Origin of the sequence: Streptomyces sp. NPDC047000, assembly GCF_040644295.1 — a bacterium.
In the GTDB taxonomy this organism is placed as follows: domain Bacteria; phylum Actinomycetota; class Actinomycetes; order Streptomycetales; family Streptomycetaceae; genus Streptomyces.
Map to the genome: position 1 here is coordinate 171,897 of NZ_JBEYWE010000001.1, position 57,671 is coordinate 229,567.

A 57,671-nucleotide genomic window follows, 5' to 3' on the forward strand; every position below is an offset into this window, starting at 1 on the left:
GTCATGCATACGACAAAAATGCGCATCCCCACCCCCCGCCGTCTCCGATTACCGCTCCCCGCGAGCCGCCCCCGGGCGGTCCTCCTGGTGCTGCTCGCCCTCCTCGCTGTCCTCCCCGCGCTCGCCCTCATCGTGGCCACCGGCCCCCGGGCCGAGGCGCACGGCACCCCGATGAAGCCGGGCAGCCGTACCTTCCTGTGCTGGCAGGACGCGCTCACCGACACCGGTGAGATCAAGCCCGTCAACCCGGCCTGCAAGGCGGCGCAGCAGATCAGCGGGACCACGCCGTTCTACAACTGGTTCTCGGTGCTGCGCTCCGACGGCGCCGGCCGCACCCGGGGCTTCGTGCCCGACGGCCAGCTGTGCAGCGGCGGCAACGCCAACTTCGCGGGCTTCGACGTGGCCCGCGACGACTGGCCGGTGACCCATCTGACCGCCGGTGCGAACGTCGACTTCGCGTACAACGCGTGGGCCGCGCACCCGGGCTGGTTCTACGTCTACGTCACGAAGGACTCCTACGACCCGACGAAGCCGCTCACCTGGGACGAGATGGAGGACCAGCCCTTCCTCACCGTCGACCACCCGCCGCTGAACGGCACCCCGGGCACGGTCCAGGCCAACTACTCCTGGTCCGGACAGCTCCCGGCGAACAAGAGCGGACGGCACATCATCTACATGGTGTGGCAGCGCTCGGACAGTGCCGAGACCTTCTACTCCTGCTCCGACGTGGTCTTCGACGGCGGCAACGGAGAGGTGACCGGCATCCACGACCCGGGCAACCCGACCGAACCCCCGCCCGGCACCTGCACCGCCACCCGCCGTACCACCGGCAGCTGGCCGGGCGGCTATCAGTCCGAGGTGACCGTCACCAACTCCGGTGACGTCCCGATGCTCGGCTGGATGGTCGACTGGACCCTGCCGGGCGGCCAGTCGGTGGCCAGCCTGTGGAACGGCAACGCCACCTACAGCGGGCAGGACGTGATGGTGCACAACGCCGACTGGAACGGCTCGCTCAGTCCGGGGCAGAGTGCGACCTTCGGCTATGTCGTCAACGGCGACGGCGGGGACAGCGCGACGACCCTGCCCTGCCAGGTCGGCTGACCCGCGGCCCGCGGGCCGCACGTCGGTCGACCGGCTCGGGGCGGACCCGGTGGCGGTGCGCACCGGGTCCGCGAGCCGGACGGCTTGGGGGGAGGTGCCGGTCCGGACAGAGGTGGCTTGTGGCGACGTCGTGGTGCGACAACGTTGTCGGAATGTCTCGACACGACTTTATCCCGCCAACGGACAACGATGTCAAGACAGTTGGCGTACTCCACACAGGTGATACCCGTCCTTCCGGGCGACCTGCCCGAACGGCTGCCCCGAAGGACACCCCCGGCCGCTGCGCAAGGCGGTCTTCCGCGCCGCCCCCGCCCCGCGCTACTGTCCCTGCGGCTTGTGCGACCCGTGGTGCGCGACCCGTCCGAAGGAGGAGGGGCCGCGTCATGCGTTTCCGTCCCCGTCCCACGTCCCTGCTACTGGCCGCCGTCCTGGCGTCCGGCGGCGCCGTCCCCGCCCTCGCGGGGCCCGCGGCGGCCGTCCAGAACGCCCGCCCGGACGCCCGTACGAAACTGGTCGACGACCCCACCGCCTACGTCGACCCGCTGATCGGCACCAGGAACGGCGGCAACGTCTTCCCGGGCGCCGTCGTGCCGTTCGGCATGCTCTCCTGGAGCCCCGAGAACACCAGAGGCGACGCCACCAGAACCGCGGCGCCGGGCGGCTACCAGTACGATGCCACCCGCGTCCGCGGCTTCAGCCTCACCCATATGTCCGGCACCGGCTGCGCGGGCGGCAGCGGCGACATCCCGTTCTTCCCGTACGCCGGTGAGGTCACCACCTCGCCCGCGAGCGACACCAAGGACGCCGTCTACGCCGCCGGCTTCAGCCACGCCGACGAGAGTGCCGAGCCCGGACACTACAAGGTCGGCCTGGACTCCGGGGTCACCGCCGACCTCACCGCCACCGCCCGCACCGGCGCCGCCGAGTTCACCTACCCGGCGGACAAGGCCGCGTCGCTGCTGATCCGCACCGCCAACTCCGAGGTGGGCTCGGCGGACTCGACGGTCACGATCGACCCGGCGACCCGTACCGTCTCCGGCTCGGTCACCTCCGGCGACTTCTGCGGCTACCTCGACGCCGAGGGCCGACGGTCCTACTACACCCTCTACTTCACCGCCCGCTTCGACCGCGCCTTCAAGACCGCCGGCACCTGGCAGGACGGCACGCTGAGCCCCGGGTCCACCACCGCGTCCGGCGGCACCGGCGGCTTCGCGTCCGGCGGCCGGCCCGTCGCGGGCAAGGGGGCCGGCGGCTACGTCGAGTTCGAGCCCGGCAGCGGGCCGGTCGGCGTCAAGGTCGGCATCTCGTACGTCAGTCAGGCCGGCGCCGCGGCCAACCTCGCCGCCGAGAACCCGCCCCGCCGCTCCTTCGACGCCGTACGGGAGGCGGCGGCCCGCGCCTGGCGCGACCGGCTCTCCGCGATCCGCGTCGGCGGGGGGACCGACGACGAGCGGACCACCTTCTACACCGCCCTCTACCACGCCCTGCTGCACCCCAACATCGTCAGCGACAGCGACCGCCGCTACCGGGGCAGCGACGGCACGGTGCACCGTGTCGGCCGCGGCCACCAGGCGCAGTACGGCACCTTCTCCGGCTGGGACGTCTACCGCGACCAGGTCCAGTTGCTCACCCTGCTCAGCCCGCGCACCGGCTCCGACATCGCGCAGTCGCTGTACGAACTGGCGAAGCAGAACGGCGGCGTGTGGGACCGCTGGCTGCACGGGGTGTCCGGCACACACGTCATGAACGGTGACCCCTCACCCACCGCGCTCGCCGGCATCCGCGCCTTCGGCGGCACGGACTTCGATCTGCGCGGGGCGCTGGACTCGCTGGTGAAGGCGGCCACCGTGCCCACCGAGGGCGACCTGTCGTCCGCCGGCAAGCCGGTGCTGTCGGTGGGGCAGCGGCCCTCCCTGGACAAGTACCTGAAGCTGCACTACATGCCCTCGGTGTCCAACGCCTGGGGCGGCGCCGCCGAGACGCTGGAGATGTCCACCGCCGACTTCGCGCTCTCCCAGCTCGCCACGGCCGCCGGACGGGGGGACACCGCGGCGGAGTTCCGGACCCGGGCCCAGTGGTGGCAGAACAACTTCAACATCGCGGCCGACCCCACCGGCGGCTACATCGCCAACCGCAAGGCCGACGGCAGCTGGGTCACCGGCTTCACCCCCGACACCGGCAACGGCTTCGTCGAGGGCACGGCGGCCCAGTACACCTGGATGGTGCAGCACAACCCGGCCGGTCTGTTCGCCGCGCTGGGCGGCACCGGCAAGGCGCTCGACCGGCTCGACTCCTTCTTCCACAACGCCGACGGCAGCTGGGCCTTCACCGGCAGCGGCGGCACCAAGTCCGAGCTGGACAACGAGCCGTCGCTCAACGTCCCCTACCTGTACGACTACGCGGGCGCGCCCTACAAGACGCAGGAGACCGTGCGCGCGGCGATGACCGGGCTCTGGTCGACCCAGCCCGGCGGCATCCCCGGCAACGACGACCTGGGCGCCATGTCGGCCTGGTACGTCTTCTCCGCGCTCGGCATGTACCCGCAGGTCCCGTCCCGTGCCGAACTGACGCTTGCCTCACCGCTGTTCGAGCGTGTGGAGATCAGGCGCCCGCAGGGCAACGACATCTCCATCCGGGCGGCGGGAGCGGCCGCCGACGCGCCGTACGTGCAGGCGCTGAAGGTCAACGGCCGCAGCAGTCAGCGGCCCTGGCTGTCCGCGTCCTTCGTCCGTGACGGCGGCACCCTCGACTACACCCTCGGGGCCGCGGCGAACCGCGACTGGGGCAGCGGTGCGGCCGACGCCCCGCCGTCGTTCCGCACCGGTGAGCAGCCGTACCAGATCGGCGTCGGTCCCACCGCCGCGACCCTCGCCCCGGGCGAGAGCACCACGGTGGACATCCGCGCCCTCTCCCTGACCGGCGGCACCGGCCCCGAGGTCCGCTTCCGGGTCGACACCCCGCCCGGTGTCACCGCGACCCCCGCCTCCGGCACCGTCTCCGACGGCGCCCAGCAGGTCACGCTCACCGCGGCGAAGGACGCCGCGCAGGGCTTCTACGACGCCGAGGTCAGCGTGACGTCGGCCGACAGCTCGTACCGGCAGCCGGTGGCCCTCACCGTCGCCGCCCCCGGCACCCTGCTCGCCGCCTACGACAACACCGGCGTCTCCGACGACGCCGGTGAGCACGACGAGGCCGACTACGACGGCGGCGGCTGGAGCTACTCCCGCCAGGCGCTCGCCGCGGCGGGCCTCACCCCGGGCGGCCGGGGCACGGTCGACGGACTCACCTTCACCTGGCCGAACTCCCCGTCCGCGCGCCCCGACAACGCCTCCGCCGCCGGCCAGACGATCGAACTCGCCGACCCGGCGGCCACGTTGTCCTTCATCGGCAGCGCGGTCAACGGCAACCAGCGCACCACGGCGACCGTCACCTACACCGACGGCACCACGGACGCCGTCGACCTCTCCTTCACCGACTGGACCGTCGGCGGGGGCGGCGGCACCGTCCAGTACGGCAACGAGGTCGTCGCCGCGGCCGCTTACCGCAATGTGGCGGGCGCCGACAAGGACCCGGTCGCCACGTACGTCTTCGCGACGAAACCCTTCAGCGCCCCCGCCGGCAGGACCATCGCGTCCGTCCGGCTGTCGCAGAACACCGACCTGCACGTCTTCACCCTCGCCACCGCCCCGCAGGCCGGCTGACCCGACCCCGCGCCACCGCACGACACAGGGGCGCCCCCGCCGGTCCGTCGCAGGACCGGCGGGGGCGCCCCCTCATGTCATGGCGTCACGCCAGCAGTTCCACCTCCGCCAGCGTCGACGAACCGTCCAGCACCAGCCGGTACTTCGCGTACGAACCCGGTGTCCGCACCGAGAACGCCCGGGTCTGCCGGTCCCACGTGAACGACTCGCCCGACCGCTTGTCCAGGGTCTGCCACGTGGTGCCGTCCGCCGAGCCCTGGAGGGTCCAGCCGGCCGGTGCCTTCGTGTGGTCCTTGGACGACGTCAGGGTGTACTGGACCGCCTTGGTGGCGGCGCTCACCGGCAGGTCCACCGACGTCACGGTCGCGTCCGTCGCCGAGGTGTTGTCGAACAGCGCCCCGTCGCCCTTCAGCACGTCCGCGCGCGGCGTCGGCACCTTGTCGTCCTGGGTGACGGAGACCGGCGCGGCGTTCTTGCCGGTGCCCCAGGAGGACGGCTTCGAGCCCATCGCGAACTCCAGGACGCCGCCCTTGGACAGCAGCGAGTGGGGGAGCGAAGTGGAGTTCCAGGCACGGCCGTCGAACTTCACGCCCTGCACGTAGACGTTCTTCGCGCTGTTCCTCGGCGCCTTGATCACCAGGTCGTGACCGTTCTCCAGGTGCACGGTCACCTTCTTGAACAGCGGCGAGCCGATGGTGTATTCGCCGCTGCCCATCACCAGCGGGTAGAAGCCGAGGGAGGAGAAGAGGTACCAGGCCGACTGCTCGCCGTTGTCCTCGTCGCCGTGGTAGCCCTGGCCGATCTCGCTGCCGACGTACAGCCGCGAGAGCGCCTCGCGGACCTTCGCCTGCGCCTTGTACGGCTCACCGGCCGCGTCGTACATGTAGATCACATGGTGCGCGACCTGGTTGGAGTGGCCGTACTGGCCCATCCGCACGTCCCGCGCCTCGGTCATCTCGTGGATGACACCGCCGTAGGAGCCGGTGAACTCCGAGGTGGCCGTCTCCGGGGTGGCGAAGTACGTGTCGAGCTTGTCGCCGAGGGCCTTCCGGCCGCCGTAGAGGTTGGCGAGGCCGCGGCTGTCCTGCGGGGCGGTGAAGGCGTAGCCCCAGCCGTCGGTCTCCGTGTAGTCGTAACCCCACACGCGCGGGTCGTACTTGGCGGAGTCGACGCGCCAGTTGCCCTTGTCGTCCCGGCCCTGGAAGAAGCCGGCCTGCCGGTCGAACAGGTTGACGTAGTCCTGGGCGCGGTTGAGGAAGTACTCCGACTCCTCCTGGTAGCGCTTCTCGCCGGTCTTCTTGTAGAGGGCCTGGCCCATCTTCGCGATGCCGTAGTCGTTGACGTAGCCCTCCATCGCCCACGAGAAGCCCTCACCCGTGGAGGTCGTGGTGTAGCCGAGGAAGGGGGAGGTGGCCATGCCCTTGCGGCCGACGCCGGACGACGGGGGCACGACGGTCGCGTTCTTCACCGCCGCGTCGTACGCCGCCTGCGCGTCGAACTTCACGCCCTTGACGTACGCGTCGGCGAACGCCACGTCCGACGAGGTGCCGGTCATGAGGTCCGCGTAGCCGGGCGAGGACCAGCGGGAGGTCCAGCCGCCGTCCTTGTACTGCTGCACGAACCCGTCGACCATCTCACCCGCCTGACTCGGTGTCAGCAGCGAGTACGCCGGCCAGGTGGTGCGGTAGGTGTCCCAGAAGCCGTTGTTGACGTACACCTTGCCGTCGACGATCTTGGCGCCGGTGTGCGTCGGGGTGTCCTGGCTCGTCATCGCCGAGAACGGCGAGGCGTACTGGTACTTGCCCGCGACCTTCTCGAAGCCCGAGTTCGGGTACAGGTACAGCCGGTACATGCTGGAGTACAGCGTGGTCAGCTGGTCCGGCGTGGCGCCCTGTACCTCGACCTTGCCGAGCAGCTTGTCCCAGGTGCGCTGGGCGCGCGCCTTGACGGTGGTGAAGGAGGTGCCGTCGGGGATCTCCTGCGCCAGGTTGTCCTTCGCCTGGTCCACGCTGATCAGGGAGGTCGCCAGCCGCAGGGTGACGGTGCGGTCCGAGCCCGCGTCGAAACGCAGATAGCCCTTGACGCCGCTGGACGAGCCGTCGGTCACCGGCTTGTCGAAGACGCCGTAGACGAACAGCCGGGTCGCGCCGGTCGACAGGCCCGACTTGACGTCCGAGTAACCGGTCACCGTGCCGGTGGACTTGTCGAGGGTGAGGCCCGCCTGGTCGGTGACGTTGTCGAACAGCACGCTCGCGTCGTCGCCCGGGTAGGTGAAGCGGAGCGCCGCCGCGTGGTCCGTCGGGGCCATCTCGGCCTTGAGACCGTTCTCGAACGTCACGCCGTAGTAGTACGGCCGCGCGGTCTCGTTCTCGTGCCGGAAGGCCAGCGCGCGGGCCGTGCGCCCGGTGTCGGGGGTGCCGGAGGCGGCGGACGGCATCACCTGGAAGGTCTGCCGGTCACCCATCCACGGGCTCGGCTCGTGGCTGGCGCTGAACGCCTGGATGGTCGGCAGGTTGTCGGAGTTGTTGGACCGCGCGTAGTCGTACAGCCAGCTGAGCGACGACGCGTTGGTCACCGGGGTCCAGAAGTTGAAGCCGTGCGGCACGGCCGTCGCCGGGAAGTTGTTGCCCCGCGAGAACGAGCCGCTGGAGTTGGTGCCGCGGGTGGTCAGCACGTAGTCCGAGAGGTGCGCCTTCGGCTTCTCGGGCGCCGCCCGGTCCAGCTTCACGTCGTCCAGCCAGCCGCGGAACTTCGCCGGGCCGGTGGGGGAGTCGTAGGCGACCAGGATGCGGTCGACGGTCCTGCCCGCCGCCACCGAACCGATGGCCGCGACCACGTTGTTCCACTGGTTGACGTACAGCACCTTCGCCGCGCCCTGCCCCTGCGGGGTGAGCGCGAAGCCGTGCTGGTCGGTGGCGCCCAGCGAGCTGAGGTAGGTGCCGTCGGTGAAGGCCAGGTCCACGGAGACGTTGGTGGCGTCGTAGTCGCGGTCGCCGTCGGCCATCTGCGGGAAGATCTTGTAGGACAGTTCGGTGTCGCGGCCCACCGCCACGTTCACATCGAAGATCTTGTTGTACGAGTACGCGCGGCCGGCGGCCGTGTGCCGTCCGGCGTACCGCAGGGCCCGCTTGCCGGTGTAGCCGGCCGCGGCCTTCGCGGTCGGGGAGCCGCTCGGGCCCCGGTCGACCAGCGACAGCATGTCCTGCGGGACCGGGTCACCGCTGCCGCCCGTGGAGAACTGCACGTCGGCGAGCTGCACGATGCCGGAGGCGCCGTTGTTCCTCGTGATGTCGAGCCGGAAGTGCTGGTACTCGGCGGGCTCGGCGAGGTCGTAGGTCTTGGTCTGGAAGCGCTGGGAGAACGTCTCGCCGGTCCGGGTGTCGACGGTCTTCCAGTCCGTGCCGTCCACCGAGCCCTGGAGCGTCCAGTCCTTCGGGTCGCGTTCGGCGTAGTCGTTGGCGGACGTCATGCCGTAGGTGACGATCTTCACCGGCTTGTCGAAGTCGAACTCGACCCATCCGGTGGACTCGAAGCTGAGCCATTTGGTGCTCGGCTCGCTGTCGACGAGGTTCTCCTTCACCTCGCCCGAGCCGGTGTTCTCCCCGCTGGCGCGGAGATCGGTGACATGGTCGTCGACACTGCCCGGAATGCCGCTGCTGTAGCCGCCGTCGACCCCGGAGGCCCGCGCGGACCCGTCCGGGCCGGTGTCGACGGTGTTCAGCCAGTCCGGTGCCGGGTCGCCCGTCTCGAACGACGACGCGAACTCCCGGTCGGCCGCCTTGGCTTTGGCGGGTATCGCGACCGCCGCTCCCTGCGAGCCGATCGCCAGTGTGAAGACGGCCGCGAGGACGACCGCCGGACCCCATCTGTGCCGAGCTCTGTACTGCATCAGCAAGCACCCTCCCTGCGCACGCGGACAACGTTGTCAACTCTTTGCGCAAGGTCCAGTAGGGCGGTAAGTGGCCAGTGATGTCAAGGGTGTTGGGTGTGGCGAATGGGGGTAATGCGGTGCGATACCCCCGAGAGAATCCACAGCGGGGTCATATTTCCGGCAGGTCTCACTTCGGAAAAGACCAACTGCCGATCCTGTGCCCGATCTTGTCGGTTCGTCAGGAGTGGACTATACCTGTCGGCGTCCGCCCGGCCGTCCGGACGGCCGGCGACGGCTCCCAGGGACAACCGAAAGGGTGGTTTGACGTGCGCACTTCGTCCTCTGCCCGGCTGTTCGGCGATCCTCTTGCTCAGCAAGGATCATGACGGACCATCACCCACGTCTCCGCCCGCGCGTACCACCCGCAAGAACCAGCTCGAACCAGTTCGACCCGATCGCGGTGCCGGTCAGGATCCGGTTCACCGCCTGAGTCCTGGAGAAGGCGAGGACTTGAGCATGGGATCCACTTCAGCCGAGAACGGCAGCTCCCCCGGCGACGGCCGCCACAGTTCCCCCGGTGCCGGTCACGGCGGCTCACCCCGTGCCGGCCACGGCGGTTTCCCCGGTGTCGGCCGCCGCGATCTGATCAGGCGTTCCGCCGCACTCGGTCTGCTCTCCGTGCCCGCGCTGGGCGCCCTGTCCGCCTGTGCGAGCGGCGGCGGGGGCGACGGCGGGGACAAGGGCGCGAACGAGGGCAAGACCTCCACGTCGAACCCCTTCGGCGCCAAGAAGGGCAGCACCCTCGACGTCGTCGTCTTCAAGGGCGGCTACGGCGACGACTACGCCAAGGCGTGGGAGGCCGCCTTCAGGACGAAGCTCGGCATCGCCTCCACCCACACCGGCACCCAGGAGATCACCGGCAAGCTCCAGCCCCGCTTCAACGCGGGCAACCCGCCCGACATCGTGGACGACTCCGGCGCCCAGCAGATCAAGGTCGACGTCCTGTACAAGAACGGGCAGCTCCTCGACCTCGCCGAGGTGCTGGACGCGCCCTCCGTCGACGACCCGGGCAAGAAGGTCCGCGACACCCTCATCCCCGGCACCCTGGACCCGGGGGTCCAGGAGGGCAAGGTCGTCGCCCTCAACTACATCTACACGGTGTGGGGGCTCTGGTACTCCGGGAAGCTCTTCAAGGAGAAGGGCTGGACGGCGCCGAAGACCTGGGACGACTTCATCGCCGTCTGCCAGGACGCCAGGAAGCAGGGCATCGGCGGCCTCGCCCACCAGGGCAAGTACCCGTACTACATCAATGTCGCGATCATGGACATGATCGCGAAGCAGGGCGGGCTCGACGCCGTCAGGGCGATCGACAACCTCGACCCCAAGGCGTTCGTCGGCTCCGACGCCGCGCAGGCCGGCATCGAGGCGGTCTACGAGGTGGTGGAGAAGGGCCTGCTGATGCCCGGCACCAACGGCCTCACCCACACCGAGTCCCAGACCCGCTGGAACCAGTACAAGGCCGCGTTCATCACCTGCGGCTCCTGGCTGGAGAACGAACAGCTCAAACAGACCCCCGCCGACTTCGACATGACGTTCCTGCCGATGCCCCTGCTGTCCGGCGCCAAGATGCCGTTCGAGGCGATCCGGGCCGGCTCCGGCGAGCCGTTCATCATCCCCGCGAAAGCGAAGAACCTGCCCGGAGCAAAGGAGTTCGTGCGGCAGATGCTCTCCAAGGAATGGTCCACGCTCTTCGCCAAGCAGGCCAACTCCCTCACCATCCTCAAGGACGGCGTCGACTCCTCCGTCACCCTGCGCCCGGGCACCCAGTCGACCGTGGAGGCGTCCAAGGCGGCCGGCGGCAACACGTTCCGCTATCTGTACCTCGAGTGGTACAGCGAGATGGACGCGTCGATCCAGAACGCCTCCAACGAACTGATGGCCAAGCGCATCCAGCCGAAGGAATGGCTGAAACGGTGCCAGGCCGCCGTCGACAAGGCCGCCAAGGACCCGGCCAGCAAGAAGAACCACCACGACTGAACGCGGCGGGCGGCCGGCGGCCGCCCGCGCTCGCCCGACGCCGCCACCGGTCCCGGACCGGGAGCGCCCACGCCTCCCGGTCCGGCCCGGCACACCCAGGGGCAGGGACACCATGCACAGCAGGGACACCATGCACAGCAGGGACACCATGCACAAAGGGCAGTACCGGTTCGTCGCGGGATTCCTCCTCGTTCCCGTGGCGCTCTACGTGATCTTCGTGATCTGGCCGTACGTCCAGACCTTCGGCTACTCGCTGACGGACTGGAAGGGCCAGTCGCAGACCTTCCGCTTCGTCGGGCTCGCCAACTACCGCGCGCTGCTGAAGGACGACGTCTTCCTCCAGGCCGTCGGGCACAACATCCTCTTCCTCGTCCTCATCCCGGTCGTCACCATCCTGCTCGCCCTGTTCTTCGCGTTCATGCTCAACGCGGGCGGGCACGGCCGGGCGGGCGGGGTGCGGGGCGTGGCGGGCGCCGGGTTCTACAAGATCGTCTACTTCTTCCCGCAGGTGCTGTCCCTGGCGATCCTCGCGGTGCTGTTCAACGCGGTGTACCGCAGTGACGGCGGCGGGCTGCTCAACGGCGTCCTGATCAAACTCGGTCTGGTCGGCGCGGACCACCCCGTCGAATGGCTCAACGAGCCGGACCTGGTGCTGTGGGCGCTGATCGCCGTGGTGGTCTGGCACGGGGTCGGCTTCTACCTGGTGCTGTTCTCGGCCGCCATGCAGTCCGTCCCCCGGGACATCTACGAGGCCGCCCTGATCGACGGGGCCGGGCGCGGCCAGTCCTTCTTCCGCATCACCCTGCCGCTGCTGTGGGACACCGTGCAGACCGCCTGGGTGTACCTCGGCATCGTAGCCATGGACATGTTCGTCCTGGTGTCGTCGATGACGCAGAACATGGGCGCCTACGGCGGCGGCCCCGACCATCACAGCGACGTGATGTCGACCGTGCTGATGCGCAACTTCCAGTACTTCGGGAAGAGCGGGTACGCCTGCGCCATGGGCGTGGTCATGCTGCTGCTCACCCTGGTCCTGTCCGTGGTCACGCTGCGCGCCACCCGCCGTGAGCGCATCGAGTTCTGAGCGGGAGTCCTGACTGAGATGAGCACATCCCTCGAGGAGAACGCCGCCACGGGCGGCCCCGTCCCGCCCCGCGGGGCCGCCGGGACGGCGTCCGTACGCCCTGTGGGCACGCGCGGTGAGGGCACCGTACTGAACGTGTTCTCGCACGGCTTCCTGGCCCTGTGGGCCCTGCTGATCGTGCTGCCGCTGATCTGGCTGGTGCTGAGCTCCTTCAGGACGGACGCGCAGATCGGCGGTTCGGCCTTCGGCTGGCCGCAGCACTTCTCGCCCGACGTCTTCCGGCGTGCGTGGCACAAGGGCATCGGCGACTACTTCCTGAACACCGTGATCGTGCTGGTCTTCTCGGTGCCGCTGACCCTGCTCCTCGGCTCGATGGCCGCGTACGTGCTGGCCCGCTACCGCTTCCCCGGCAACCGGTTCCTCTACTACTTCTTCGTCGCGGGCGCGATGTTCCCGGTGTTCCTGGCCCTGGTGCCGCTGTTCTTCATGGTCAAGCGGCTGGACATGCTGAACACCTACCAGGGCCTGATCCTGGTCTACATCGCCTACTCGATGCCGTTCACCGTGTTCTTCATGCACGCCTTCTTCCGCACCCTGCCCACCGCGGTCTTCGAGGCGGCGGTCCTGGACGGCGCGTCGCACACCCGGACGTTCTTCCAGGTCATGCTGCCCATGGCGCGGCCGGGTCTGATCAGTGTCGGGATCTTCAACACCCTGGGACAGTGGAACCAGTACATCCTGCCGACGGTCCTCATGCAGCCGCAGACCGGATCCGACCCCGAGCGCTACGTCCTCACCCAGGGACTCATCCAGCTCCAGCAGCAGCAGGGCTACGCCTCCGATCTGCCGGTGCTCTTCGCCGGTGTGACACTCGCCATGGTGCCGATGCTCGTGGTGTATCTCTCCTTCCAGCGCCAGGTGCAGGCGGGTCTCACCTCGGCCACCCTGAAGTAGTCACGGGAGGAGGGTTTTTCGGAGTGTGAACGGACCGGCGCTCTACCCGCCCGGAGGGCGTTCCCGCACGCTTTTCCCGGGGGCTTGCCCCGATCCGGTTCAACCTCTTGACGGGAGGCGACCCGAACGGCTCAGCTTAGAGTTCACTAGTTGGACACGAACGGGACCTCATCGAAGCGGTCCCGCCGCGCAGGAGGTCGTCGTGGAGACTCCGGGGTCGCAGTCGTCGCTGCACCGAGCCAACCTGGAGCGCGTCGTACGTGCCGTACGGCTCGCCGGGTCGCTCACGCAGGCGGAGATCGCGAGGACTACGGGGCTGTCCGCGGCGACGGTCTCCAACATCGTGCGCGAACTCAAGGACAACGGCACGGTCGAGGTCACCCCCACGTCCTCCGGGGGCCGGCGGGCCCGCAGCGTCTCGCTGAGCGGGGACGCCGGGATCGTCATAGGAGTGGACTTCGGACACACTCATTTGCGCGTCGCGATCGGGAACCTGGCCCACCAGGTGCTGGCCGAGGAGTCCGAGCCGCTGGATGTGGACGCCTCCGCGGCACAGGGCTTCGACCGGGCGGAGCACCTGGTCAACCGGCTGATCGACGCGACCGGCGTCGACCGGGCGAAGATCACCGGGGTGGGGCTCGGCGTCCCGGGACCGATCGACGTGGAGTCGGGCACGCTCGGCTCCACCTCCATCCTGCCGGGCTGGGCCGGCACCCGTCCGGCCGAGGAACTCAGGCACCGGCTCCACGTGCCCGTGCACGTGGACAACGACGCCAATCTGGGTGCCCTGGGCGAGCTGGTCTGGGGCAGCGGCCGGGGCGTGCGCGACCTCGCCTACATCAAGGTGGCGAGCGGCGTCGGCGCCGGCCTGGTCATCGACGGCACGATCTACCGGGGCCCGGGCGGCACGGCGGGGGAAATCGGGCACATCACCCTGGACGAATCCGGCCCCGTCTGCCGCTGCGGGAACCGGGGCTGCCTGGAGACGTTCGCGGCGGCCCGTTACGTGCTGCCGCTGCTCCAGCCGAGCCACGGCGGCGACCTCACCCTGGAGGGTGTGGTCCGGCTGGCGCGGGACGGCGACCCGGGCTGCCGCCGGGTCATTTCCGACGTCGGCCGCCATATCGGCCGGGGAGTCGCCAATCTCTGCAATCTCCTCAATCCGAGCCGGGTGGTTCTGGGCGGTGATCTCGCCGAGGCCGGCGAACTCGTACTGGGTCCGATCAGGGAGTCCGTCGGCCGGTATGCCATTCCCAGTGCCGCGCGTCAGCTCTCCGTTCTTCCAGGGGCCCTCGGCGGTCGTGCGGAAGTTCTCGGGGCACTCGCTCTCGCACTCAACGAGATGGGTGATTCGACGCTTTTGGACGGCACACTGCACACTGCGGCACCCGCCTTCACTTAGAGAACGGATGGCACCGTTGTAAACCCGTTAAGGATTTACTTCTTGACGCCGTACGCATGGCCGAGTTGACTTCCAGCCACCTCGGCCGCAGCGTTGCGGCCCTGTCAGGGAGGCACCCCCAAAATGAACGCAACGATGCGTCGCGTCGTGATCGGCACGGCCGCGGTTTCCATGGCTCTTTCCATGGCCGCGTGTGGTAAGGCTGGAGACAAGAAGGACGACTCCGGCAGCGGTAGCAGCAGCGGCTCGGGCAGCAAGACCATCGGACTCCTGCTTCCCGACAGCGTCACGGCACGCTACGAGAAGTTCGACAAGCCGTACTTCGAGGCCAAGGTCAAGAGCCTCTGTGCCGACTGCAACGTCGAGTACGCGAACGCCGCGGGCGACGCCGCCAAGCAGGCCCAGCAGGTCAGCAGCATGATCACCAAGGGCGTCAAGGTGATCGTGATCTCCGCCCAGGACTCCGCCGCGATCAAGTCGTCGATCCAGTCGGCCGTCGACAAGGGCATCAAGGTCGTCGCCTACGACCGTCTGGCCCAGGGCCCGGTCTCCGCGTACGTCTCCTTCGACAACGTCAAGGTCGGTGAGCTGCAGGGTCAGGCTCTGCTCACCGCCCTCGGCTCGAAGGCCACCAAGAGCTCCAAGATCGTCATGATCAACGGCGACGACGCCGACCCGAACGCCGGTCAGTTCAAGAAGGGCGCCCACTCCGCGCTCGACGGCAAGGTCGACATCGCCTACGAGCAGTCCGGCCTGTGGAAGGACACCGTCGCCGCGCAGAAGATGTCCGCCGCCATCACCCAGCTGGGCGCCAAGAAGATCGTCGGTGTCTACTCGGCCAACGACGGCATGGCCGGCGGCATCGCCAACACCCTGAAGGGCGCCGGTATCTCCGGCATCCCGCTGACCGGTCAGGACGCCGAGCTCGCGGGCATCCAGCGCATCGTCGCGGGCACCCAGTCCAGCACGGTCTACAAGGCGTTCAAGCCGGAGGCCGAGGCGGCCGCCCAGCTCGCCTACAACCTGCTCGAGGGCAAGGCCATCGACTCGCTGGCCACCAGCACGCAGACCAGCGGCTCCGGCACCAAGGTGCCCTCGCAGCTGCTGACCCCGGTCTCCGTCACCAAGGCGAACATCAAGGACACGGTCGTCAAGGACGGGCTCTACACCATCGCCCAGATCTGCACCGGCGACTACGCGAAGGCCTGCAAGACGGCCGGCCTCCAGTAACACAAAGGCAAACAGGGAACGGATTTCCCGAGCCGACGGCCGCGCATTCCCGCGGCCCCGCGAAACCCTTCCGGTGCCCGCCCGGCCATTCACCCCGCTGCCGGGCGGGCACCGGAAGAAACCGTTGCCAAAGGCAGCGGATTCGCGCATGTTCATTATGTAAACCCCGCGCATTGCGCACATCCTTCCGCGCGGTATCCACAAGCGCGGCATCCCCGCCGGTCAGGCGGCGAAGGAGATGGTTCACGTGTCCGCTACGCCCGTGCTGGCGTTGCGCGGAATCTCCAAGCGATTCGGTGCGGTCCAGGCCCTCACCGACGTAGATCTGGAGGTCCACGCCGGTGAAGTGGTCGCCCTGGTCGGCGACAACGGCGCAGGGAAATCGACCCTCGTCAAGACGATCGCCGGTGTTCACCCCATCGACGAAGGCGTCATCGAGTGGGAGGGCCGGCCGGTCCACATCAACAAGCCGCACGACGCCCAGGGACTCGGCGTGGCGACGGTCTACCAGGACCTCGCGCTGTGCGACAACCTCGACGTGGTCGGCAACCTCTACCTCGGCCGGGAGCTGCTGCACCGGGGCGTCATCGACGAGGTGACGATGGAGAAGAACGCCCGGGAACTGCTGAGCACGCTGTCCATCCGGATCCCGAGCGTGCGCATCCCGATCGCGAGCCTCTCCGGCGGTCAGCGCCAGGTCGTCGCCATCGCCCGCGCCCTCATCGGCGAGCCCAAGGTCGTCATCCTCGACGAGCCCACCGCCGCCCTCGGCGTCGAGCAGACCGCCCAGGTCCTCGACCTGGTGGAGCGGCTGCGCGAGCAGAACCTCGCCGTCATCCTCATCAGCCACAACATGGCCGATGTGAAGGCCGTCGCGGACACGGTCTCCGTGCTCCGCCTGGGCAGGAACAACGGGTCCTTCTCGGTGAAGGACACCAGCCACGAAGAGATCATCGCCGCGATCACGGGTGCCACGGACAACGCCGTCACCCGTCGGGCGGGGCGCACCACGGAGGCGGCGAAGTGAGCGACACGTCCAAGGTTTCCCGGCCGGACACCGCGCCGGAGCCGACCACCGTGGCGCCGGCCGACGATCCCACGGCCGCCCCGGTGACCGTCGTCGACCCGCGTCTGCTGGTCCGCGACGAAGGCCTCAAGGGCTACCTCACCGAGTTCAAGCGCAAGGTCAGGGGCGGTGAGCTGGGCTCGCTGCCGGTCGTCCTGGGTCTGATCATCATCTGGACGATCTTCCAGGTGAAGAACGACCGCTTCCTCAGCGCCGACAACCTCTCGAACATCAGCTACTTCCTCTCGGCCACCGGCATGCTCGCCATCGGCCTGGTGTTCGTGCTGCTGCTCGGCGAGATCGACCTGTCCGTCGGCTCGGTCAGCGGACTCGCGTCCACCGTGTTCGCGGTCTTCGTCGTCAACCACGGCATGAACGACTGGCTGGCGCTGCTGCTCACCGTCCTCACCGGCGTCGCCATCGGCGCGCTGCACGGCTGGTTCTTCGCCCGGATCGGCGTACCGGCGTTCGTGGTCACCCTGGCCGGCTTCCTCGGCTGGAACGGCCTGATGCTGTGGCTGCTGGGCTCCAGCGGCACCATCAACATCCCGGCCGACAGCGGCCCGGTGCATCTGCTCGGCCAGAGCTCCTTCTTCATGGACCAGGCCATCGTCGGCGCCTACGTCCTGGCCGGCCTCGGCGTCGCGCTGACCCTGGTCGGCTCCTTCGGCGAGCAGCGCCGCCGCAAGGCCGCGGGCGTCCCGTTCCGGCCCACCAGCGAGATCCTGCTGCGCGTCGGACTGCTCGCGGTGGCGTCCTTCGTGGCCGCGGCCGTGCTGAACAACGCCTCCGGCGTGTCCAACGCCCTGGTGATCTTCCTCGCCTGCCTGGTGATCGTCGACTTCGTGCTGCGCCGCACCACCTACGGCCGCAAGGTCTTCGCGGTCGGCGGCGGCATCGAGGCGGCCCGCCGTGCCGGTATCAGCGTGCCGATGGTCCGGATCACCGTGTTCGCCATCTCCGGCGGGTTCGCGGCGGTCGGCGGCATGTTCTTCGCGGGCCAGACCGCGAGCGCCACGCTCAACGCCGGAGGCGGCAACACCCTGATGCTGGCGATCGCCGCGGCGGTCATCGGCGGCACGAGCCTTTTCGGCGGCCGGGGCAGCGTCTGGTCGGCCCTGCTGGGCATGCTGGTCATCCAGTCGATCCAGACCGGCCTCGACCTGCTCAACATGAACACCTCCATCCAGTACATGATCACCGGCGCGGTCCTGCTGGGCGCCGTGGTCATCGACTCGGTGTCCCGCAGGAGCCAGAAGGCCGCGGGCCGCGCGTAGGGCCTGGCCGGCCGGGGCACGGGGGTCCGCGGGGGCCGGTCCCCCGGCGGCGGCCCCCGTGCCCCGGACCGACGTCCACCCGACGGGGTCCCCCGGCGCCCGGCGGGATCCCTCCGGCGGTGTCCGCCCGGCAGCGTCCGCCCGGCGATGTCCGCCTGATGGCGTCTGCCCGATGGGGTCCGGTCGGCGGTGTGCGCCTGGCGGCGTCTGCCCCATGGGGTCCGGCCGGCGGTGTCCGGCCGGTATGCGGCGGCTGGTACGCGCAGGGTGGCCGCCGGGACGGCGGGGGACCCCGGCAGGGGAGGTGTTCCCGGTGCGCCGCCGGGCCCGTTCCTCCCGGGGCGCGGCAGCGGCGGGGCGGGTTTCCGGGTCGGGCCGCGGCTGCGGGATGCTTCCGGGCCCTGGCGGGACCAGGCAGGGGACCACGGGCTGTGCCCGGCACCGACGGCGGTGCCGGGCACAGCCGTGTCCCGGGGCGACACGCCGGGTCCCGGCACAGGGGCCCGCCGTGTCATTGGAGGGCCCGTTGGTGGGTAGGGCCGTTCGAGTGACCTACGACGCACCGCCCGGACACGCCTTACCGGAGCGGAACATTAGACTCGACAAGCCCGGCAACAGCTCGAACAGCTCTACTGCAAGGAGGCACGGGTGCCGCTGCTGACCCGTATCACGGGACCGCGCGATCTGGACCGGCTCAGCCTGGAGCAGCTGGACCAGCTGGCCGAGGAGATCCGGACCTTCCTGGTCGACGCGGTCTCCAAGACCGGCGGCCACCTGGGCCCCAACCTCGGTGTGGTGGAGCTGACCATCGCCCTGCACCGCGTCTTCGAGTCCCCCAGGGACCGAGTGCTGTGGGACACCGGCCACCAGTCCTACGTGCACAAACTGCTCACCGGCCGCCAGGACTTCTCCCGGCTGAAGATGAAGGGCGGCCTGTCCGGCTACCCCTCGCAGGGGGAGTCCGAGCACGACGTCATCGAGAACAGCCACGCCTCCACCGTCCTGGGCTGGGCCGACGGCCTCGCCAAGGCCAACCAGGTCCTCGAACGCGACGACCACGTGGTCGCCGTGATCGGCGACGGCGCGCTGACCGGCGGCATGGCCTGGGAGGCGCTCAACAACATCGCCGCCGCCAAGGACCGCCCGCTGGTCATCGTCGTCAACGACAACGAGCGTTCCTACGCGCCCACCATCGGCGGCCTCGCCAACCATCTGGCCACCCTGCGCACCACCGACGGCTACGAGCGCTTCCTCGCCCGCACCCGGGAGGTCCTGGAGCGCACCCCGGTCGTCGGCAGGCCGCTCTACGACACCCTGCACGGCGCGAAGAAGGGCCTGAAGGACTTCATCGCCCCGCAGGGCATGTTCGAGGACCTCGGCCTGAAGTACGTCGGCCCGATCGACGGCCACGACATCGAGGCCCTGGAGTCCGCACTGACCCGCGCCAAGCGGTTCAACGGCCCGGTGATCGTGCACTGCCTCACCGAGAAGGGCCGCGGCTACCAGCCCGCCCTCCAGGACGAGGCCGACCGCTTCCACGCAGTCGGCCGCATCCACCCCGACACCGGCCTGCCCATCGCCACCGCGGGCGCCGACTGGACGTCGGTCTTCGGCGACGAGATGGTCGCCCTCGGCAAGGAGCGCGACGACATCGTCGCCATCACGGCCGCGATGCTCCAGCCGGTCGGCCTCGACAGGTTCGCCAAGGCCTTCCCCGAGCGGGTCTACGACGTCGGGATCGCCGAGCAGCACGGCGCCGTCTCCGCGGCGGGCCTCGCGCACGGCGGACTGCACCCGGTCTTCGCCGTCTACGCGACCTTCCTCAACCGCGCCTTCGACCAGGTCCTCATGGACGTCGCCCTGCACAGGTGCGGTGTGACGTTCGTGCTCGACCGGGCCGGGATCACCGGCACCGACGGTGCCTCCCACAACGGCATGTGGGACATGTCGATCCTCCAGGTCGTGCCCGGCCTGCGCATCGCCGCGCCCCGCGACGCCGACCAGGTGCGCGCCCAGCTGCGGGAGGCCGTCGCCGTCGACGACGCGCCGACCGTGGTCCGCTTCTCCAAGGGCGCCGTCGGCCCCGCCGTACCCGCCGTGGGCACGTTCGGCGGCATGGACGTGCTGCGCGAGCCGGGCACCACCGCCCCGGACGTGCTGCTCGTCTCCGTCGGCGCGCTGGCCCCGATGTGCCTGGACATCGCCGGGCTGCTCGACAAGCAGGGCATCTCCACCACCGTGGTCGACCCGCGCTGGGTCAAGCCGGTCGACGAGGCCATGGCCCCGCTCGCCGAGCGGCACCGGGTCGTCGTCACCGTCGAGGACAACTCGCGGGTCGGCGGCGTCGGCTCGGCGGTCGCGCAGGCCCTGCGCGACGCGGGCGTCGACGTACCGCTGCGCGACTTCGGCATCCCGCCGCGCTTCCTCGACCACGCCTCGCGCTCCGAGGTCCTCGCGGAGATCGGCCTCACCGCTCCCGACATCGCCCGCCAGGTCACCGGCCTGGTCGCCAAGCTGGACGGCCGCTACGACCGTCCGGCGGCCGAGGTCGACTCGGTGGAACCGGCGAGGGACTAGCGCCAGGCGTACCGGGACCCGTGCAGCCTGCGGGGACGCAGCGCCACCCACGGCCCCCGAACGGGCCGGTCGCACCACCCGTCGTGGTGGTGGGACCGGCCCGTTCGCGTGAAACGTCCCGCGCCGGGGCACACGTACCACGCCCCCTCCCGATCGTGTCGGGCAGGTCGAGGACGACGAGCGTGGGAGGTACCCCCATGAGCAGCAACCTCTTCCGGACGAAGAACGTCGAGGAGTCCATCCGCGACACCGAGGAGCCGCAGCACGCGCTCCGGAAAACCCTGTCCGCGCTGGACCTGACCGTCTTCGGCGTCGGCGTCATCATCGGCACCGGCATCTTCGTCCTCACCGGCAAGGTCGCCAAGGAGAACGCCGGCCCCGCCGTGTCCCTGGCGTTCGTCGTGGCCGGCGTGGTCTGCGCCCTCGCCGCGATCTGCTACGCAGAGTTCGCCTCGACCGTGCCGGTGGCCGGATCGGCGTACACCTTCTCCTACGCCTCCCTCGGCGAACTGCCCGCCTGGACCATCGGCTGGGACCTCGTCCTGGAGTTCGCGCTGGGCACGGCGGTGGTGGCCGTCGGCTGGTCCGGTTACATCCGCTCGCTCCTCGACAACGCCGGCTGGCACCTGCCCGACACGCTCGGCGGGCGCGACGGCGCCCACGGCTTCGGCTTCGACATCCTCGCGGCGGGGCTGGTCCTGGTGCTCACGGGCATCCTGGTCCTCGGGATGAAGCTGTCCGCGCGCGTCACCACCCTGGTGGTAGCGATCAAGGTCGCCGTCGTCCTGATCGTGATCATCGCGGGCGCCTTCTTCATCACCGGCTCCAACTACAAGCCGTTCGTCCCGAAGTCCGAGAGCGTGTCCGCGGGCGGCAGCCTGAAGGCGCCGCTGATCCAGCTGATGTTCGGCTGGGCGCCGTCCAATTTCGGCGTCATGGGCATCTTCACCGCCGCGTCCGTCGTGTTCTTCGCGTTCATCGGCTTCGACATCGTCGCGACGGCGGCGGAGGAGACCCGCAACCCGCAGCGCGACATGCCGCGCGGCATCCTCGGCTCGCTGTTCGTGTGCACGGCGCTGTACGTCGCCGTGTCGATCGTCGTGACCGGCATGCAGCACTACAGCAAGCTGTCCGTGGACGCCCCGCTCGCGGACGCCTTCAAGGCCACCGGCCACCCCTGGTACGCCGGGGTGATCAGCTTCGGCGCGGCGGTGGGCCTCACCTCGGTCTGCATGATCCTGCTGCTGGGCCAGACCCGGGTGTTCTTCGCGATGAGCCGGGACGGTCTGCTGCCCCGCTTCTTCTCGATCGTCCACCCCCGCTTCCGCACCCCGCACCGGCCGACCATCCTGCTCGGCGTGATCATCGCGATCCTGGCGGGCTTCACCAGCCTCAGCGAACTCGCCGAACTGGTGAACATCGGCACGCTGTTCGCGTTCATCGTGGTCGCCATCGGGGTGATCGTCCTGCGCCGCACCCGCCCCGACCTGCCCCGCGCCTTCCGCACCCCGTGGGTCCCGTTCCTGCCGGTCGTCTCCGTCCTGGCCACCCTCTGGCTGATGGTCAACCTCCCCGCCGAGACCTGGCTCCGCTTCGCCGTCTGGATGGTCATCGGCTTCGCGGTCTACTTCCTCTACGGCCGCGGCCACAGCAGGCTCAACCGGCCCGCCCGCGAGGAGGCGGCCCGGCCCGAGGCGTAGCCGCCCGGCGCTACGGCCGTACCGTGCGCGGGCCCGTCACCCCGGCGCCCGTCGCCGTGACCCGGTGACGGAGTCCGCGGTCCGCCGTCACGACCAGGACCGGCCGGTCCGCGGCGGCGGCCGCGAGGGCGGCGATCAGATCGTCGCCGCTGCCCGGCGCCGACTCCACCCGCACCCCGGGCACCGACTCCACGCCGCGCGCCGCGCCCTCCACCACCAGCACGATCTCCACCTCGTCCGCGGCCCGCCCCGGCACCCCGTGCTCCGCCAGCCGGTCCCGCAGCCGCACGGCGGCCCCCTTCCGGTCCCGCCACCAGCCGTCGGGCACCGACCCGACGACGTTCGCACCGTCCACGATCACGAGCACGGGCCGGGGCGGGGGAGGGATCTCGGTCATGCGGCAAGGGTGTCACGCCGGGCCGCCCGCCCCCTCGCGGTGCCGCCGAGTGGCCCTCTTCACCGTGCCGGGGGCGGCCTAGAGTGAAGCGGTGAACGGCGAATGGCTCGTACGCGGCCGTGACGGCCGGCTCAGCGTCTATCTGCCCTCGGGCGACGCCGTCCTGTGCCGGGCCGAGCGGACCCCCGGCGGGCCCTGGGGCGAGGCGCGCCGGACGGGTGGGGAGCAGAAGCTGCACCCCGGGGTCCTCGCGGTCGGCCGGGGCGCCAACGGGTACGCGCATCTGGTCTCCTGGCGGCCCACCGGCGGCGGCGAGGCGGCCCTCGTGCACTCCACCCACTTCCGCCCGCTGCTCGCCGCCCTGGACTGGAACCCGGTCGGCCACCCCGACAGGAAGGGCCCGGTGACCGGCCCGCCCGCCGTGGCCGTCGACGCCGAGGGACGCGCCCATGTCTTCGTGCGCGCCGCGGACGGCGGGGTGCGGATGACCGCGCAGAAGGCGAAGGGCGGCTGGGATCCCTGGCGGGACCTGAAGGGCCGTGACGTCCGGGGGGACCTGGTGGCGGTGACGGGGGAGTCGGGCCGGGTGGAGGTGTACGCGGCCGTCCCCGGCGGGGTGCTGCACTGGCGTCAGGAGGAGCCCGGCGCCCAGCCGGTGCCGGCGGAGACCCTGGAGATCTCGGTCCGACCGGGCACCCTGCACGCCCTGGCCACCTCGCAGGACGGTACGACGCTCTTCTGCACCGACGGGAACGGCGACCTCCGTGCCTGGCGGGCCGGGGGCAAGCCGGCCGTGCTGCTGCCCTCGGCGGGCCCGGGCCCGGTGGCCGCCGTGCGCTGCGAACTCGACGGCCACGACTGCACGCTGCTCGCCCAGCGGTCGGCGAGCGGCCGGGTCGCCTTCGCCGCCTATCCGACCGAGACCGAGGAGGCGGGGGCCTGGTGGACCGAGTCGGGGCCCGCGCTGCCCGCCGACGCCGTCGTGTCCCTCACCACCGACCACCTCGGACGGGTGGCGGCGGCGACGCTGTCCCCGTCGACGGGGCTGCTGCTGCTCACCCGCCGCAAGGACGAACCGGGCCTCGCGCTGGAGGCGTGGCGGGAGGTGTGAGCACCCGCAGGAGGCGGCGGCCGGCACGGGCCCTGTGACGGGAGGGGCGAGCGTCCGGTGGGGTGACAGGAGGGACGAGTGCGCCATGATGGCCGTCGTGGACACCGAGACACTCATCGACGCCTGGCGGCGTCTTCTCACCGGCTCCGGAAAATCATGGGTGCTGTTCGAGCACGGCACCTGCGTGGTGGTCGAGGACCCCGTCGGCGATCTCGCCGAGCGCGCCACCGGCATCCTGAGCGAGTACGGGCCGGTCCAGCTGGCGGCCGCGTCCGGGGACTTCAGGGTGCTGGAGCTCAACAGCGGCGAGGGCTGGCTGGTGACGGGACATCACCCCGACGTCGTCACCTACGTCCCCCTCGCCGACTCCGACGACCAGTCCCACCTCGCCGTGGGCATCCTCGGCCGCACCAGACGCGACGAGGACGGCCGGGAACTGCGCGTGGTGCATGTGGAGGACGCCCGCTGACCCGCCGGTGCCCGGCACACCGAGGGGTGTGCCGGGCACCGTACGGCCTCGTGGCCCGGGGGCTACGCCGGGACGCTCGCCACGCCCGGGGCCAGGAACGGCTTGCCGTTGACGCGTGCCGAGACGCCCTCGCGGTCCAGGTACGGCGTGATGCCGCCCAGGTGGAAGGGCCAGCCCGCGCCGGTGATCAGGCACAGGTCGATGTCCTGGGCCTCGGCCACGACGCCCTCGTCGAGCATCAGGCCGATCTCCTGCGCCACCGCGTCCAGGACACGGGCGCGGACCTGCTCCTCCGTCAGGACGGTGTCGCCCTGCTCCAGGAGCGCGGCGACCTCGGGGTCGAGCTCGGGCCTGCCGCTGTCGTAGACGTAGAAGCCGCGCTTGCCGGCCTTGACGACGGCCGCGAGGTTCGGGGAGACCGTGAAGCGGTCCGGGAAGGCCCGGTGGAGGGTCTCCGAGACGTGCAGGCCGATCGCGGGCCCGACCAGTTCGAGCAGGACCAGCGGGGACATCGGCAGGCCGAGCGGCTCCACCGCCTTCTCCGCGACCGCGACCGGGGTGCCCTCGTCGATGACGTTCTGGATCTCGCCCATGAAACGGGTCAGGATCCGGTTGACGACGAACGCCGGGGCGTCCTTCACCAGCACCGCGGTCTTCCTGAGCTTCTTGGCGACGGCGAACGCCGTGGCCAGCGACGCGTCGTCGGTCTGCCCGCCGCGGACGATCTCCAGGAGGGGGAGCACGGCGACCGGGTTGAAGAAGTGGAAACCGACGACCCGCTCGGGGTGCTTCAGCTTCGACGCCATCTCCGTCACCGACAGGGAGGACGTGTTGGTCGCGAGGATCGCGTGCGCCGGGGCGACCGCCTCGACCTCCGCGAACACCTTCTGCTTGACGCCGATCTCCTCGAAGACCGCCTCGATGACGAAGTCGGCGTCCGCGAAGCCCTCGGCCTTGTCGAGCACACCGGTCACCAGCGCCTTGAGCCGGTTGGCCTTGTCCTGGTTGATACGGCCCTTGCCGAGCAGCTTGTCGATCTCGGCGTGGACGTAGCCCACGCCCTTGTCGACCCGCTCCTGGTCGATGTCGGTCAGCACGACCGGCACCTCCAGGCGGCGCAGGAAGAGCAGGGCCAGCTGGGACGCCATCAGACCCGCGCCGACGACACCGACCTTGGTGACCGGGCGGGCCAGGTTCTTGTCCGGGGCGCCGGCCGGGCGCTTGCCGCGCTTCTGGACCAGGTTGAACGCGTAGATGCCGGAGCGCAGTTCACCGCTCATGATGAGGTCGGCGAGCGCGGCGTCCTCGGCGTCGTAGCCCTTCTGGAGGTCGCCGTCCTTCGCGGCGGCGATGATCTCCAGGGCGCGGTAGGCGGCCGGGGCCGCGCCGTGCACCCTGCCGTCGGCGAGGAAACGGCCCTTGGCGACCGCCTGGTCCCAGGCCTCGCCGCGGTCGATCGCGGGGCGCTCGACGGTGATGTCGCCCCTGAGGACACCGGCCGTCCACACCAGGGACCGCTCCAGGAAGTCGGCACCCTCGAACAGCGCGTCGGCGATGCCCAGTTCGTAGACCTGGGTGCCCCCCAGCTGCTTGTTCTGGTTGAGGCTGTTCTCGATGATCACCGAGACGGCCCGCTCCGCGCCGATCAGGTTCGGCAGCAGCGTGCAGCCGCCCCAGCCGGGGACCAGACCGAGGAAGACCTCGGGGAGCGAGAACGCCGGCAGCGCCTTCGACACCGTGCGGTAGGTGCAGTGCAGGCCGACCTCGACGCCGCCGCCCATCGCGGCGCCGTTGTAGTACGCGAACGTCGGCACGGCGAGCTTCGCGAGGCGCTTGAACACCTCGTGGCCGCCCCGGCCGATGGCGAGCGCGTCGTCGCGGTTCTTCAGCAGCTCGACGCCCTTGAGGTCGGCGCCGACCGCGAAGATGAACGGCTTGCCGGTGATGCCCGCGCCGGTGATCTCCCCGGCGGCGGCCTCCCTCTCGACCTGGTCGATCGCCGCGTCGAGGTTCGCCAGCGAGGCCGGGCCGAAGGTGGTCGGCTTGGTGTGGTCCAGGCCGTTGTCCAGCGTGATCAGCGCGAAGCGCCCGGCGCCGGACGGCAGATCGAGGTGGCGTACGTGCGCCGAGGTCACGACCTCGTCGGGGAACAGCTCGGCCGCGCCCTTCAACAGCTCAGCGGTGGTGCTCACTTGTCCCCCTCGAAGTGCGGGTTCTCCCAGATGACCGTGGCGCCCATGCCGAAGCCGACGCACATGGTGGTCACGCCGTAGCGGACGTGCGGCTGCTCCTCGAACTGGCGGGCCAGCTGCGTCATCAGACGCACGCCGGAGGAGGCCAGCGGGTGGCCGAAGGCGATGGCGCCGCCGTACCGGTTGACGCGCTCGTCGTCGTCCGCGATGCCGTAGTGCTCGAGGAAGGCCAGCACCTGCACGGCGAAGGCCTCGTTGATCTCGAACAGCCCGATGTCGGAGATGGACAGCCCCGCCTTGGCGAGGGCCTTCTCCGTCGCCGGGATCGGTCCGTAGCCCATGACCTCCGGCTCGACGCCCGCGAAGGCGTAGGAGACCAGGCGCATCCTGACCGGCAGGCCGTTCTCGCGGGCGAAGTCCTCGCTCGCGATGATCGACGCGGTCGCGCCGTCGTTCAGACCGGCCGCGTTGCCCGCGGTGACCCTGCCGTGGACGCGGAACGGCGTCTTCAGGCTCGCCAGGTTCTCCAGCGTGGTGCCCGGCCGCATCGGCTCGTCGGCGGTGACCAGACCCCAGCCGGTCTCGCCCGCCTCGGGGGTCGTACGGCGTACGGAGATCGGCACCAGGTCCTGCTGGATCCTGCCGTCGGCGTACGCCTTGGCGGCCTTCTCCTGCGAGCGCACCGCGTACTCGTCGGCACGCAGCTTGGTGATCGTCGGGTAGCGGTCGTGCAGGTTCTCCGCGGTCATGCCCATGAACAGGGCGGACTCGTCGACCAGCTTCTCGCTGACGAAGCGCGGGTTCGGGTCCACACCCTCGCCCATCGGGTGGCGTCCCATGTGCTCGACACCGCCGGCGATGACGGCGTCGTAGGCGCCGAAGGCGATGGAACCGGCGGTGGTCGTCACGGCGGTGAGCGCGCCCGCGCACATCCGGTCGATCGAGTAGCCGGGGACCGACTGGGGGAGCCCGGCGAGGATGCCGGCGGTGCGGCCGAGGGTCAGGCCCTGGTCGCCGATCTGCGTGGTCGCGGCGATGGCGACCTCGTCGATCTTCTTCGGGTCCAGTCCGGGGTTGCGGCGCAGCAGCTCGCGGATCGCCTTCACGACGAGGTCGTCGGCGCGGGTCTCGTGGTAGATGCCCTTCGGGCCCGCCTTGCCGAACGGGGTACGGACGCCGTCTACGAAGACGACGTCCCTGACGGTACGAGGCACGATGGCTCTCCTCCAGGGTGCGGGGTGCGCTGAGCGCGCGCTCAGGTCATGCTACTTGTGGGTAACGTGGCTGCCCAGTCCTGCCGGGGGGAGCGGTGAATGTCACACCGGGTCGGGTGAAGGGTGCCGCCCTTTCGGCCCTGTTCCAGGGGGCCCGCCCCCTGGACCCCCGGGTGGGTCGGGCGGGTGACGCCCCTCCGGCTCCCCTCCCAGGGGGCTCCGCCCCCTGGACCCCCGGGCCTGTGCCCACCCACCACCCGACTCGGTGAGTGGCGAGGCACCGTCCCGGGGCGGGGCCGGCGGTCGACGGGGGAGCGGGGCGGGGTGGGGGCGGGGCCAGGCCGGGTGGGGCGGTAGTCGAAGGCCGACGTGGTCAGGGGCAGGGTCAGGGGCAGGGCCGGGGCGGTCGGGGACCGGCGCCCGGGGACCTTGGAGGTGGTCGGCGGCGCCCGGAACTCGGAGGTGGTCGGGGGCCGGGGCGGTCGGTCGGGGTCCGGGGCCGAGCCTGCCGTGGCCCGAGACCGGTGAGGGGTTCCGGGCCACGGCTCGGCGTCCGGTTTTGTGGGGGTGGGGTTCCGAAGGCCGGGCCTGGGGCGGTCCGGGTCCGTGTCCGGGGTCAGGGCTCGGCGTCCGGGGTGGCCATGGACCGGGGTCCGGGGCTGGGTCTGGGCGGTTCGGGGCTGGGCTTCGGGAGTGGTTCCGAGGGGGCTGGAACCCGCGACCCGGGCTGGGGTGGTCCGGGCCGGGGCCTGGGGTGGGTGAGGGCCTGGGCCCTGAGGGCGGGGCCGGGGGCCCGGGCTGGAATCTGGGACCCGGGCCCGGGCCCGGGGCTGGGGTCGGGGTGGTCAGGGGGTGGGGGGTGGGGGGATGGTCAGGGCCTTGAGCAGGGCCGGGGTCACCAGGTCCACCTGCCAGGGGCGGGCGCCGAGGGCGGTGAGGGCGGTGGTGACCGTGGTGGGGTCCGCGGGTCTGGGGGGCTCCCAGCAGACGCGGCGCACCGTGTCCGGGCTGATCAGGTTCTCCTGCGGCATGTTCAGCTGCTCGGCCAGCGCCGAGACCGCCGCCCGGGCCGCCGAGAGGCGGGCGGCGGCGGCCGGGTCCTTGTCCGCCCAGGCCCGCGGCGGCGGCGGCCCCGCGACCGACTGGCCGGGCTGCGGCAGCTGCGCCTCGGGCAGTGCCCTGGCACGGTCCACCGCGGCCTGCCACTGCTCCAGCTGGCGGCGGCCCATCCGGTGCCCGTAGCCGTTCAGCGCGGTCAGCGCCTGCACCGTGCCCGGCAGGGCCAGCGCCGCCTCGACGATCGCCGTGTCGCTGAGCACCTTGCCCGGCGACACGTCGCGCTTCTGGGCGATCCGGTCCCGGGTCTCCCACAGCTCCCGGACCACCGCCAGCTGCCGGCGTCGGCGCACCTTGTGCATCCCGGAGGTGCGCCGCCACGGGTCCTTGCGCGGTTCGGCGGGCGGCGCGGCGGCTATGGCGCCGAACTCCTGGAGGGCCCACTCCAGCTTGCCCTGCCGGTCCAGCTCCTTCTCCAGCGCGTCCCGCAGGTCGACGAGGAGCTCCACGTCCAGCGCGGCGTAGCGCAGCCAGGGCTCGGGCAGCGGGCGGGAGGACCAGTCGACGGCGGAGTGGCCCTTCTCCAGCACGAAGCCGAGCACGTTCTCGACCATCGCGCCGAGGCCGACCCGCGGGAATCCGGCGAGCCGTCCGGCCAGCTCGGTGTCGAACAGCCGGGTGGGCAGCATGCCTATCTCCCGCAGGCACGGCAGGTCCTGGGTGGCGGCGTGCAGCACCCACTCGGTGCCGGCCAGCGCCGTGCCGAGCCCGGACAGGTCGGGGCAGGCGACGGGATCGATCAGCGCGGTCCCGGCGCCCTCGCGGCGCAGCTGCACCAGATAGGCGCGCTGCCCGTAGCGGTAGCCGGAGGCGCGCTCGGCGTCCACGGCGACCGGACCGCGGCCCGCGCCGAAGGCGGCGATCACGTCGGCGAGGGCGTCGGCGTCGGCGACGACGGGCGGAATGCCCTCGCGGGGTTCGAGCAGAGGAACGGGCGCCCCCGCAGCAGTAGCTCCGCCGTCGTCCGGAGGGGCGCCTCCGGTGGTTCGCAGTGAACTGTCTGCTGCGGTCTCTTGGGCGTCGGTCACCTGTCAAGGGTATCGGTGCAAGGGCGGCGCCCGCCGACGGAACGTTCCGTCGGCGGGCCCCGATGGGTCGTAAACCGGTCAGGTCCCCGAAACGTGCGGTTCACATGGTGCGCACGCGGGACGGCGGGCGGGGCGGGTTCAGTGGATGATGCCGGTCCGCAGGGCGACGGCGACCATTCCTGCGCGGTCACCGGTGCCCAGCTTGCGGGCGATGCGGGCGAGATGGCTCTTGACGGTCAGTGCGGACAGGCCCATCGAGACGCCGATCGCCTTGTTCGACTGTCCCTCCGCGACCAGCCGCAGCACCTCGACCTCGCGGCCGGACAGTTCGCGGTAGCCGCCCGGGTGGCTCGGAGCACCCGGGGGGCGACGGTGCATACGGGCGGCGGCGGAGCCGATGGGGGCGGCGCCCGGTCGGGAGGGGAGCCCGATGTTGGTACGGGTGCCGGTGACGACGTAACCCTTGACGCCGCCGGCGAGCGCGTTGCGCACGGCGCCGATGTCGTCGGCGGCGGACAGTGCCAGACCGTTGGGCCAGCCGGCGGCACGGGTCTCGGACAGCAGGGTGAGACCGGAGCCGTCGGGCAGGTGGACGTCGGCGACGCAGATGTCGCGCGGGTTGCCGACCCGCGGGCGGGCCTCCGCGATCGACGACGCCTCGATGACGTCGCGGACTCCGAGCGCCCACAGATGCCGGGTCACGGTGGAACGGACCCGGGGATCGGCCACCACCACCATCGCGGTCGGTTTGTTGGGGCGGTAGGCGACCAGGCTTGCGGGCTGCTCGAGGAGAACGGACACCAGGCCTCCTGGGGTGCGGGACAGGGCCGGCTCGTGGGGGTGAAGCCGGTACGAACCGTGCTTTCTAGGTCACAGTCGTCTTCGGCAGCGAACCCGTGCTCCTTTAGAGAATGATCACGATCCGGTGAGAACATTCCGTACAATTCGGACGCACGATCGATCATCCGAAGATCGAATCGGTTCACTCCGGCGCTCATGGGTGACTGAAAGTGCCCGAATGCATCTGAATCGACAAAGTGACCAAAGCGGCCGACCGTGTCCGCGGACCCGGAGAGGTGCGGCCGGAGCCGCCCCCCCCCGTGGCTCACCCCCGTGGTTCAGCTCGGTTGTGGCCCCCGGCGCTGCGGCAGCGTCACCACCGAGGCGTCCCCGGGCGCGGCCGGGGGCAGACCGGCGACCTGCGCCAGCAGATCGCACCAGGACGCCAGATGGGCCGCCGTGTCCGGGATCCCGCCCAGGTTCTCGCGCGGCGTCCAGGAGGCCCGGATCTCGATCTGCGAGGCGGCGGGGCGGGCCGCGAGGCCGCCGAAGTAGTGCGAACTCGCGCGCGTGACCGTGCCGCTCGGCTCGCCGTACGTCAGACCGCGGGCCTCCAGCGCACCGGTCAGCCACGACCAGCACACCTCGGGCAGCAGCGGATCGGCCGCCATCTCGGCCTCCAGCTCCGCGCGCACCAGCGTCACCAGCCGGAAGGTGCCCCGCCAGGCGTCGTGCCCGGCCGGGTCGTGCAGCAGCACCAGCCGCCCGTCCGCGAGGTCGTGGTCGCCGTCCACGACGGCCGCCTCCAGGGCGTACGCGAACGGGGCGAGCCGCTGCGGGGGCCGTACGGCCTCCACCTCCACCTGGGGCCGCAGCCGCGCGCCGCGCAGCGCGTCGACGGCGGCCCGGAAGGCCGGCGGGGCGGTCCCGGTTCCGTGCAGATCCCCCTCCTTCGCGTCGTCCGTTCCGCCAGCATCGTCCGACAGTCGTCCCTGAGCCGCAGCCATGCGGGGAAGAGTAAGGGGAACGGGCCCCGTGCGCAGGGCATGACACCCCACGGACGGGGCGCCGTGCGAGACTTGCCGTCGTGAGTGTCAACGAGAGCCCCTCGGGCCGGCCGCCGACAGCGACATACGACTCCGCGTTCCTCAGGGCGTGCCGGCGTGAACCCGTGCCGCACACACCGGTGTGGTTCATGCGGCAGGCCGGCCGCTCCCTGCCCGAGTACCGCAAGGTGCGCGAGGGCGTCCCGATGCTCGAGTCCTGCATGCGGCCGGAACTGGTCACCGAGATCACGCTCCAGCCGGTGCGCCGTCACCACGTGGACGCGGCGATCTACTTCAGCGACATCGTCGTACCGCTCAAGGCCATCGGCCTCGGCCTCGACATCAAGCCCGGCGTCGGCCCGGTCGTCGAGGAGCCGGTGCGCACCCGTGCCGACCTGGCCAGGCTGCGCGACCTCACCCCCGAGGACGTCTCCTACGTCACCGAGGCGATCGGCATGCTCACCGGCGAGCTCGGCGCCACCCCGCTGATCGGCTTCGCCGGGGCCCCCTTCACCCTCGCGAGCTACCTCGTCGAGGGCGGCCCGTCGCGGACGTACGAGAACGCCAAGGCGATGATGTACGGCGACCCGGCGCTGTGGGCCGACCTGCTCGACCGGCTCGCGGACATCACGGCCGCCTTCCTCAAGGTGCAGATCGAGGCGGGCGCGAGCGCCGTGCAGCTCTTCGACTCCTGGGCCGGGGCCCTCGCCCCCGCCGACTACCGGCACTCGGTGCTGCCCGCCTCCGCGAAGGTCTTCGACGCCGTCGCCGGCTACGGCGTGCCGCGCATCCACTTCGGCGTGGGCACCGGCGAGCTGCTGAAGCTCATGGGTGAGGCGGGCGCGGACGTCGTCGGCGTCGACTGGCGGGTCCCCCTCGACGAGGCCGCGCGCCGCGTCGGTCCCGGCAAGGCGCTCCAGGGCAACCTGGACCCGACGGTGCTGTTCGCCGGCAAGGACGCCGTCGAGGCGAAGGCGCGCGAGGTGCTGGACGCCGCCGCCGGTCTCGAAGGGCACGTCTTCAACCTCGGGCACGGTGTGATGCCGTCCACCGACCCGGACGCGCTGACCGCCCTCGTCGAGTACGTCCACACGCGGACCGCCCGCTGAGCCTCCCGGCCCACCGTCAGCCGTACCGGGGCCGCGCCCGTCTGCCGAACAGCAGCCGGCGCGGCTCCGGGGGCGGCGGCGTGCCCGGCTTCAGCGGCAGCGCCAGCAGCATGCCCGCCAGGAAGCCGACCACGTGTGCCAGGTACGCCACCGTGCCCGCGCCCGACACGCCCTCGCCGGACGAGTAGACCGCCTGGAGCGCGAACCAGAAACCCAGCACCAGCCACGCCGGCAGCCTGAGCGGCAGGAACACCAGGAACGGCACCAGCACCCACACCCTGGCCCGCGGATACAGCACCAGATAGGCCCCCAGCACCCCGGCGATGGCCCCGGAGGCGCCGATCAGCGGGTCGGCGGAGTCCGCGTTCAGCACGGCGAAGCCGTACCCGGCCGCGTAGCCGCAGACGACGTAGAACACCAGGTACCGCACATGACCCATGCGGTCCTCGATGTTGTTGCCGAAGATCATCAGGAACAGCATGTTGCCCAGCAGATGCAGCCAGCTGCCGTGCAGGAACATCGCCGTGAGGACCGACAGCGGCGGGGACTTGTCGTAGCCGGGCGGCGCCACCACACAGCCCGCGGCGCCCTGGGCGCCGATCCCGGCCTGCCCGGTGGGGACCAGCCGCGGCATCTGGTGGTGGATCAGCTCGCGCGGCACCGCGGCCCAGTGGTCCAGGAAGGCGTGCAGACGGCACAGCTGGGAGACGCTGCCGCCGCCCGCCACGGAACCGGCGATACCGGGCGTGGCCACGAACACCAGGACGTTCACGGCGACGAGCGCGTACGTCACCCAGGGGGTGCGGCGGACCGGGTTCACATCATGAACGGGGATGACCACATCCAAGTAGTGCCCCCGATGCGGCCGCCGAACCGAACCGGTGAACGAGCGGACCGAACCGGTGAACGGGTCCGGCCACGGCCGCGTATCACTCCACAACCGCCCGCGGCGCGGGGAAGGCGTTCCGCGGGGACGACGTGAGGAAATCCGCGATGACCGAGCGAACCGCCCCACCGATCCACGCACTGCCCGACGGCGAGGCGGAGATCGCCCCTTAGGGCCTGTCGCCACATTCCCGTCTGCCCGGCGGCGTCTGGCACGCACGCTCGCGGCGTTGCCGAACCGCCCACGTGGCTCCGCCACGAGGGCGCTCCGGCGCCTTGCGATCGCACGCACCAGACGCCGCCGGGCCCGCCCTTCGGGCGGACGACGGGAATGTGGCGACAGGCCCTGGTGATCCAGCTCCCCTGGGAGGACGTGGCCCGGCTGGGCCAGGAGGCCGCGCGGCTCGCCGCGCAGACCCGGCGCCCGGTCACCCTCGACGAGGCGGTGAGCCACCGCCTCCGCTCCCTGCGCCCCTCCGCGGCCCACGCCAGGCCGGCCGGGGAGCCGCTGTCCGCAGTGACCTCGGCACCCGCCTCCCCGCCGGTGACGAGCCCGTCCGCCCCGTCCGCGGCACCCGCGACCGCGTCCGTCTCGTCCCTGCCGCCCAGGCCGCCGGCCGAACACGCCCGCCAGGTCATCGAACGCATCAACGGCAGCGCCTGACGGCCCGGCGGTGCCCGGGCGCGGTGCCGGGGTCAGGACGCGCTCGTGCGCACCTCGGCCGCGGCCTTGCGCGCCGCCACCAGGACGGGGTCCCAGACCGGGGAGAACGGCGGCGCGTAGCCCAGGTCCAGGGACGTCATCCCGTCCACCGTCATGCCCGCCGTGAGGGCCACCGCCGCGATGTCCACGCGTTTCGCCGCGCCCTCCCTGCCCACGATCTGCACGCCCAGCAGACGGCCGGTGCGGTGTTCGGCGAGCATCTTGACCGTCATGGGGGACGCGCCCGGGTAGTAGCCCGCGCGGCCGGTCGACTCGATCGTGGCCGTCACGAAGCGCAGGCCCACCCGGTGGGCGTCCTTCTCCCGCAGGCCGGTCCGGGCGATCTCCAGGTCGCACACCTTGCTGACCGCCGTGCCCACCACCCCCGGGAAGGTCGCGTAGCCGCCGCCCACGTTGGTGCCGATCACCTGCCCGTGCTTGTTCGCGTGCGTGCCCAGCGCGATGTGCCGCTCCTGGCCCGAGACCAGGTCCAGGACCTCCACGCAGTCCCCGCCCGCCCAGATGTCCTCGTGCCCGCGCACCCGCATCCCGCGGTCCGTGAGCAGGCCCCCGTGGCCGCCCAGGGGAAGGCCCGCCGCCCTCGCGAGGGCCGTCTCCGGACGTACGCCGATGCCGAGCACCACCACGTCCGCCGGGTACTCGGCGTCCTCCGTGGCCACCCCGCACGCCCTGCCGTCGTCCCCGGTGAGGATCCCGGTGACCTCCGCGTCGTCGACCATGGTGATGCCCAGGCCCGTCATCGCCGTACGGACCAGGCGGCCCATGTCCGGGTCCAGCGTCGCCATCGGCGCGCCGCCCCGGTTGACGACCGTCACCTCGTAGCCCCGCTTGATCAGCGCCTCGGCCATCTCCACGCCGATGTAGCCCGCGCCGACGACCACCGCGCGGCGGCCGCGCGCGCGGGCCAGCGTGTCGAGCAGCGCCTGGCCGTCGTCGAGGGTCTGCACGCCGTGCACCCCGGGCGCGTCCGCGCCGGGCATCTCCGGACGGATCGGCCGCGCCCCGGTCGCGATCACCAGCTTGTCGTACGACGTCCACGACTCGGCCCCGGAACCCAGGTCACACGCGCGTACCCGGTGCCCCGCGACGTCGATCTCCGTGACCTCGGTGCGCATCCGCAGCCCGATGTCCCGCGCGCGGTGCTCCTCCGGGGTACGGGCGATCAACCGGTCCCGGTCCGGCACGTCGCCGCCGACCCAGTACGGGATCCCGCACGCGGAGTACGACGTGAAGTGACCGCGCTCGAACGCCACGATCTCCAGTTCGGCGGGGGTCCGGAGGCGGCGGGCCTGCGACGCCGCGGACATGCCCGCGGCGTCGCCACCGATCACCACCAGTCGTTCCCCGCCGTGGGCACCCGCACGCATCGTCATGCCCCCACGCTATGCCGTGCGGCTGCGGGCCCGTGGGCGTGCCCGGGACCTCAGTCGTCGGTCGTTCCGCTGTGCCGCGGCAGCGTGCCCGGGGAGGCCGGTGCGGCCGGTGCGGCCGCGGAGCGGGTCCGGCGGGGGCGGACGACACGGAGCCACACCACCGCGAGCAGGCCCGCCACCGCCGCGAACGGCAGCAGCGCGCCGACGGCCAGGGCGATCCAGCGCAGCATCGTGAGGAAGACGTGCCAGCCGCCCGCCAGGGCGTCGACGAACCCGGGCGTGTCGTCCTTCGCCCCGGCCTTCTTCACCGGGGTCGAGGTCAGCGACAGCGTGATGGTGGCCAGGCCCACCCGGTCCTTGAGGGACGCCTGCTGGGCGAGCAGCGACTCCAGATCGGCCTCGCGGCTGCTCAGTTCGCCCTCCAGCGCGACCACGTCGCTCAGCTTGACCGCCCGGTCCATCAGCTCCCGCACCCTGGCCACGCTGGCGCGCGCCGACTTCACGCGGCTGTCGACGTCGACGACCTGATCGGTGACGTCCTCGGCCTTCGCGGTGCGGGCGAGCAGCCTGCCGCCGCTCTGGAGGCCGGTGAGGACGTCGTCGTACCGCTCGGTGGGGACGCGCAGCACGACACGCGTGCGTTCGCGTCCCGCGGAGTCCCGGGTGGTGGACTCGTCGCCGACGTAGCCACCCGCGTCCTCGGTGGTGGTCCGGGCCGCGTCCAGGGCCTTCGGCACGTCCTTGACCTGCACGGTCAGGGAAGCGGTGCGGATGATGCTGCTCGCGGTGAGCCTGGGCGCGTTCGTCGCCCCGGCGCCGCTGTCCGCGGCCGCGCCCGAACCGCCGCTCCTGGCGCCACCGGCGCCGTACTCGGCTCCGGGTGCGGCGGCCTTGCCGTCGGACGCGCTGGAGGAGCCGCCGCCGGACGCGCTGCACCCGGCGACTGCGAGGGAGACCGCGACCAGCAGCGCGGCGAAGGCGTGCACCGGGCGTGCGGGGTGCATGGGGTGTGCGGAGCGCACAAGGCGTGCGGGGCGGGTGGTGTCGGGCTGTCGTGGGCGCATTGCGGTTCCCCCCGGGATCGGTTTTCCACGGACGCCCCTTCGACGCCCGGCCCGGGAAGAACGTTGGCGGAAATCGGTCCCGAACCGGTCACGATCGCATCGCGACAAGGGCCACAAGGCCCTGGCCGGGGTGCCAGTGGCATCTGAGAGGGTGGAGCCCATGAGCGGAAGCGGAACTGGGACGGGTCCCCACCATGTGGTCGTCGTCGGAGCGGGCATCGCGGGCCTTGCCGCGGCCCACCGGCTGCTGGAGCGCGGCGCACGCGTGACGGTGCTGGAGGCCTCGGACCGGGTCGGCGGCAAGCTGCTGCCCGGCGAGGTGGCGGGCGCCCGGCTCGACCTGGGCGCCGAGTCGATGCTGGCCAGGCGGCCGGAAGCCGTCGGCCTCGCCCGCGAGGTGGGCCTCGCCGACCGGCTCCAGGCACCGGCCACCGCGGCCGCCGCGATCTGGACCCGCGGCGCCCTGCGCCCCATGCCCCGCGGCCATGTGATGGGCGTCCCCGGCACCGCCGAGGCGCTCTCCGGCGTGCTGTCCGACGAGGGCCTTCAGCGGATCGAGCAGGACGCCGAACTGCCCCGCACCGAGATCGGCGACGACGTGGCGGTCGGCGAGTACGTGGCGGCGCGGGTCGGCCGCGAGGTCGTCGACCGGCTGGTGGAACCCCTGCTGGGCGGGGTCTACGCGGGCGACGCGTACCGCATCTCGATGCGCTCGGCCGTGCCGCAGCTCTACCACGCGGCCCGCACACACGACTCGCTGACCGAGGCCGTCCGCGAGATCCAGGCCAGGGCGGCCGCGGCCCACCAGACCGGCCCGGTGTTCCTCGGTATCGAGGGCGGCATCGGCAGCCTGCCGCTCGCGGTGGCCGACTCCGTCCGGGCGCGCGGCGGCGAGATCCGCACGGACGCGCCCGCCACCGCGCTGCGCCGCACACCGGACGGCTGGCGCGTCACCGCGGGCGACCGCGTGCTGACCGCCGACGCCGTCGTCGTCGCCGTACCCGCCCCGGCCGCCGCCCGGCTGCTGCGCGCGGAGGCACCCGGCGCCGCCGCCGAACTGGCCGCCGTGGAGTACGCGTCGATGGCCCTGGTCACCCTCGCCTACCGCAGTGGCGACGCCGACCTGCCCGAGGGCAGCGGTTTCCTGGTCCCGCCGGTCGACGGGCACACCATCAAGGCGTCCACCTTCGCCTCCCGCAAATGGGGCTGGATCGCCGACCAGAACCCGGGTCTGACGGTGCTGCGCGCCTCCCTGGGCCGCTACGGCGAGATGGCGGTCCTGGAGCGCGACGACGCCGGCCTGGTGGCCGTCGCGCAGCACGACCTGCGCGCGGCCACCGGCCTGGACGCCGTACCGGTCGAGACCCGGGTCACCCGCTGGGACGACGGCCTGCCGCAGTACCCCGTCGGCCACCACACGCGGGTGGCCCGTATCCGCGAGCACGTGGCGAAGCTCCCCGGCCTCGTCGTGTGCGGCGCGCAGTACGACGGCGTCGGCATCCCGGCGTGCATCGCGAGCGCGTACACCGCCGTGGAGCGGCTGGAGGAAGACCTCGGCCCCGGCCCGCGGTCCGACGCGGACCCGGTGCGGACCGCCTGAGGACGAGCAGGAGAATGAGTGCATGACTGACGACGCCCCCACCACCGAGCCCGGCAGGATCCCCAACAAGGGCAAGCTGGCCAAGGACCTCAACGAGGTCATCCGCTACACCCTGTGGTCCGTCTTCAAGCTGAGGAACGCGCTGCCCGAGGACCGCGCGGGCTACGCCGAAGAGGTCCAGGAACTGTTCGACCAGCTCGCCGCGAAGGACGTGACCGTCCGCGGCACGTACGACGTCTCGGCGCTGCGCGCCGACGCCGACCTGATGATCTGGTGGCACGCGGAGAACAGCGACCAGCTCCAGGAGGCGTACAACCTGTTCCGCCGTACCCGGCTCGGCCGTGCGCTCGAGCCGGTCTGGTCGAACATGGCGCTGCACCGCCCGGCCGAGTTCAACCGCTCGCACATCCCGGCGTTCCTCGCCGAGGAGACGCCCCGCGACTACCTGTGCGTGTACCCGTTCGTCCGCTCCTACGACTGGTACGTGCTGCCCGACGAGGACCGCCGCCGGATGCTCGCCGACCACGGCAAGATGGCCCGCGGTTTCCCGGACGTGCGCGCCAACACGGTCGCCTCCTTCGCGCTCGGCGACTACGAGTGGATGCTGGCCTTCGAGGCCGACGAGCTGTACCGCATCGTCGACCTCATGCGCCATCTGCGCGGTTCCGAGGCCCGGATGCACGTCCGCGAGGAGGTCCCGTTCTTCACGGGGCGCCGCAAGGACGTCGCCGAACTGGTCGCGGATCTGGCGTAGTCCGCGTCAGGTCCGGCGGCCGGGACCCTACGGGTCGCCCGGCGGCCGGGACCGTACCGGTCGTCCGGGGTGCCGGACGGCGCGCTCCGTGCGGGGTTCTGCGGGAGTCCCCCGCACGGGGAACGCGCCGTCCGGCTAGTCCCGCCAGTGCGGTTGGTCGCGGTGGGCGAAGGCCGCCCGCAGCGCGGGGTCGCCGACGGCGCGGATGCCGCGCACCGCGACCGAGGTGAGGTCCGTACGGCCGTCGGTGTCACCGGCGCCGCCGGCGCGGGACCTGCGGCGCATCAGGACGCCCAGCAGCCGCTGACCGGCCGGGGAGGCCCAGCGGGTGTACGGGTGGACCTCGACCCGGGCGAGCACCAGACAGCTCAGCGTCAGCGTGAGGGGCAGCGCGAACCACAGGGCCACCAGGTCGCGCGGCAGCGCGGTCGGGGTGGGCAGCAGCAGCGCGGCGGCGCCCAGCGCGACCACGGCCAGCGCGGCGAACCGTACCTGGCGCACCCGGGACGCGACCGTCGTACGGTCCCCGTCCGGCACCGCGAGGCCCGCCCGCACCAGCCGGTCGGCGAGGCCCTGTACGGCCTCCCCGGCCGCCGCCCGGTCCCGCACCGGGGCGATACGGGACTGGCCCTCCGGGCCGATGGCCCCGAGCACCGTGCGCTCCATCTCGTCCCGGCCGCGCGGGTCGACGACGGTCGCCCAGCCCGTGTGGGCGAGCAGCAGCCGCTGCTGCCGGGCCATGGAGACCAGGGTGAGGTCGGCGACCCTGGCGGGCCCGCCGGAGAGGAACGCGGCCTCGTAGAGCGTCAGATCGTGTCCGGCGCCCGCGGCGACGAGTGCCGCGTACTCCTTGTCGACGTTCGCCGCGCGTACGGCGGCCAGGCACAGCCGGGTGCACGCGGTGCCCGCGACGGCCCAGGCCAGCAGCAGGAGAAGGACCCAGAACATGCCAGATTTCTATGCCAAGGGCGCAGTCGTGCGCCATGCCGGGGGGCGGATTTCGGACGTGGTGTTGCCGGTCTGTGACGTTCCGTCGGTCCGGCCGGTCAGGGTGTCGCGGGCGGGCCGGTGACGGCGGGCGGCAGGGACCAGCCGGTGCTGAGGCCGCTCGCCGAAGCGGCGGGGGCGGCGGGTGCGGCGGGGGAGGGGTCGGCGGTGGGTGTCGGCGGCACCGAGGGGGGTGAGGTGGGCGTGGGGCTCGCCGCCATCTCCCGGGCGACCGCGTCGAAGTCGACGAACCCGGTGCCCTCCAGCACCTTGATGTGGTCCAGGACCGTGGTGTCGGCGTCGTCGGCCAGCGCACGGACCAGGGAGTTGCGGGTGCTCGCGCGGACGTCGGCGACGAGCGAGAACACCCTGCCGTGCGCCAGCCGCAGGATGGTGGCGAACTGCCGGTCGAAGGCGTCGCCCTGAGCGGCGTTCAGGATGTCCAGCCATTGCCTCTGCTGGTCGGTGGGCCGGCCGGGCAGGGGGAGGCTGAGCTTGGCGGCCACGTCGCGGACGCGTGCGTCGAGGAAGGTGTGCCCGTCGATCAGATGCTGACCGGCGACCCGTACGGCGTCGGTGGTGCCCTTCTCCTCCGCCTGCCGTCCGGCGGGCAGCTCCCAGAGCCCGGCCAGCCGGACCTTGGCGATGAAGTCCCGGTCCTGTACCGACAGCGGACCGTACGGCGTCGCGATCGTACGGTCGGCGAGCACCTCGGCGCTGTCCACACCGGGACCCGACCGGTCGGCGTACGACCAGACCGGGAAGACCAGCGCGGCCAGCGTGGCCGTCAGACCGGTGATGATGAGCCCGGTGCCGCTGAGGATGCCCCGGCCCTGGACGGGGGGTCTGCGTCGCATGGCGCCTCCTTCCCACGGGGACCGCACGCGGGGGTTCGCGGGGTGTGGGAGGAGGCCATATTACTGGGGAGTTCGGTGGGGGTGGAGGGGCGGTGGGGTGGCGGGGCGGGGTCGGGGTTCGGAGGGTGTTCGCCCCCGCCGCCCTTTCCCGTCCCGTCCCGGGGGCTCCGCCCCCGTACCCCGGGGAGTGGAGGGGAAGCGGCGACGGCCGGCCGGGTCAGGGGCGGAGCAGGAGCCGGCGGGCCCTGCCGGCCAGGCGGGCCGTCCGGCGGGCGGTGGGCGGTACCGGGCCGCTGCGCTCCCGCCACCACTGCCGCAGTTCCCGCCGGACCGTGCCCGGTTCGAGCGTGCCGCCGGTCAGCAGGTGCTCGGCGAAGTCCAGGGCGTCGCGCCGGTGGCCGCCGGTCATCGGGCGGTCGTGGGCGTAGGCCAGGAAGGCGGGACGGTAGTCCGTGCCGAGGATCCCCGGCAGCTCCGGGGCGACCTTCGCCACCACGTCCGCCCGCTTGGCGGTCAGCGCCCGGGACTGCACCCGCAACCGCGCCCGGTCGAAGCCCTCGGGCGCGGGCGTCCCGGCGACGAGCGCGGACAGCAGGGCCGTCTGCGCGAGGGCGAGACGCTGACGCGCGCAGGCGTGGACGGAGGCGGAGGCGGGCACGACGACGGATCGGGGCGTGGGGACGGAGACGGATCGGGGCGTGGGGACGGAGACGGATCGGGTTCCGGGCAGGGAGCTGGGCTCGGGGGTGGGGGCGGAGCCGGGTGTGGTGGTGGAACTGGGCTCGGGTGCTGTGGTGGAGGCGGGTGCCGGGGTGGAGCTGGGTATCGGGGTGGAGGCGGGTGTGGAGAGGGGCTCGGGTGCAGGGGTGGGGGCTTGTGCGGTGGTCGGGGTGGGGGGAGTGGGTGGGGGTGCGGCGGGGGACGGTGTCGGGGGGCGGGTTCTGGCGCGGCCCTTCACCACCGCGCGGTGGATCGCCGTCAGCTCCCGTTCCAGTTCCGCCGGTGCGGGGAAGTCGTCGTCGCGCTCCAGGAGGACCCCGGGCGGGGCGGTGCGGGACGCCAGGTCGGTCAGGATCGCGAGGACCGGTTCCGGGACGGGGTGGGCGTGGCTGTCGTGCCAGACGCCGTCCCGCTCGACGCCGCCCGCGACATGGACGTAGGCGAGGGCTTCCAGGGGGAGTTCCGCGAGGGCCTCCGCCGGGTCCTCGCCCCGGTTGACGTGGTTGGTGTGCAGGTTGGCGACGTCGACGAGGAGCCGTACGCCCGTGCGGTCGGCCAGCTCGTACAGGAACTGGCCCTCGGTCAGCTCCTCGCCGGGCCAGGCGATCAGCGCGGCGATGTTCTCGACGGCGAGCGGGACGGGCAGGGCGTCCTGGGCGATCCGGACGTTCTCGCACAGCACGTCGAGGGCGTCGCGGGTGCGCGGCACGGGCAGCAGATGGCCCGCCTCCAGGGCCGGGGACGCGGTCAGCGGGCCGCCCGCCCGTACGAAGGCGATGTGCTCGGTGACCAGCGGTGAGCCGAGCGCCTGCGCCCGCTCGGCGAGGGCGGTCAGCCGCCGTTCGCCGGGCGGTTCGGCGCCGCCGAGGCCGAGGGAGACGCCGTGCGGGACCACGGTGACCCCGCGGGCGCGCAGCCGCAGCAGCGACTCGGGGAGATGACCGGGGCACACGTTCTCCGCGACGACCTCGACCCAGTCGATCCCCGGCATCTCCTCCACGGCGTCCGCGATCTCCGGCCGCCAGCCGATCCCGGTCCCCAGCCGCACCGGTCCGCCCGCCGTCGCGGGCCCGCGTGTCTCTCCTGCCGTCACCGCCATGGCTGTCTCCCCCGGTGTCCGCATGGTCCGTCCCCCCTCGGTGCCTTCCGGCACCGCCGTCCGTTCCGGCGTGACGGGGGTATCGCCCGGGCGGCGGTGCGCCAATCCCGGGCCGGGGTTCTTCAGAGGATTATTTGAGGTTCGGTCAGTGCGGGAGCGCCGGATGGTCCGCCACGACGGTGCAGCTGCCCGGGGCGACCTCCGTGAACCCGGCGTCCTGCACCAGCGGCAGCCCGCTGCCGACCAGCCGCTCCCAGTCGGCCGGGGCGGCGGTGCGGACGGCGAGCGGGAAACCGGCGCCGAGCCAGGCCGCGCGCTCCTCGTCCGGCAGCGCCCACCAGGCGAGCTGGGCCGCGTGCCCGGTCTGGGCCATGGCCTTGCCGGCCGACATGTCCAGCCCGGGGTTGAGCCAGAGCACCGGCACGTCCGGGCCGGCGGGGGCGACCGGCTCGGGGTTGTCGAGGTCGGTGCCGGAGACCTGGAGCTTCGCCAGTTCCTTGGGCCACCCGTCGAGCGGCACCGGCGGGAACACCCGTACCTCGGCGGACTTCCCGGTGACGGTGACCCCGGGCAGCGCCGACGCCTTGCGCCACTCGGCGCCCCGGGCCCGCCGGACGACCTTGCGGATCCGGCCGTCCTGCCAGTCCCGCACCAGCCCCGCCCATTCCCCGTCCCCGGTGGAGCGCGGGTCGGTCAGCAGCACCAGGACCGCGCGTGCGGCGGTCTCCAGGGCATCCGTGCGGGCGGGCGGGGCGTCCCGCTCGAGCCGTACGACCAGGGGCAGCGCGAACTGCCGTGCCTCGTCGCGGGCGCTGGGCCCGGTCTGGAAAGGGGTCCCGGTGGTGTCGGGGGTGCCGTCGGCGGGCGTCGTATCAGATGTCACGTCGGCCCACCCTACAAACAGGTCAGCCCGAGCACGCCGTCCGCTCCGCCTCCCGCCACTCACAGACCGGGCACAGCGTGATCCCCTTGTACGACGTCGGGTACTCCGTGGGCTCCCGGCACAGCACGCACTCCGCGTACGGCGGCCCGTCGGCCTTCGGGGGACGTACGGTCCCGAGGGTGCAGTAGTCGTCGTCGCTCGCAGCGCTCATGCCTTCAGGGTACGGCGGTCACCGGCCCGCCTCCGTGGCGGCGATCAGCTCGGACACCTTCACGAACCGGTAGCCCTCGGCCCGCAGCGCGGGCACGACCGTGCGCACCGCCCGCTCGGTCGCCGGGGCCGCGCTGCGGGTGCAGTGCATGACGACGACGGACCCCGGCCGCACCCCGTCCAGCACCTGCCGGGCCACGGCGTCCGCGTCCGTCGCGAACGCGTCCCCGCTCACCACGTCCCACTGCACCGCCGTGCCCACCCCGGTGCCGCCGAGCGCCCGCAGCGCCCGCCGGTCGTAGCAGCCGCCCGGGAAGCGGAAGTACGGCATCGGGTGCGGCACCCCCGCGGCCCGCAGCGCGGTGTACGCCCGCTCCACGTCCGCCCGCATCCGGTCCCCGGAGACGGTCGGCAGCCCGTAGCAGTCGTCGGTGAAGGCGTAGTGGCTGTAGGAGTGGTTGGCCACCTCGAACTGCGGGTCGGTGCCGAGGGAGCGGGCCTCGGCGGGGTACTGCTCGGCCCACCGGCCGGTCATGAACACGGTCGCCGGGACCTTCAGCGTGCGCAGGGCGGCGATGAGCGCCGGGTTGTCGAAGTGCTCGCCCGCCGCCGCGCGCGGCCCCTCGTCGGCCGTCATGTCGGCGTCGAAGGTGAGGGCCACGACCTTGCCCGCGGTGCGCGGGCCGTTGCGGAACACCGGGGTCAGGCCGGACGCGTCGGGGGCGAGGGCGGGGACGGGGGAGGGGGACGAGGCGGCCGGGGAGGGTGCCGCGGGGTGTGCGGGGGCCGGGTGCGCGGCGGGGGCTGCGGGGGCAGCGGGGGCGGCATGGGCCGACCGGCCGGGGCGGGGAGCCTCGGCGGCGGTGCCGCAGGCCGCGACGGCCGCGCCGACGGCGAGGGCGGTGGCGAGGGTGCGGACGGCGGTGGCGCGCCGGGGCCCGGGGGCGAGGGTGATCACCGTACGAAAGTATGACGATCATTTCTGATCATGGCGAGGCGCGCTCCGGGCGTCACGGAGACGGCTGAACACCTGTCGCCCAGTGGCCGTAGCGGTCGGTCGCTCAGGGGCTCACCCGGCTGCCTTCGGCCGCTGCGGCAGCTGCTGCGGCGGCGGGGTGAACGGGTGCTCGGGCTCGGGCGGCTTCGGCAGCTGTTCGAGGGGTGCCGGCCGGTCCGGGTCCTCGGCCCGGTCGGCGCGGTCCCGCTGCTCGGGACGCGCGGGAGGCTCGTGGTGCTCCGGGTGCTCCGGCTGCTGGGCCCGCTCCAGGAACCGCAGCAGCTCCACCGGGAACGGCAGCACCAGCGTGGAGTTCTTCTCGGCGGCGACCGCCACGATGGTCTGGAGCAGCCGCAGCTGGAGCGCGGACGGGGTGGCGGCCATCTGCTGGGCGGCCTCGGCGAGCTTCTTGGACGCCTGGAACTCCGCGTCGGCGTTGATGATCCGGGCCCGCCGCTCCCGGTCGGCCTCGGCCTGGCGGGCCATGGAGCGCTTCATGGCGTCCGGCAGCGACACGTCCTTGATCTCGACCCGGTCGATCTGCACGCCCCAGCCGACGGCGGGGCTGTCGATCATCAGCTCCAGGCCCTGGTTGAGCTTCTCCCGGTTGGAGAGCAGATCGTCGAGGTCGCTCTTGCCGATGATCGAGCGCAGCGAGGTCTGCGCCATCTGGGAGACCGCGAACCGGTAGTCCTCGACGTTGATGATCGCCGCCACCGGGTCCACGACCTTGAAATAGACGACGGCGTCCACCCGCACCGTGACGTTGTCCCGGGTGATGCCCTCCTGGGCCGGGATCGGCAGCGTCACGATCTGCATGTTGACCCGTCGTATCCGGTCCACCGCGGGCACGATCACCGCGAGCCCCGGCCCGCGCGTCTCGCCGCGCAGCCGGCCGAGCCGCAGCACCACCCCGCGTTCGTACTGCTTGACGACCCGCATCCCGGCCGACGCGTACACCAGGCCGACGGCACCGGCTGCGACGATCGCCCCGATCAGCTCCTGGAGCATGACGACCTCCTCCGTCAGAGGTCCGGCATTCCGGTAAGTCTGCTAAGTCCGCTCCTGTAACGATATGCCCGGTGACGGACTCGGGCCACGACGGTTCCGGGCCCACCGGAGAGGCGGGTCGGTGAGGCGGCAGGGTGGGGCGGGGCTAGCGGGCCCCGGTGAGGGGGGCCGCGTCGCGGGCCAGGGCGGTGAGGCGGGATATCGCGCGGAAGTACTTCTTGCGGTAGCCGCCGTTCAGCATCTCCTCGCTGAACAGCCGGTCGAACGGCAGCCCCGACGTCAGCACCGGTATCTCGCGGTCGTAGAGCCGGTCGGCGAGCACCACCAGCCGCAGTGCCGTCGACTGGTCGGGCACCGGCCGCACATCGGTGAGGCACACCGCGCGCACACCGTCGGTGAGGGCGCCGTAGCGGCTCGGGTGGACGCGGGCGAGATGGTCCAGCAGATGCGGGAAGTCGTCGAGGGAGGCGCCCTCGGTCGCGTACGCCGCCTTCGTCACGACCTCGTCGGAGTACGGCTCAGGGGCCCGGGGCAGCCCGCGGTGCCGGAAGTCCTCGCCGTCGATGCGCACCGCGCGGAAGTGCGCGGACAGCCCCTGGATCTCGCGCAGGAAGTCGGCGGCGGCGAACCTGCCCTCGCCGAGCCTGCCGGGCAGGGTGTTGGAGGTGGCGGCGAGTGCCACACCGGCGCCGACCAGCTTGCCGAGCAGGGTGGAGACCAGGACGGTGTCACCGGGGTCGTCGAGCTCGAACTCGTCGATGCACAGCAGCCGGTGCCCGGAGAGGGTCTGCACCGTCTTCTGGAAGCCGAGGGCGCCGACCAGGTTGGTCAGCTCGACGAACGTGCCGAACGCCTTCAGCGCGGGTTCCGCCGGAGTGGCGTGCCACAGGGAGGCGAGCAGATGCGTCTTGCCGACGCCGTAGCCGCCGTCCAGGTAGACCCCGCGGGGGCCCGCCGGGACCTTGGGGGCCCTGGACCTGCCGAGGCCGAACAGCCCGCGGCGGCCGGCGCCCGTGGCGTGCGCGCCGCCGAGCCCGCCGGAGAAGTCCTCCAGCAGGCGGACGGCCGCGGTCTGGCTGGGCTGGTTCGGGTCCGGGAGGTACGTCGCGAAGCGGACCGAGTCGAACCGCGGCGGCGGCACCATCTCGGCGACGAGCCGGTCCGCGGGCACGTACGGCTCGCGGCCGCACAGCGAGAGCGGGGCGGCGTCGGCTGTCGGGACGACTCCGGTGGCAGGGGAGGAGGTCGACACGGTTACCCATGCTAAGGGTCGTGCCAGACTGCACCGCATGCGACGCCTCTTCCCTGTGACCGACGAGACAGCGGCCCCGCCCGGCCGGGGGGCCCGGGAGCCGGACGGGACGGACGGTGCCGGGGCCGGCGCCGACCGGGAGTGGACGTCCGCCGAGCTGGCCGCCGCGTACGCCTACCCCGCCCCCGAGCCCGGCCCGCCGCGGCCCTGGCTGCGGGCCAACATGGTGAGCACCCTGGACGGCGCCGCCCAGCACGAGGGACGCTCGCAGCCCCTCTCCTGCGCCACCGACATGCGGATCTTCGGCACCCTGCGCGCCCTGGCGGACGTGGTGATCGCCGGCGCGGAGACGGTACGGCGGGAGGGGTACCGCCCGGCGCGGGTCCGGCCGGAGTTCGCGGCGCTGCGCGCGGCCGCCGGGCAGCCCCCGGTGCCGGCGGTCGCCGTGGTCACCGCGAGCCTGGAGCTGGACTGGTCGCTCCCCCTGTTCACCGAGCCCGCGGTGCCCACGCTGGTACTGACCGGCGCCGCCGCGGACCCCGCCCGGAGGGCGGCCGCCGAGAAGGCCGGGGCCCGGGTGGTGACCGCCGGGGACGGTGCCGGCGTCGACCCGGTGCGCGCCGTGCGGGCCCTGGCGGAGCTGGGGCACACCCGGCTGCTCACCGAGGGCGGTCCCCGGCTGCTGGGGCAGTTCGTGGCCGCCGGGGTGCTCGACGAGCTGTGTCTGACCGTCGCCCCGCTGCTCACCGCGGGGGACGCGCAGCGGATCGCCGGGGGGCCGCCGGTGGTGGTGCCCCGCCGGTTCGCGCTGACGGCGATGCTGGAGGAGGACGGGTTCCTGTTCGCCAGGTACGGCCGGTACCGGTCGGCCTGATGTACGGACTACTGGTCCCGAAAACGACGGAACGAGTCGTTCCGTTCGGCCTCACCTGGGCAGACTTGAACCGGCAGTACCGAAGCGATCACGGGGCACATGGTTTCCGCAGGCCCGGTACCGGCGTTCGCGCGGGCCGGCACGGACTACGCAGGACGGAGGGCCCCCGGGTCCTCCCACGAGAAGGGGCGCCTGGTGTTCACAAGCGTTTTGATGATCGAGAAGGCCCTGACGTCCGCCGACGTGGAGTTCGTCACCACCTTGCACGGGGACGAGCAGGTCTCCTTCCGTGTGCTGCTCCAGCCGCGCGGTGACCAGGCGGACCGGCTGCTGCGCGCGCTCGACGACGTGGCGATGGGTGAGCTCGACACCGCCGTGCGGGAGAGCGACACCCCCGAGGGCGAGAAGGCCCGGGAACTCGGTGAGAAGGCCCTGGAGGTGTCCCTGGTCGCCCTGCGCGCGGTGAGCGGCGCGGCCGAGGGCCGACTGGTCGAGGACCATCCGCTGGACGCGCTGAAGTCGATGGTCGAGGAGGTCGGGGCCGACGAGGTGATCGTCCTGACCGATCCGCACTACGTCGAGGAGTTCTTCCACCGGGACTGGGCCTCGCGGGCCCGCCACAAGGTGGGGGTGCCGGTGCTGAAGCTGTTCTCGCACAGCAAGGCGTGAACGGCGCGGACGGGGCGAGCCGTGTCGCGGGCGGCGCCGGCGGGGCGGACGGGGCCGGCGGCTGAGGTCCCGCACCGCGACAGGCCATAGGCTGAGGGCGCGTCTCCCGGATCACCGGACCACCGGACCGGGGGGAGCGCCCTCACGTCGTACCACCGCACCACCCGTCACACCGTTCGTCGTACCGCACTCTGGGAGAAACGCGCATGGCACCCGGCCTTCCTACCGCCATGGACCGACCGCACTTCATCGGCATCGGCGGCGCCGGGATGTCGGGGATCGCGAAGATCCTCGCGCAGCGCGGCGCCGTCGTCGCCGGCAGCGACGCCAGGGACTCGGCGACCGCCGACGCGCTGCGGGCGCTCGGGGTGACCGTGCACATCGGCCACGCCGCCGGGCATCTGGCCGGCGACGCGAGCTGCGTGGTCGTCTCCTCGGCGATCCGCCGGGACAACCCGGAGCTGGTCCGCGCCGCCGAGCTGGGCATCCCCGTGGTGCACCGCTCCGACGCCCTCGCCGCCCTGATGACCGGCCTGCGGGCGCTCGCGGTCGCGGGCACCCACGGCAAGACGACCACCACCTCGATGCTGGCCGTCTCCCTGACCGAGCTGGGCCTGCACCCCTCGTACGCCATCGGCGGCGACCTGGACGAGCCCGGCTCCAACGCGCTGCACGGCACCGGCGACCTCTTCGTCGCCGAGGCCGACGAATCGGACCGCAGCTTCCACACGTACGCCCCCGAGGTCGCGATCGTCCTCAACGTGGAGCTCGACCACCACGCCAACTACGCCTCGATGGAAGAGATCTACGAGTCCTTCGAGACCTTCGCCGGCCGCATCGTGCCCGGCGGCACGCTGGTGGTCTCCGCCGACCACGAGGGTGCGCGGGAGCTGACCCGTCGCCTCGCGGGCGGCGTACGGACGGTGACGTACGGCGAGGCGGCCGACGCCGACGTACGGGTGCTGTCGGTGACGGCGCAGGGGCTGAAGAGCGAGGTCACGGTCCTCCTGGACGGCACCGAGCTGACCTTCACGGTCTCCGTCCCCGGCCGGCACTACGCCCACAACGCGGTGGCGGCCCTGGCCGCGGGCGCCGCCCTCGGGATCCCCGCCGCCGATCTCGCCCCCGCCCTGGCGGCCTACACCGGTGTCAAGCGGCGCCTGCAGCTCAAGGGCGAGGCGGGCGGGGTGCAGGTGATCGACTCCTACGCCCACCACCCCACCGAGATGACGGCGGACCTGGAGGCCATGCGCGCCGCCGCCGGCGACGCCCGGATCCTCGTCCTCTTCCAGCCGCACCTGTTCTCCCGCACCCAGGAGCTCGGCAAGGAGATGGGCCAGGCCCTCGCCCTCGCCGACGCCTCGGCCGTCCTCGACATCTACCCGGCCCGTGAGGACCCGATCCCCGGTGTCACCAGCGCGCTGATCATCGAGGCCGCCGAGGCGGCGGGCGCGGACGTCACCGCCGTCCACGACAAGGCCGGGGCGCCGTCCGTGGTCGCGGGAATGGCACGGCCCGGTGATCTCGTTCTCACCATGGGCGCGGGCGACGTCACGGACCTCGGCCCGCTCATCCTGGACCGTCTGTCGAAGTGAGGGGCTGAGATCCATGTCGTACGACGTCGAGAAGCCGGACGAGCAGTGGCGCGCGGAACTGACGCCGGCCGAGTACGCCGTACTGCGGCAGGCCGCCACCGAGCCCGCCTTCACCGGTGAGTACACCGACACCAAGACCCGGGGCACCTACTCCTGCCGGGCCTGCGGTGCCGAACTGTTCACCTCCACCACCAAGTTCGAGTCGCACTGCGGCTGGCCGTCGTTCTACGACCCGAAGGACACGGATGCCGTCGAACTGATCGAGGACCGGACCCACGGCATGGTCCGCACCGAGGTCCGCTGCGCCCGCTGCGGCTCCCATCTGGGCCATGTCTTCGAGGGCGAGGGCTACCCGACCCCGACGGACCAGCGGTACTGCATCAACTCCGTCTCGCTCCGGCTGGAGCCGGGAGAGGACTGAGCGGGGCGGGACCCGGTCCCGGTCAGCGGGACTCGTGGCGCATCTCGCGCGGGCTGATGCCGAAGCGGCGGCGGAAGGCCGTGCTCATCGCGCTGGCCGAGGAGAAGCCGGTGGCGTAGGCGAGTTCCGTGATCGTCAGGTGTTCGCAGTGGCCGCAGCGCAGACGGTCACGGACCATGCGCAGCCGCTCCTCGCGGATCAGTTCGCGCGGGGTGGTGCCCGCGCGCTGGAGGGCCACCTGTATCTGGCGCAGCGACCAGCCCAGGGCGCGCGCCACCGAGGTGCCGGTCAGGGCCGGGTCGGTCGCGTGGGCGCGGATGTGGCGGCGGACCACCGTCTCCACCTCGGTCAGCGGGTTCGGGTTCGGGGTGTCCGAGCGGTCCTCGCCGGGGGTCAGCATGCACAGGAGTTCGACGACGCGGTCCGCCACGGCGTCGAACTCGGGTGCGGTGAGCGTGCCGCGCTGTTCGTGCAGTTCGCCGAGCATCGACCGCAGGACACGGCCCAGGCCCCGGGTCAGATCGAACGCCGTGGCCAGCGGGGGCCTGCGGCTGAGCGGGTCGTCGATCTCGCGGGCCGGGATCGTGAGGACGTACGCCCAGCCGGCCGCCTCCTGGACGTACCGGAACGGCTCCCCGAAGGCGAGCAGCGCGCCCGTCCCCGGCGTGAGGCGGGCCTCGCGGCCGTCCTGGGAGACGGTGAACCTGCCGACGCCCGGGAGTAACAGCCGGTAGTCGTCGTCAGGGGCCCGGCGGATCTGCTCCGCCGTGCGGCCGTACTCCGGCCGGTCCGGTCCGAACCGGCTGAGGCGGTAGCCGCCGGGGCGCCCGGGGGCCGTCGCCCGCTGGAAGTCGTCGGCGGTGCGCGGCTGCCCCTGGTCCGGACCGGACCCGTACGGACCTGCGGATCCGGTCCCGAAACCGGTCCGCTCGTACGGGAGCGGACCGTGCGGGCTCCTGGACTCCACGAGGTGAGTTCCCGCGGGCAACGTGACTCCTCCGCTGGGATGGTCCGCTGGCATATGCGGAAGCGGGTGGGAACCGGCGCGTGGGCGGGTACGGACGGCGAACCGCCCTGCGCTCACAGGCCGTTACGTCTAGTCAGATTAGGGCACCGGGTGGCCCGGGTGGACCTCCGGGGGACATTTGGCATATGCCAAGGGTAAGTCGGGGGCCGGTGGGGGTGCGAAGCCGTCCGCCGGGTGCGGGTGCGGGGGAGGTGCCTGGGTGGCCGGTGTGATGCGGAGGGACGCCTGGGGTGAGGGGCGGGGGCGCCCGGCGGGCGTGTGCGCACGGGCACAACTTCCCTGCGCGTGCTCGCAAGTCGGGGCACCGGTCCGGACCTATGGTTCGTCATGTTCGGATCAGGAAAGTGGTGGGGGGCGATGACAGTGAGAGCGGTCCCGGGCCGACTGCCCGGGCGGGGCGCGGAGGTACGGACGGTGGCCGCCGGTGACTGGTTCGACGCCGTACGCGTCCCGCTCGACCTCGGACTGGCCACGCTCCACCTGCTCGGGGACGAGTCCGGCGCGGTCATCCGGGACGGCTTCGGGTCCATCCTGTACTGGCTGATCGCCCCCGGTGCGGCCGCCGGCTGGGGGCTCGAAAGGGTGTCCGTCCTCGGGCGCGGGCACCATGTCGCCGTTCCGCCGCTGCATCGCACCACGGGCCCCGGGCTGTACTGGCAGGTCCCGCCGACCCGCGGGCTCGAGTGCACCAGCGCGCCGCGTCTGCACGCCGCCCTGCACGCCGCCCTCCACGACGAGGACCGGCAGGTCCCGGCCTCCTGAGCCCGGTCCCGGGGCGGACGCTCACGACACCGTCCCGAGCGGCACCGTCACCCTGAACACCGTCGCCCCCGGGCCGGGCTCCAGATCCACCGAGCCCCCGTGCGCGCGCATCAGCGACCGCGCCACCGCGAGTCCGAGACCGCTGCCGCCCCGGTCCCGGCTGCGGGCCTTGTCGACCCGGTAGAACCGGTCGAACACCCGCTCCCGGTCCGCCTCCGGCACACCCGGCCCGGCGTCGGCCACCCGCACCGACGCGACGCCCCCGGAGACGGAGAGCGCCACCGACACCCCGGTGCCGGGCGGGGTGTGCACGGCCGCGTTGGTGAGGAGGTTGTCCAGCACCTGCCGGATCCGCACCGGATCCACCCACACCGGCACCCTCCCCACGACCACCGGCGCCTGCGACGGCCCTCGCACCGGGACGGCCGGGGTCGCCGGGGTCGCCGGGGTGGCCGGATCCGCCGGAGCGGCCGGGGCGGCCGGAGTCGCGGACGCTGCCGGTGCTGCGGGCACTGCCGGAGTCGCCCGGACTGCTGGGGTTGCCGGATTCGGCGCGGTGGCCGGGGTGGCCGGAGTTGCCGGAACCGCCGGAGTCACAGGAGTCGCCGGGGCTGCTGGGGTCGCCCCGGCCGTCGGAGCCGTCGGGGTCGCCCGGACCACCGCGACTCCCGGGACCGCCGGGGCCGTCGGCGCCGCCGGAGCCGTCGGTTCCCGTGTCCGGGGCGGGTCGGTTGCGGGAGTCGGGGTGATGGTCAGGGGGTGGTCCGGGTGGGCGGCGCGGAACGCGTCCGCCGCCTGCCGCACCAGTTCCGCCAGATCCGCGTCCTCCCGCCGGAGCGGTGTCTCCGCCTCCGCCGCGTCCAGCCGGGCGAGCAGCAGCAGGTCGTCGAGCAGGACGCCCATCCGGGCCGCTTCGGCGCGCAGCCGGGCCAGATGCCGGTCACGTTCCTGGGGGGCGTTGGCGGCGGCGTACTGGAAGAGGTCGGCGTAGCCGCGGACCGACATCAGCGGGGTGCGCAGCTCGTGCGAGGCGTCCGCGACGAAGCGGCGCAGCCGCTGCTCCGCCCGGGCGCGCACGGCCAGCGCGTCGTCGATGTGCTCCAGCATGGTGTTGAAGGCGGTGCGCAGTTCCTCCACCTCGGGTCCGCCGCCGGGGCCGTCGGCGCGCAGCGGCAGCCCGGCCGCGGACTCCGTGAGGTCGTGGGAGGCGATGCCCTGCGCGGTGTGCGCCATGTCGCTGAGCGGTTGCAGCCCGCGCCGCAGCAGCGCCCGCCCGATCACCACGAGCGCCAGCAGCGCCACCGCGAAGGCCACCACCTGCACCGTGACCAGCCGGCGCACCGTGGCGTCGATGTCCGCCATGGGCGCCGCGCTGACCAGGACCACCCCGGGTTCCACCTCGCAGGCCCGCAGCCGGTAGGTGCCCTCGCCCGTGATCGTCACGGTGCGCAGGAGCTCGTGGCCCGAGCGGGACTTCACCGCCGCCAGGGCGGTCATCGCGCGGGTGTCGGCCGGGACCGCGGCGGGCCTGCGCAGGACCGGGGCGCCGCCGGAGACGTCGTAGACGGCGGTGTACCAGCCGTAGTACGGCTGGCGCCGCACCGTGCCGTGCGCCGCCGCGTCCTTGGACTGCACGACCTGCACCAGCTTGAGCTGCGCGGCCTGCTGGCGTTCGAGATAGTCGCGCATGTACGTGGTCAGGGCGGTGCCGACGACGGCGAACACCAGCAGGGACAGCACGCCGAGGCCCAGCGCCAGCCGGGTGCCCAGCCGCAGCCGCCGCCAGGCTCCCCGGAACCGGGCGGTGCCGCGCGGGCTCACCCCGCCGCCTGCCGTACGACGTACCCGAAGCCGCGCACCGTGTGGATCAGCGGGGCGGTGCCCTCGTCGCCCTCGTCCAGCTTGCGGCGCAGCCTGCTGATCACCAGCTCGACGACGTTCGAGCGGCCGCCGAAGCCGTATTCCCACACATGGTCGAGGATCTGCGCCTTGGTGAGCACGGCGGGCGACCTGCTCATCAGATAGCGCAGCACCTCGTACTCGGTCGGTGTCAGCGACAGCAGCCGTGCGCCGCGCCGCACCTCGTGGGTGTCCTCGTCCAGGGTCAGGTCCGCCACGCGCAGCACCGAACGCCGCAGCGCGGGCCCCGCGCTGCGGCGCAGCACGGTGCGCAGCCGTGCCATCAGCTCCTCCACGGCGAACGGCTTGACCAGGTAGTCGTCGCCGCCCCGGGTCAGGCCCTCCACCCGGTCGGCGACCCCGTCGCGCGCGGTGAGGAACACCACCGGCACCATCGTGCCGGAGCCGCGCAGCCGGTCCAGCACCGCGAAGCCGTCGAGGCCGGGCAGCATCACGTCGAGGACGACGATGTCCGGCCGGAACCCGGCGGCCCGGGCCAGCGCCTCCTCGCCGGAGTACGCGGTGACCGCCTCCCAGCCCTCGTAGCGGGCGACCGTGGCGACCAGGTCGGCGATGGGCGGGTCGTCGTCCACGACCAGGAGTCGTACGTTCTCCACCTGCTCAAGCTCCTTCCACCCGTTCATCCTGCGGTACGCGCGTCCCGGCGCCGCACCCGGGCCGGCGCGGCGCCGGTTTCGATACCCATCCGCAAGGACACCGACAGGCTTCCGACAGCTTGCCCCCGGGCACGGAGACCCGATTTTCCCGGAACTGCCGGTTCCGTACGATTGCGCGCGTTCACCGGTGAGGCGGCAGGGCGCGGCGTTAGTCTGGCGACGACTCAGAAACCGGACGGGGCAAGGTACATGGCCCTGAAGCGGACACCGCAGCCACCGCACCGACGCCGCACCACGGGCGGGCACGGGCCGGGCGGGCGGCCGGGGTGTCCGGGCGCTCGACGGCAGCACACTCGAACCCGACGGACGGTGCCCCACTGCGCGGGGCCCGCGTGGAAGGACGCTGGTGATCCCATGATCGAGCAGCACATCCCCGACGAACTGCCCAACGACCGCTCCGACACCCGCTCCGACGCCCGCGTCGACGACCGCTCGGCGCAGTTCGAGCAGTATCCGCAGGGGCGGTCGGTGCGCATCGGTGCCGATGGCTACGGTGTTCAGGTGCCGGGTGACGCCTTCCAGCCGCAGCTCCTGGAGAGACTCGTGGACCCCCTGAGCCCCGACGGCACGGAGCAGACGCTCTGCGGCTGATCCCGACCGGTCCGTTCCGGCTTTCAGCTCCATCTGTGCTAATTGGGCCAATCAATGCACATGCGGAACACAGTGGTTGATGGCACGTCACAATGAAGAAGCGGCGGAGAACCGGCATTCCGACGGGGGACGTGCATGGTGATTGTGATGGGTTCGGCCGAGGACGGCATGGACGGGCCGATCTACGTAGAGGTCGACACGGGGTCGGCGGAAGACGGCCTCGACGGTGTCTTCGACGGCATCGGCACCCGGGGCAATCCCGCGGCACGCGTTCTGGACGCCACCCGCCATGTCTACGAGGACGGTCTCGAACTGGCCAGACGCTGCGCGACCCGGGCAGCCATCCGGCTCGGCGATCTCGGGGAAGGGCTCAAGCCCGACGAGGTGGAACTGCAGCTGTCCATCAAGTTTGACGCGGAACTCGGCGCCGTACTGGCAAAGTCGGGGGCGGAGGCACAGCTCCAGGTGACATTCCGCTGGACACCCGGTACACCGGAAGCCACGGCACCGGGCAGCACGTCGTGAGCGACGGCACCGGAATCCACATCTTGCCGTACAGCCTGGTGGTCGGGCAGCCGGAACTGAAACTGGCCCTGGAACTCAATTACATCGCCCCGCGGATCGGCGGTGTGCTCATCAGCGGACAGCGCGGCACCGCCAAGTCCACCGTGGTACGGGCGTTCTCCCTGATGACCAGTGGCCGGCTTCCGGTGACGCTGCCGATCAACGCAACGGACGACCGGGTGCTCGGCGGTTGGGAACTCGATGCCCTGATGAGGGGCGAGGCCAGGCCACAGCCAGGGTTGCTGGACGAGGCCGGCAGCAAAGGGATGCTTTACATCGACGAGGTCAATCTGCTGGACGACCACATCGTCAACATCATTCTCGATGTCGTCTCCACCGGAGTGCTGTCGGTCCAGCGCGAGGCCATCGACACCGTGCGCAGTGTGAGCTTCGGGCTGGTCGGGACGATGAATCCCGAAGAGGGCGGGTTACGACCCCAGTTGCTCGACCGGTTCGGCCTGATGGTCGCGGTGCCCGAGCTGGATCAGGAGCAGCGGCGGGCGATGGTGCTGACGGTGCTGCGTTTCGACACCGAGGCCGGTACGGCGTCGCCGTGGCTCGCCGAGGGGCTCGAGGCCGATCAGGCCCTGCGGGACCGGCTCGATCGAGCCAAGGAGACGGTCAAGGATGTGCGGCTGGAGGAGGACGTCGCGTGGCTGTGCGCTGACGCCGCCACGCGGCTGCGCGCGGTGGGACACCGGGGAGAGCTGGTCACCGCCTGGGCGGCCCGGGCTCTGGCGGCCTTCGAGGGAGCGGAGGCGGTGACGCCGGGCCATGTGCGCCGGGTGGCGCCGCTGTCGCTCCAGCACAGGCGGCCTGAGGCGGCACACAGCGGTCCGGTGGAGTGGACCGAGGAGGAGTCTCAGCTGCTCGACGGGCTGCTGGGATGATCACGCCGGATGTTTCCCCGTCCGATGACCGGCTCCACCCCCTGCTGCGCGTCCTGGCTTGTTCCGCACTGGGGCCCGGCCTTGACGGGGTACTGCTGTTCGATCTCGAACCGGAGTTGGTGAACCCGGTTGCGGACGCGTTCTCCGACATCCTCCGGCTGAGCGAGGGACGCCCGGTGCAGCGCACCGTGCTCGGCTCGGCCACCGGTGACGACGAGCTGTGGTTGCGGCCGGTGCTCCGGCCACAGGAGAAGGGGCTCGGTTTCTCCTTGGTTCCCGGGCCTCTGGTGGACGTCGCGGAGGATGTGACCACGCTCGTGGTGGTACCTGATCTGGCATGGCTCGGTCCTGCCGCGATGCGTGCCGCGGTGCAGTTGCTGGGTGCAGACGTCGCCGTGGTGGAGCGAAGGGGCTACCGGGCGCAGTGGCGGCCCCGCGCTCGCTGGCTGGCGGCCTGCAGTGAGGCGGAGGTGGGCAGGCTGTCCCCGCATCTGCTGGACCGCTTTCCGATCCGGCTCAATGTCTCCGGCCTCGGCCTCGGAGGCCCGGACGCACAGTTCGCAGGGCGTGCCCCGAGCGGCACAGGTGTCGGCCCATGCCCGGCTCTCTGGGCCGATCCGGAGCCCGGACGGTGCTCGGGGGAGCTGCCGCGGTCGTGGCGCACCGTACTTGCCGCACGTAGTCGGCCGTCGTGCGCGGTGGGCGAGGAGGCTGCGGCCCGGGCGGTGGCGCTGGCCGGAACCGGAACGAGTTCACGCCGGGCGATCACGCTGGCCCGGATCGCCCGTGCCCAGGCCGTCCTGGACGGTGCGGAACTGTGCGGG

At 72.2% G+C, this 57,671-nt stretch carries 47 protein-coding genes (1 of these 47 only partly in view); 26 read left to right on the forward strand and 21 right to left on the reverse strand.

Annotated features, from left to right (window positions below):
• Positions 1–3 precede the first annotated feature (3 nt).
• Positions 4–1,101, forward strand: coding sequence for a lytic polysaccharide monooxygenase (locus ABZ862_RS00740; protein ID WP_360949959.1), 1,098 nt, complete (start codon positions 4–6; stop codon positions 1,099–1,101).
• A gap of 383 nt (positions 1,102–1,484) precedes the next feature.
• Positions 1,485–4,802, forward strand: a complete 3,318-nt coding sequence (locus ABZ862_RS00745) for a GH92 family glycosyl hydrolase (protein ID WP_360949962.1) — start codon at positions 1,485–1,487, stop codon at positions 4,800–4,802.
• Positions 4,803–4,887: 85 nt separating this feature from the next.
• Here ABZ862_RS00745 and ABZ862_RS00750 read toward each other — a convergent pair whose 3' ends face one another.
• A complete protein-coding gene (locus tag ABZ862_RS00750; protein ID WP_360949965.1) occupies positions 4,888–8,691 on the reverse strand; it encodes a GH92 family glycosyl hydrolase in 3,804 nt (1,267 codons plus the stop codon).
• A gap of 498 nt (positions 8,692–9,189) precedes the next feature.
• Here ABZ862_RS00750 and ngcE point away from each other — a divergent pair, with 498 nt between their 5' ends.
• The 9 genes from ngcE to ABZ862_RS00795 all read left to right on the forward strand — a co-directional run bounded on the left by ngcE (position 9,190) and on the right by ABZ862_RS00795 (position 22,000).
• Positions 9,190–10,710, forward strand: a complete 1,521-nt coding sequence (ngcE, locus tag ABZ862_RS00755) for an N-acetylglucosamine/diacetylchitobiose ABC transporter substrate-binding protein (RefSeq protein WP_360949968.1) — start codon at positions 9,190–9,192, stop codon at positions 10,708–10,710.
• Between the two features lie 148 nt (positions 10,711–10,858).
• A complete protein-coding gene (locus ABZ862_RS00760) occupies positions 10,859–11,794 on the forward strand; it encodes a sugar ABC transporter permease (RefSeq protein ID WP_360951346.1) in 936 nt (311 codons plus the stop codon).
• 18 nt (positions 11,795–11,812) lie between these two features.
• On the forward strand, positions 11,813–12,748 hold the full coding sequence (locus tag ABZ862_RS00765) for a carbohydrate ABC transporter permease (protein WP_360949971.1): 936 nt from the start codon (positions 11,813–11,815) through the stop codon (positions 12,746–12,748).
• A 202-nt stretch (positions 12,749–12,950) separates the two neighbouring features.
• Positions 12,951–14,150 (forward strand): ROK family transcriptional regulator, encoded by a 1,200-nt coding sequence (locus ABZ862_RS00770; protein WP_360949974.1) that lies wholly within the window; start codon positions 12,951–12,953, stop codon positions 14,148–14,150.
• A 135-nt stretch (positions 14,151–14,285) separates the two neighbouring features.
• Positions 14,286–15,380 carry a substrate-binding domain-containing protein gene (locus tag ABZ862_RS00775; RefSeq protein ID WP_360951349.1) on the forward strand — a complete coding sequence of 365 codons (1,095 nt, stop codon included), beginning with the start codon at positions 14,286–14,288 and terminating at the stop codon, positions 15,378–15,380.
• Between the two features lie 238 nt (positions 15,381–15,618).
• Entirely contained in the window at positions 15,619–16,407 is a 789-nt protein-coding gene (locus tag ABZ862_RS00780; protein WP_360949977.1) for an ATP-binding cassette domain-containing protein, read from the forward strand.
• Entirely contained in the window at positions 16,404–17,723 is a 1,320-nt protein-coding gene (locus tag ABZ862_RS00785; protein WP_360949980.1) for a sugar ABC transporter permease, read from the forward strand. The genes ABZ862_RS00780 and ABZ862_RS00785 overlap by 4 nt, the downstream gene beginning before the upstream one ends.
• Before the next feature lie 648 nt (positions 17,724–18,371).
• Positions 18,372–20,300, forward strand: a complete 1,929-nt coding sequence (gene dxs, locus ABZ862_RS00790) for a 1-deoxy-D-xylulose-5-phosphate synthase (protein ID WP_360949983.1) — start codon at positions 18,372–18,374, stop codon at positions 20,298–20,300.
• A 197-nt stretch (positions 20,301–20,497) separates the two neighbouring features.
• Positions 20,498–22,000 carry an amino acid permease gene (locus ABZ862_RS00795; protein ID WP_360949986.1) on the forward strand — a complete coding sequence of 501 codons (1,503 nt, stop codon included), beginning with the start codon at positions 20,498–20,500 and terminating at the stop codon, positions 21,998–22,000.
• Between the two features lie 10 nt (positions 22,001–22,010).
• Here ABZ862_RS00795 and ABZ862_RS00800 read toward each other — a convergent pair whose 3' ends face one another.
• Positions 22,011–22,397: an NTP pyrophosphohydrolase gene (locus tag ABZ862_RS00800; protein ID WP_360949989.1), complete on the reverse strand. Its 387-nt coding sequence runs from the start codon at positions 22,395–22,397 to the stop codon at positions 22,011–22,013.
• 91 nt (positions 22,398–22,488) lie between these two features.
• Here ABZ862_RS00800 and ABZ862_RS00805 point away from each other — a divergent pair, with 91 nt between their 5' ends.
• Both ABZ862_RS00805 and ABZ862_RS00810 read left to right on the forward strand, forming a co-directional pair.
• The gene (locus tag ABZ862_RS00805) at positions 22,489–23,508 is read left to right on the forward strand and encodes a hypothetical protein (protein WP_360949992.1); all 1,020 of its coding nucleotides are present in this window, start codon (positions 22,489–22,491) and stop codon (positions 23,506–23,508) included.
• 88 nt (positions 23,509–23,596) lie between these two features.
• Positions 23,597–23,977, forward strand: coding sequence for a hypothetical protein (locus tag ABZ862_RS00810; RefSeq protein ID WP_360951352.1), 381 nt, complete (start codon positions 23,597–23,599; stop codon positions 23,975–23,977).
• A gap of 62 nt (positions 23,978–24,039) precedes the next feature.
• On the opposite strand, the gene ABZ862_RS00815 is transcribed toward ABZ862_RS00810, so the two are convergent.
• From ABZ862_RS00815 to ABZ862_RS00835, 5 genes are all read right to left on the reverse strand, one after another.
• Entirely contained in the window at positions 24,040–26,169 is a 2,130-nt protein-coding gene (locus tag ABZ862_RS00815) for a 3-hydroxyacyl-CoA dehydrogenase NAD-binding domain-containing protein (protein ID WP_360949995.1), read from the reverse strand.
• Positions 26,166–27,383, reverse strand: a complete 1,218-nt coding sequence (locus tag ABZ862_RS00820) for an acetyl-CoA C-acyltransferase (protein ID WP_360949997.1) — start codon at positions 27,381–27,383, stop codon at positions 26,166–26,168. The genes ABZ862_RS00815 and ABZ862_RS00820 overlap by 4 nt, the downstream gene beginning before the upstream one ends.
• Positions 27,384–28,228: 845 nt before the next feature.
• Complete coding sequence (locus ABZ862_RS00825; RefSeq protein WP_360950000.1) at positions 28,229–29,527, reverse strand: ribonuclease D; 1,299 nt, start codon at positions 29,525–29,527, stop codon at positions 28,229–28,231.
• Between the two features lie 138 nt (positions 29,528–29,665).
• Positions 29,666–30,328: a response regulator transcription factor gene (locus ABZ862_RS00830; protein ID WP_328968043.1), complete on the reverse strand. Its 663-nt coding sequence runs from the start codon at positions 30,326–30,328 to the stop codon at positions 29,666–29,668.
• 317 nt (positions 30,329–30,645) lie between these two features.
• On the reverse strand, positions 30,646–31,314 hold the full coding sequence (locus ABZ862_RS00835; protein WP_360950003.1) for a DUF3000 domain-containing protein: 669 nt from the start codon (positions 31,312–31,314) through the stop codon (positions 30,646–30,648).
• 80 nt (positions 31,315–31,394) lie between these two features.
• Here ABZ862_RS00835 and hemE point away from each other — a divergent pair, with 80 nt between their 5' ends.
• Positions 31,395–32,462, forward strand: a complete 1,068-nt coding sequence (hemE, locus tag ABZ862_RS00840; protein ID WP_360950006.1) for a uroporphyrinogen decarboxylase — start codon at positions 31,395–31,397, stop codon at positions 32,460–32,462.
• A 16-nt stretch (positions 32,463–32,478) separates the two neighbouring features.
• Here the strand turns inward: hemE and ABZ862_RS00845 are convergent, their stop codons facing one another.
• On the reverse strand, positions 32,479–33,303 hold the full coding sequence (locus ABZ862_RS00845) for a rhomboid family intramembrane serine protease (protein ID WP_360950009.1): 825 nt from the start codon (positions 33,301–33,303) through the stop codon (positions 32,479–32,481).
• Positions 33,304–33,678: 375 nt separating this feature from the next.
• On the opposite strand from ABZ862_RS00845, the gene ABZ862_RS00850 reads away from it, so the two are divergent.
• Positions 33,679–34,011 (forward strand): hypothetical protein, encoded by a 333-nt coding sequence (locus tag ABZ862_RS00850; RefSeq protein WP_360950012.1) that lies wholly within the window; start codon positions 33,679–33,681, stop codon positions 34,009–34,011.
• A 32-nt stretch (positions 34,012–34,043) separates the two neighbouring features.
• Here the strand turns inward: ABZ862_RS00850 and ABZ862_RS00855 are convergent, their stop codons facing one another.
• A complete protein-coding gene (locus tag ABZ862_RS00855) occupies positions 34,044–35,444 on the reverse strand; it encodes an FAD-dependent oxidoreductase (protein WP_360950015.1) in 1,401 nt (466 codons plus the stop codon).
• Between the two features lie 50 nt (positions 35,445–35,494).
• Complete coding sequence (locus ABZ862_RS00860) at positions 35,495–36,448, reverse strand: DUF4349 domain-containing protein (protein WP_360950018.1); 954 nt, start codon at positions 36,446–36,448, stop codon at positions 35,495–35,497.
• Positions 36,449–36,668: 220 nt separating this feature from the next.
• On the opposite strand from ABZ862_RS00860, the gene hemG reads away from it, so the two are divergent.
• On the forward strand, positions 36,669–38,108 hold the full coding sequence (gene hemG / locus ABZ862_RS00865; protein ID WP_360950021.1) for a protoporphyrinogen oxidase: 1,440 nt from the start codon (positions 36,669–36,671) through the stop codon (positions 38,106–38,108).
• Between the two features lie 22 nt (positions 38,109–38,130).
• The gene (hemQ, locus tag ABZ862_RS00870; RefSeq protein ID WP_360950024.1) at positions 38,131–38,862 is read left to right on the forward strand and encodes a hydrogen peroxide-dependent heme synthase; all 732 of its coding nucleotides are present in this window, start codon (positions 38,131–38,133) and stop codon (positions 38,860–38,862) included.
• A gap of 135 nt (positions 38,863–38,997) precedes the next feature.
• On the opposite strand, the gene ABZ862_RS00875 is transcribed toward hemQ, so the two are convergent.
• The 8 genes from ABZ862_RS00875 to zapE form a co-directional block, all read right to left on the reverse strand.
• Positions 38,998–39,810: a TIGR04222 domain-containing membrane protein gene (locus ABZ862_RS00875; protein ID WP_360950027.1), complete on the reverse strand. Its 813-nt coding sequence runs from the start codon at positions 39,808–39,810 to the stop codon at positions 38,998–39,000.
• Positions 39,811–39,908: 98 nt separating this feature from the next.
• Positions 39,909–40,706, reverse strand: coding sequence for a DUF4142 domain-containing protein (locus ABZ862_RS00880; protein WP_360950030.1), 798 nt, complete (start codon positions 40,704–40,706; stop codon positions 39,909–39,911).
• A 217-nt stretch (positions 40,707–40,923) separates the two neighbouring features.
• Positions 40,924–42,525: a DUF692 family multinuclear iron-containing protein gene (locus ABZ862_RS00885; protein ID WP_360950033.1), complete on the reverse strand. Its 1,602-nt coding sequence runs from the start codon at positions 42,523–42,525 to the stop codon at positions 40,924–40,926.
• Positions 42,526–42,670: 145 nt separating this feature from the next.
• Positions 42,671–43,408 carry a peptidyl-tRNA hydrolase gene (locus tag ABZ862_RS00890; protein ID WP_360950036.1) on the reverse strand — a complete coding sequence of 246 codons (738 nt, stop codon included), beginning with the start codon at positions 43,406–43,408 and terminating at the stop codon, positions 42,671–42,673.
• A 22-nt stretch (positions 43,409–43,430) separates the two neighbouring features.
• Positions 43,431–43,619 (reverse strand): hypothetical protein, encoded by a 189-nt coding sequence (locus ABZ862_RS00895; protein WP_360950039.1) that lies wholly within the window; start codon positions 43,617–43,619, stop codon positions 43,431–43,433.
• An 18-nt stretch (positions 43,620–43,637) separates the two neighbouring features.
• Positions 43,638–44,576, reverse strand: coding sequence for a polysaccharide deacetylase family protein (locus tag ABZ862_RS00900; protein ID WP_360950042.1), 939 nt, complete (start codon positions 44,574–44,576; stop codon positions 43,638–43,640).
• Positions 44,577–44,687: 111 nt separating this feature from the next.
• Positions 44,688–45,626: a slipin family protein gene (locus tag ABZ862_RS00905; protein ID WP_360950045.1), complete on the reverse strand. Its 939-nt coding sequence runs from the start codon at positions 45,624–45,626 to the stop codon at positions 44,688–44,690.
• 145 nt (positions 45,627–45,771) lie between these two features.
• Positions 45,772–46,878 (reverse strand): cell division protein ZapE, encoded by a 1,107-nt coding sequence (gene zapE, locus ABZ862_RS00910; protein ID WP_360950048.1) that lies wholly within the window; start codon positions 46,876–46,878, stop codon positions 45,772–45,774.
• 37 nt (positions 46,879–46,915) lie between these two features.
• Here zapE and ABZ862_RS00915 point away from each other — a divergent pair, with 37 nt between their 5' ends.
• The 4 genes from ABZ862_RS00915 (at position 46,916) to msrB (ending at position 50,437) form a co-directional block, all read left to right on the forward strand.
• Positions 46,916–47,752 carry a pyrimidine reductase family protein gene (locus ABZ862_RS00915; RefSeq protein ID WP_360950051.1) on the forward strand — a complete coding sequence of 279 codons (837 nt, stop codon included), beginning with the start codon at positions 46,916–46,918 and terminating at the stop codon, positions 47,750–47,752.
• Between the two features lie 195 nt (positions 47,753–47,947).
• Positions 47,948–48,421: an indole-3-glycerol phosphate synthase gene (locus tag ABZ862_RS00920; protein WP_360950054.1), complete on the forward strand. Its 474-nt coding sequence runs from the start codon at positions 47,948–47,950 to the stop codon at positions 48,419–48,421.
• 206 nt (positions 48,422–48,627) lie between these two features.
• Complete coding sequence (murC, locus tag ABZ862_RS00925; protein ID WP_360950057.1) at positions 48,628–50,016, forward strand: UDP-N-acetylmuramate--L-alanine ligase; 1,389 nt, start codon at positions 48,628–48,630, stop codon at positions 50,014–50,016.
• Between the two features lie 13 nt (positions 50,017–50,029).
• Positions 50,030–50,437, forward strand: coding sequence for a peptide-methionine (R)-S-oxide reductase MsrB (msrB, locus tag ABZ862_RS00930; RefSeq protein ID WP_360950060.1), 408 nt, complete (start codon positions 50,030–50,032; stop codon positions 50,435–50,437).
• Between the two features lie 22 nt (positions 50,438–50,459).
• Here msrB and ABZ862_RS00935 read toward each other — a convergent pair whose 3' ends face one another.
• A complete protein-coding gene (locus ABZ862_RS00935) occupies positions 50,460–51,404 on the reverse strand; it encodes a helix-turn-helix domain-containing protein (protein WP_360950063.1) in 945 nt (314 codons plus the stop codon).
• A gap of 417 nt (positions 51,405–51,821) precedes the next feature.
• Here ABZ862_RS00935 and ABZ862_RS00940 point away from each other — a divergent pair, with 417 nt between their 5' ends.
• Positions 51,822–52,226 carry a hypothetical protein gene (locus tag ABZ862_RS00940; RefSeq protein WP_360950066.1) on the forward strand — a complete coding sequence of 135 codons (405 nt, stop codon included), beginning with the start codon at positions 51,822–51,824 and terminating at the stop codon, positions 52,224–52,226.
• 21 nt (positions 52,227–52,247) lie between these two features.
• Here ABZ862_RS00940 and ABZ862_RS00945 read toward each other — a convergent pair whose 3' ends face one another.
• Positions 52,248–54,047 carry a sensor histidine kinase gene (locus ABZ862_RS00945; protein WP_360950069.1) on the reverse strand — a complete coding sequence of 600 codons (1,800 nt, stop codon included), beginning with the start codon at positions 54,045–54,047 and terminating at the stop codon, positions 52,248–52,250.
• Entirely contained in the window at positions 54,044–54,742 is a 699-nt protein-coding gene (locus ABZ862_RS00950; protein ID WP_360950072.1) for a response regulator transcription factor, read from the reverse strand. Before ABZ862_RS00950 ends, ABZ862_RS00945 begins: the two co-directional genes overlap by 4 nt.
• Positions 54,743–55,156: 414 nt before the next feature.
• Between ABZ862_RS00950 and ABZ862_RS00955 the strand changes: the two genes are divergently transcribed.
• The 4 genes from ABZ862_RS00955 to ABZ862_RS00970 all read left to right on the forward strand — a co-directional run.
• Positions 55,157–55,393 carry a radical SAM-modified peptide, FtsH ternary system-associated gene (locus tag ABZ862_RS00955; protein ID WP_360950075.1) on the forward strand — a complete coding sequence of 79 codons (237 nt, stop codon included), beginning with the start codon at positions 55,157–55,159 and terminating at the stop codon, positions 55,391–55,393.
• A gap of 135 nt (positions 55,394–55,528) precedes the next feature.
• Positions 55,529–55,918, forward strand: coding sequence for a CU044_2847 family protein (locus ABZ862_RS00960; protein ID WP_360950078.1), 390 nt, complete (start codon positions 55,529–55,531; stop codon positions 55,916–55,918).
• Positions 55,915–56,847 (forward strand): AAA family ATPase, encoded by a 933-nt coding sequence (locus tag ABZ862_RS00965; RefSeq protein ID WP_360950081.1) that lies wholly within the window; start codon positions 55,915–55,917, stop codon positions 56,845–56,847. Before ABZ862_RS00960 ends, ABZ862_RS00965 begins: the two co-directional genes overlap by 4 nt.
• Positions 56,844–57,671: the start of a magnesium chelatase gene (locus ABZ862_RS00970; RefSeq protein WP_360950084.1), read on the forward strand. The gene runs 1,110 nt beyond the window's last position; 828 of the gene's 1,938 nt are visible here — the first part of the coding sequence; the start codon lies at positions 56,844–56,846; its stop codon lies beyond the right edge, outside the window. The genes ABZ862_RS00965 and ABZ862_RS00970 overlap by 4 nt, the downstream gene beginning before the upstream one ends.

Excerpts from the sequence above, each read along its gene's own strand:
- ABZ862_RS00740 (WP_360949959.1), top strand. The coding sequence starts at position 4 with ATGCATACGACAAAAATGCGCATCCCCACCCCCCGCCGTCTCCGATTA.
- ABZ862_RS00745 (WP_360949962.1), top strand. The coding sequence starts at position 1,485 with ATGCGTTTCCGTCCCCGTCCCACGTCCCTGCTACTGGCCGCCGTCCTG.
- ABZ862_RS00750 (WP_360949965.1), bottom strand. The coding sequence starts at position 8,691 with ATGCAGTACAGAGCTCGGCACAGATGGGGTCCGGCGGTCGTCCTCGCG.
- ngcE (WP_360949968.1), top strand. The coding sequence starts at position 9,190 with ATGGGATCCACTTCAGCCGAGAACGGCAGCTCCCCCGGCGACGGCCGC.
- ABZ862_RS00760 (WP_360951346.1), top strand. The coding sequence starts at position 10,859 with ATGCACAAAGGGCAGTACCGGTTCGTCGCGGGATTCCTCCTCGTTCCC.
- ABZ862_RS00765 (WP_360949971.1), top strand. The coding sequence starts at position 11,813 with ATGAGCACATCCCTCGAGGAGAACGCCGCCACGGGCGGCCCCGTCCCG.
- ABZ862_RS00775 (WP_360951349.1), top strand. The coding sequence starts at position 14,286 with ATGCGTCGCGTCGTGATCGGCACGGCCGCGGTTTCCATGGCTCTTTCC.
- ABZ862_RS00780 (WP_360949977.1), top strand. The coding sequence starts at position 15,619 with ATGGTTCACGTGTCCGCTACGCCCGTGCTGGCGTTGCGCGGAATCTCC.
- ABZ862_RS00795 (WP_360949986.1), top strand. The coding sequence starts at position 20,498 with ATGAGCAGCAACCTCTTCCGGACGAAGAACGTCGAGGAGTCCATCCGC.
- ABZ862_RS00800 (WP_360949989.1), bottom strand. The coding sequence starts at position 22,397 with ATGACCGAGATCCCTCCCCCGCCCCGGCCCGTGCTCGTGATCGTGGAC.
- ABZ862_RS00810 (WP_360951352.1), top strand. The coding sequence starts at position 23,597 with ATGGCCGTCGTGGACACCGAGACACTCATCGACGCCTGGCGGCGTCTT.
- ABZ862_RS00835 (WP_360950003.1), bottom strand. The coding sequence starts at position 31,314 with ATGGCTGCGGCTCAGGGACGACTGTCGGACGATGCTGGCGGAACGGAC.
- ABZ862_RS00850 (WP_360950012.1), top strand. The coding sequence starts at position 33,679 with ATGTGGCGACAGGCCCTGGTGATCCAGCTCCCCTGGGAGGACGTGGCC.
- ABZ862_RS00855 (WP_360950015.1), bottom strand. The coding sequence starts at position 35,444 with ATGACGATGCGTGCGGGTGCCCACGGCGGGGAACGACTGGTGGTGATC.
- ABZ862_RS00860 (WP_360950018.1), bottom strand. The coding sequence starts at position 36,448 with ATGCACCCCGCACGCCCGGTGCACGCCTTCGCCGCGCTGCTGGTCGCG.
- hemG (WP_360950021.1), top strand. The coding sequence starts at position 36,669 with ATGAGCGGAAGCGGAACTGGGACGGGTCCCCACCATGTGGTCGTCGTC.
- hemQ (WP_360950024.1), top strand. The coding sequence starts at position 38,131 with ATGACTGACGACGCCCCCACCACCGAGCCCGGCAGGATCCCCAACAAG.
- ABZ862_RS00875 (WP_360950027.1), bottom strand. The coding sequence starts at position 39,810 with ATGTTCTGGGTCCTTCTCCTGCTGCTGGCCTGGGCCGTCGCGGGCACC.
- ABZ862_RS00880 (WP_360950030.1), bottom strand. The coding sequence starts at position 40,706 with ATGCGACGCAGACCCCCCGTCCAGGGCCGGGGCATCCTCAGCGGCACC.
- ABZ862_RS00885 (WP_360950033.1), bottom strand. The coding sequence starts at position 42,525 with ATGGCGGTGACGGCAGGAGAGACACGCGGGCCCGCGACGGCGGGCGGA.
- ABZ862_RS00895 (WP_360950039.1), bottom strand. The coding sequence starts at position 43,619 with ATGAGCGCTGCGAGCGACGACGACTACTGCACCCTCGGGACCGTACGT.
- ABZ862_RS00905 (WP_360950045.1), bottom strand. The coding sequence starts at position 45,626 with ATGCTCCAGGAGCTGATCGGGGCGATCGTCGCAGCCGGTGCCGTCGGC.
- ABZ862_RS00915 (WP_360950051.1), top strand. The coding sequence starts at position 46,916 with ATGCGACGCCTCTTCCCTGTGACCGACGAGACAGCGGCCCCGCCCGGC.
- murC (WP_360950057.1), top strand. The coding sequence starts at position 48,628 with ATGGCACCCGGCCTTCCTACCGCCATGGACCGACCGCACTTCATCGGC.
- msrB (WP_360950060.1), top strand. The coding sequence starts at position 50,030 with ATGTCGTACGACGTCGAGAAGCCGGACGAGCAGTGGCGCGCGGAACTG.
- ABZ862_RS00940 (WP_360950066.1), top strand. The coding sequence starts at position 51,822 with ATGACAGTGAGAGCGGTCCCGGGCCGACTGCCCGGGCGGGGCGCGGAG.
- ABZ862_RS00955 (WP_360950075.1), top strand. The coding sequence starts at position 55,157 with ATGATCGAGCAGCACATCCCCGACGAACTGCCCAACGACCGCTCCGAC.
- ABZ862_RS00960 (WP_360950078.1), top strand. The coding sequence starts at position 55,529 with ATGGTGATTGTGATGGGTTCGGCCGAGGACGGCATGGACGGGCCGATC.